The organism is Curtobacterium sp. MCLR17_045, from assembly GCF_003234405.1.
Taxonomy (GTDB): Bacteria; Actinomycetota; Actinomycetes; order Actinomycetales; family Microbacteriaceae; genus Curtobacterium; species Curtobacterium flaccumfaciens.
This window is the reverse complement of sequence record NZ_QKTB01000021.1, coordinates 1-57,671: the sequence shown is the minus strand read 5'-3', so window position 1 is coordinate 57,671 and position 57,671 is coordinate 1. Positions and strand designations below refer to the sequence as shown.

43 protein-coding genes and 1 rRNA gene are annotated in these 57,671 nt (G+C 69.1%); 24 read left to right on the top strand and 20 right to left on the bottom strand.

Annotation, left to right across the window (positions count from 1 at the left end; all coding sequences use genetic code 11):
• Positions 1-189: 189 nt before the first annotated feature.
• The 6 genes from DEJ05_RS13145 (at position 190) to DEJ05_RS13120 (ending at position 7,939) form a co-directional block, all read left to right on the top strand.
• Entirely contained in the window at positions 190-3,621 is a 3,432-nt protein-coding gene (locus tag DEJ05_RS13145; RefSeq protein ID WP_146245106.1) for a DEAD/DEAH box helicase, read from the top strand.
• A gap of 66 nt (positions 3,622-3,687) precedes the next feature.
• Complete coding sequence (locus DEJ05_RS13140) at positions 3,688-4,479, top strand: HNH endonuclease family protein (protein ID WP_258376153.1); 792 nt, start codon at positions 3,688-3,690, stop codon at positions 4,477-4,479.
• Positions 4,480-4,556: 77 nt separating this feature from the next.
• On the top strand, positions 4,557-5,222 hold the full coding sequence (locus DEJ05_RS13135) for a GPP34 family phosphoprotein (protein ID WP_111110619.1): 666 nt from the start codon (positions 4,557-4,559) through the stop codon (positions 5,220-5,222).
• Between the two features lie 157 nt (positions 5,223-5,379).
• Positions 5,380-6,183 carry an SDR family oxidoreductase gene (locus tag DEJ05_RS13130; protein WP_111110618.1) on the top strand — a complete coding sequence of 268 codons (804 nt, stop codon included), beginning with the start codon at positions 5,380-5,382 and terminating at the stop codon, positions 6,181-6,183.
• A 95-nt stretch (positions 6,184-6,278) separates the two neighbouring features.
• Positions 6,279-6,704: an SseB family protein gene (locus DEJ05_RS13125; protein WP_146245105.1), complete on the top strand. Its 426-nt coding sequence runs from the start codon at positions 6,279-6,281 to the stop codon at positions 6,702-6,704.
• 548 nt (positions 6,705-7,252) lie between these two features.
• Positions 7,253-7,939 carry a hypothetical protein gene (locus DEJ05_RS13120; RefSeq protein WP_111110616.1) on the top strand — a complete coding sequence of 229 codons (687 nt, stop codon included), beginning with the start codon at positions 7,253-7,255 and terminating at the stop codon, positions 7,937-7,939.
• An 11-nt stretch (positions 7,940-7,950) separates the two neighbouring features.
• On the opposite strand, the gene DEJ05_RS13115 is transcribed toward DEJ05_RS13120, so the two are convergent.
• Entirely contained in the window at positions 7,951-11,445 is a 3,495-nt protein-coding gene (locus DEJ05_RS13115) for a TM0106 family RecB-like putative nuclease (RefSeq protein WP_111110615.1), read from the bottom strand.
• A 77-nt stretch (positions 11,446-11,522) separates the two neighbouring features.
• Positions 11,523-11,738, bottom strand: coding sequence for a DUF1653 domain-containing protein (locus tag DEJ05_RS13110; protein ID WP_258376152.1), 216 nt, complete (start codon positions 11,736-11,738; stop codon positions 11,523-11,525).
• 203 nt (positions 11,739-11,941) lie between these two features.
• Between DEJ05_RS13110 and DEJ05_RS13105 the strand changes: the two genes are divergently transcribed.
• Positions 11,942-12,424, top strand: a complete 483-nt coding sequence (locus DEJ05_RS13105; RefSeq protein WP_111110614.1) for a co-chaperone YbbN — start codon at positions 11,942-11,944, stop codon at positions 12,422-12,424.
• Positions 12,421-12,900, top strand: a complete 480-nt coding sequence (locus tag DEJ05_RS13100; protein ID WP_111110613.1) for a DUF4395 domain-containing protein — start codon at positions 12,421-12,423, stop codon at positions 12,898-12,900. The genes DEJ05_RS13105 and DEJ05_RS13100 overlap by 4 nt, the downstream gene beginning before the upstream one ends.
• Positions 12,901-13,268: 368 nt before the next feature.
• Here the strand turns inward: DEJ05_RS13100 and DEJ05_RS13095 are convergent, their stop codons facing one another.
• Positions 13,269-13,697 (bottom strand): hypothetical protein, encoded by a 429-nt coding sequence (locus DEJ05_RS13095; RefSeq protein ID WP_146245104.1) that lies wholly within the window; start codon positions 13,695-13,697, stop codon positions 13,269-13,271.
• 151 nt (positions 13,698-13,848) lie between these two features.
• Between DEJ05_RS13095 and DEJ05_RS13090 the strand changes: the two genes are divergently transcribed.
• The 7 genes from DEJ05_RS13090 to DEJ05_RS13060 all read left to right on the top strand — a co-directional run bounded on the left by DEJ05_RS13090 (position 13,849) and on the right by DEJ05_RS13060 (position 20,584).
• Positions 13,849-14,535 (top strand): ATP-binding cassette domain-containing protein, encoded by a 687-nt coding sequence (locus DEJ05_RS13090; protein ID WP_309146950.1) that lies wholly within the window; start codon positions 13,849-13,851, stop codon positions 14,533-14,535.
• Complete coding sequence (locus DEJ05_RS13085; protein WP_111110610.1) at positions 14,535-15,827, top strand: hypothetical protein; 1,293 nt, start codon at positions 14,535-14,537, stop codon at positions 15,825-15,827. The genes DEJ05_RS13090 and DEJ05_RS13085 overlap by 1 nt, the downstream gene beginning before the upstream one ends.
• A gap of 14 nt (positions 15,828-15,841) precedes the next feature.
• Positions 15,842-16,429, top strand: coding sequence for a hypothetical protein (locus tag DEJ05_RS13080; RefSeq protein WP_146245103.1), 588 nt, complete (start codon positions 15,842-15,844; stop codon positions 16,427-16,429).
• Positions 16,411-16,998: a hypothetical protein gene (locus DEJ05_RS13075; RefSeq protein WP_111110608.1), complete on the top strand. Its 588-nt coding sequence runs from the start codon at positions 16,411-16,413 to the stop codon at positions 16,996-16,998. Before DEJ05_RS13080 ends, DEJ05_RS13075 begins: the two co-directional genes overlap by 19 nt.
• 190 nt (positions 16,999-17,188) lie before the next feature.
• Positions 17,189-18,085, top strand: coding sequence for a MurR/RpiR family transcriptional regulator (locus tag DEJ05_RS13070; protein ID WP_111110607.1), 897 nt, complete (start codon positions 17,189-17,191; stop codon positions 18,083-18,085).
• An 8-nt stretch (positions 18,086-18,093) separates the two neighbouring features.
• Positions 18,094-19,032: an N-acetylmuramic acid 6-phosphate etherase gene (gene murQ, locus DEJ05_RS13065; RefSeq protein WP_111110606.1), complete on the top strand. Its 939-nt coding sequence runs from the start codon at positions 18,094-18,096 to the stop codon at positions 19,030-19,032.
• Between the two features lie 43 nt (positions 19,033-19,075).
• Positions 19,076-20,584 carry a PTS transporter subunit EIIC gene (locus DEJ05_RS13060; RefSeq protein WP_111110605.1) on the top strand — a complete coding sequence of 503 codons (1,509 nt, stop codon included), beginning with the start codon at positions 19,076-19,078 and terminating at the stop codon, positions 20,582-20,584.
• Positions 20,585-21,172: 588 nt separating this feature from the next.
• Here DEJ05_RS13060 and DEJ05_RS13055 read toward each other — a convergent pair.
• Genes DEJ05_RS13055 through DEJ05_RS13030 form a run of 6 tightly spaced genes read right to left on the bottom strand, consistent with a single transcriptional unit; the run spans position 21,173 to position 32,198 of the window.
• A complete protein-coding gene (locus DEJ05_RS13055) occupies positions 21,173-24,223 on the bottom strand; it encodes a type I restriction endonuclease subunit R (RefSeq protein ID WP_111110604.1) in 3,051 nt (1,016 codons plus the stop codon).
• A complete protein-coding gene (locus DEJ05_RS13050; protein WP_111110603.1) occupies positions 24,220-25,452 on the bottom strand; it encodes a restriction endonuclease subunit S in 1,233 nt (410 codons plus the stop codon). The genes DEJ05_RS13055 and DEJ05_RS13050 overlap by 4 nt, the downstream gene beginning before the upstream one ends.
• A complete protein-coding gene (locus DEJ05_RS13045) occupies positions 25,449-27,014 on the bottom strand; it encodes a type I restriction-modification system subunit M (RefSeq protein ID WP_111110602.1) in 1,566 nt (521 codons plus the stop codon). The genes DEJ05_RS13050 and DEJ05_RS13045 overlap by 4 nt, the downstream gene beginning before the upstream one ends.
• 53 nt (positions 27,015-27,067) lie before the next feature.
• A complete protein-coding gene (locus DEJ05_RS13040) occupies positions 27,068-28,135 on the bottom strand; it encodes an McrC family protein (RefSeq protein ID WP_111110601.1) in 1,068 nt (355 codons plus the stop codon).
• Positions 28,132-30,372 carry an AAA family ATPase gene (locus tag DEJ05_RS13035; protein ID WP_111110600.1) on the bottom strand — a complete coding sequence of 747 codons (2,241 nt, stop codon included), beginning with the start codon at positions 30,370-30,372 and terminating at the stop codon, positions 28,132-28,134. Before DEJ05_RS13035 ends, DEJ05_RS13040 begins: the two co-directional genes overlap by 4 nt.
• 23 nt (positions 30,373-30,395) lie before the next feature.
• Positions 30,396-32,198, bottom strand: coding sequence for an alpha/beta hydrolase (locus DEJ05_RS13030; protein WP_111110599.1), 1,803 nt, complete (start codon positions 32,196-32,198; stop codon positions 30,396-30,398).
• Between the two features lie 267 nt (positions 32,199-32,465).
• Between DEJ05_RS13030 and DEJ05_RS13025 the strand changes: the two genes are divergently transcribed.
• Positions 32,466-32,990: a hypothetical protein gene (locus DEJ05_RS13025; protein ID WP_111110598.1), complete on the top strand. Its 525-nt coding sequence runs from the start codon at positions 32,466-32,468 to the stop codon at positions 32,988-32,990.
• 347 nt (positions 32,991-33,337) lie between these two features.
• On the top strand, positions 33,338-33,952 hold the full coding sequence (locus DEJ05_RS13020) for an HNH endonuclease (RefSeq protein ID WP_220037026.1): 615 nt from the start codon (positions 33,338-33,340) through the stop codon (positions 33,950-33,952).
• Between the two features lie 35 nt (positions 33,953-33,987).
• Here DEJ05_RS13020 and DEJ05_RS13015 read toward each other — a convergent pair whose 3' ends face one another.
• On the bottom strand, positions 33,988-34,920 hold the full coding sequence (locus DEJ05_RS13015; RefSeq protein WP_042541156.1) for an NADP-dependent oxidoreductase: 933 nt from the start codon (positions 34,918-34,920) through the stop codon (positions 33,988-33,990).
• A gap of 139 nt (positions 34,921-35,059) precedes the next feature.
• On the opposite strand from DEJ05_RS13015, the gene DEJ05_RS13010 reads away from it, so the two are divergent.
• From DEJ05_RS13010 to DEJ05_RS12985, 6 genes are all read left to right on the top strand, one after another.
• Positions 35,060-35,632 (top strand): hypothetical protein, encoded by a 573-nt coding sequence (locus DEJ05_RS13010; RefSeq protein WP_111110597.1) that lies wholly within the window; start codon positions 35,060-35,062, stop codon positions 35,630-35,632.
• A 164-nt stretch (positions 35,633-35,796) separates the two neighbouring features.
• Positions 35,797-36,636, top strand: a complete 840-nt coding sequence (locus DEJ05_RS13005) for an ABC transporter ATP-binding protein (RefSeq protein ID WP_181440724.1) — start codon at positions 35,797-35,799, stop codon at positions 36,634-36,636.
• Complete coding sequence (locus DEJ05_RS13000) at positions 36,633-37,430, top strand: ABC transporter permease (RefSeq protein WP_111110595.1); 798 nt, start codon at positions 36,633-36,635, stop codon at positions 37,428-37,430. Before DEJ05_RS13005 ends, DEJ05_RS13000 begins: the two co-directional genes overlap by 4 nt.
• A gap of 29 nt (positions 37,431-37,459) precedes the next feature.
• Positions 37,460-38,662, top strand: a complete 1,203-nt coding sequence (locus DEJ05_RS12995; protein WP_146245102.1) for a sensor histidine kinase — start codon at positions 37,460-37,462, stop codon at positions 38,660-38,662.
• Positions 38,659-39,291, top strand: a complete 633-nt coding sequence (locus DEJ05_RS12990) for a response regulator transcription factor (protein ID WP_111110593.1) — start codon at positions 38,659-38,661, stop codon at positions 39,289-39,291. Before DEJ05_RS12995 ends, DEJ05_RS12990 begins: the two co-directional genes overlap by 4 nt.
• A gap of 79 nt (positions 39,292-39,370) precedes the next feature.
• A complete protein-coding gene (locus DEJ05_RS12985; protein WP_111110592.1) occupies positions 39,371-40,975 on the top strand; it encodes an MFS transporter in 1,605 nt (534 codons plus the stop codon).
• 205 nt (positions 40,976-41,180) lie between these two features.
• On the opposite strand, the gene DEJ05_RS12980 is transcribed toward DEJ05_RS12985, so the two are convergent.
• The 6 genes from DEJ05_RS12980 to DEJ05_RS12955 are packed head-to-tail and all read right to left on the bottom strand — an operon-like array spanning position 41,181 to position 48,884.
• Positions 41,181-43,280 (bottom strand): glycoside hydrolase family 36 protein, encoded by a 2,100-nt coding sequence (locus tag DEJ05_RS12980; protein ID WP_111110591.1) that lies wholly within the window; start codon positions 43,278-43,280, stop codon positions 41,181-41,183.
• A complete protein-coding gene (locus tag DEJ05_RS12975) occupies positions 43,277-44,170 on the bottom strand; it encodes an ABC transporter ATP-binding protein (RefSeq protein ID WP_111110590.1) in 894 nt (297 codons plus the stop codon). The genes DEJ05_RS12980 and DEJ05_RS12975 overlap by 4 nt, the downstream gene beginning before the upstream one ends.
• Positions 44,167-45,123 carry an ABC transporter ATP-binding protein gene (locus DEJ05_RS12970; protein ID WP_111110589.1) on the bottom strand — a complete coding sequence of 319 codons (957 nt, stop codon included), beginning with the start codon at positions 45,121-45,123 and terminating at the stop codon, positions 44,167-44,169. The genes DEJ05_RS12975 and DEJ05_RS12970 overlap by 4 nt, the downstream gene beginning before the upstream one ends.
• Positions 45,120-46,160 (bottom strand): ABC transporter permease, encoded by a 1,041-nt coding sequence (locus tag DEJ05_RS12965; RefSeq protein WP_111023919.1) that lies wholly within the window; start codon positions 46,158-46,160, stop codon positions 45,120-45,122. The genes DEJ05_RS12970 and DEJ05_RS12965 overlap by 4 nt, the downstream gene beginning before the upstream one ends.
• Positions 46,161-46,174: 14 nt before the next feature.
• Positions 46,175-47,164 carry an ABC transporter permease gene (locus DEJ05_RS12960; RefSeq protein WP_071247140.1) on the bottom strand — a complete coding sequence of 330 codons (990 nt, stop codon included), beginning with the start codon at positions 47,162-47,164 and terminating at the stop codon, positions 46,175-46,177.
• Between the two features lie 34 nt (positions 47,165-47,198).
• Positions 47,199-48,884 carry an ABC transporter substrate-binding protein gene (locus DEJ05_RS12955; RefSeq protein ID WP_111110588.1) on the bottom strand — a complete coding sequence of 562 codons (1,686 nt, stop codon included), beginning with the start codon at positions 48,882-48,884 and terminating at the stop codon, positions 47,199-47,201.
• 116 nt (positions 48,885-49,000) lie between these two features.
• Here DEJ05_RS12955 and DEJ05_RS12950 point away from each other — a divergent pair, with 116 nt between their 5' ends.
• Positions 49,001-51,556, top strand: a complete 2,556-nt coding sequence (locus tag DEJ05_RS12950; protein ID WP_111110587.1) for a glycoside hydrolase family 2 protein — start codon at positions 49,001-49,003, stop codon at positions 51,554-51,556.
• A 464-nt stretch (positions 51,557-52,020) separates the two neighbouring features.
• On the opposite strand, the gene DEJ05_RS12945 is transcribed toward DEJ05_RS12950, so the two are convergent.
• The 4 genes from DEJ05_RS12945 to rrf form a co-directional block, all read right to left on the bottom strand.
• Positions 52,021-54,192, bottom strand: coding sequence for an alpha-galactosidase (locus DEJ05_RS12945; protein WP_258376150.1), 2,172 nt, complete (start codon positions 54,190-54,192; stop codon positions 52,021-52,023).
• Positions 54,189-56,204, bottom strand: a complete 2,016-nt coding sequence (locus tag DEJ05_RS12940) for a beta-galactosidase (RefSeq protein WP_111110586.1) — start codon at positions 56,202-56,204, stop codon at positions 54,189-54,191. Before DEJ05_RS12940 ends, DEJ05_RS12945 begins: the two co-directional genes overlap by 4 nt.
• A gap of 105 nt (positions 56,205-56,309) precedes the next feature.
• Positions 56,310-57,440 carry an ROK family transcriptional regulator gene (locus DEJ05_RS12935; protein WP_111110585.1) on the bottom strand — a complete coding sequence of 377 codons (1,131 nt, stop codon included), beginning with the start codon at positions 57,438-57,440 and terminating at the stop codon, positions 56,310-56,312.
• Between the two features lie 128 nt (positions 57,441-57,568).
• Positions 57,569-57,671, bottom strand: a 5S ribosomal RNA gene (rrf, locus tag DEJ05_RS12930); the annotation flags it as partial.

Here is a 57,671-nt window from a genome sequence, read left to right as displayed (position 1 = left end):
CCTCGGAGTCGAGCAACCCGTTCCAGTGGTCGGCTGAGTCGCGTACCCACCGCAGTCGGTCCGGCATGAGGTTCCAATCGATTCCGTGGACCGCTGTCGTCGCGCTCCGAGTTGGACGGTAGTCCTGTCAGATGTTCGTCGCACAGGGTGGCGGCCCGGATCGTCGGTGGTGACTGGCACGATGGTCCCGTGCCTGCTGCCCCGATGATCGACGCCGTCGACGTCATCCGCTTCGTCGGGCCGCAGACCTTCGGCCGCGCACGCGACGTCGTCCGCGCCGGCCTGGTCGACGACGCCACCTGGCACGACGACGACGGCACGGTCACCGCGGTCGTGTCCGGCACCGCCGACGACCCGTACGAACTCCGCGTCGACACCACCCCGGCGCGCGGCGACTTCGTCCGCCCGGTCCGCAGCACCTGCAGCTGCCCGCTCGGCGGCGACTGCAAGCACGTCGCGGCCGCGCTCCTCACCATCAACGCCCGCGCCCTCGCCGCGAACGCCGGCCCACGCCCGGAAACGCCGGCTCCGCCGCCCTCGGACTGGAGGCACGACCTCGCCCGCCTCGCCGGTGACGACGAGCGGGCGCCCACCCCGCAGGGCACCCGGATGGGACTGCAGTTCGAGTTGCGTGACGCGGTCCCCGCCAAGCTCGCCTCGCGCGCCCGTGCCACCGGCCGCGCCCTGCCGGCGCCGTCCCGCAGCGTGCGGCTCGGCGTCCGGCCGGTGACCCGCAGCGACGCCGGCAACTGGGTGCGCGGGCAGCTGACGTGGGGCACGCTCCCCTACTCGCAGAACCGGCTCGGCGTCGGTGCCGAGCAGCACGCCTGGTTCCTGCAGCTCGCCGCCCTGCACCGCGCAGGGCAGCTCGCGGGCCTGCCGGGTGAGAGCGACTGGCTGCACCTCGACGACTTCCGGAGCCCCCTGCTCTGGCCGCTCCTGCAGCAGGCCGCGGCGCTCGACATCGCGTTCGTCACCGGCAAGCGCGAGGGCGGTGCGGTCCTCGGCACGCAGGCCCAGGTGCTGCTCGACGTCGGCCGGCACGACGACGCCGTGGTGATCGGCGCGAGTGCGGTGCTCGACGGCCGCCCCGTGGTGCACGGTGCAGCGCGGATGATCGGCGACCACGGCGTCTACGTGTTCCGCGAGAGCCCCGAGTTCACGGTCGCCGTCGCACCGACCCCGGCGCCGGTGCCCGAGGACCAGCGCCGCATGCTCGTCGAAGGCAGCCGCATCACCGTGCCGACCGCCGAGGTCGACGAGTTCCTGGCCGACTGGTCGCCCCGGCTGCGCGGTGCCCTCGGCCTGGTCAGCTCCGACGGCTCGGTGGAGCTGCCGGAGCGCACCCCGCCGGAGCTCGTGCTCACCGCGACCTTCGAGCCGGCCCGCGCCCCGCGCACCGACGACCGCGTGCACCTGCACTGGCGTTGGCACGTCGACGGCCGGAAGGACCCGGTGTCCCTGCACGGCCCGCTCCCCGACCTGTCCGGGCTCCGTGCCGCCGACGATCCGACGGGCACCGACGGCGCTCCCGTCGCGGACCCGGCCGCGGCGGTGGAACCGACCACGGCGACGACGCCGGCCGACGGCGCGACGCAGGCCGGGCCTCCCGTCCGCCCTGCCGGACCCGGTGGCGGACTGGACTGGTTCCAGGACGGCACCATCGACGGGGCCGACGTCGCGGTGTTCGCGAACGAGTTCCTGCCCGAGCTGCCGTCGCTCGGCGTCCGCACGGTCGTGCAGGGCGAGCGACTCGACTACGAGCGGTTGAGCGGGCGGCCGCACATCCGCGTCACGACGATGCCGTCGGACAAGCACGACTGGTTCGACCTCGGCATCATCGTCAGCGTCAACGGGAAGCAGATCCCCTTCACGCCGCTGCTCACCGCGCTCGCGGGTCGGCAGCGACGGCTCAAGCTCGTCGACAACTCGTACCTGTCGCTGGCCGACCCCGCGTTCGACCGGCTCAAGGAGCTCATCGACGAGGCCCGCGACCTGGACGAGTGGGAACCCGACCAGCCGATCGCCGTCACGCCGCTGCACGCCGGGCTGTGGTCGGAGTTCGACCTGCTGGCCGACGAGACCTCGCACGACGAGCGGTGGCAGGCGATCACCTCGGGGCTGCTTGGGGCGACTCCCCCGGGTGACGTCCCCGTGCCGGACACCGTGCACGCCGACCTGCGGCCGTACCAGCACGCCGGGTACGCGTGGCTGTCGTTCCTGGTGACGCACGGCATCGGCGGGGTGCTCGCCGACGACATGGGCCTCGGCAAGACCCTGCAGGTGCTCGCGATGGTCGCTGCCCGTCGTGCCGCGGAGCCCGACGCGCCCCCGTTCCTGGTCGTCGCACCGACCTCGGTCGTCGGCAACTGGGCCGCCGAGGCCGCCAAGTTCGTGCCGTCGCTGCGGGTTGCGACCGTGACCTCGACGTCGCTGAAGGACCCCGGGCTCGTCGCGCGCTCCGCTGCCGCGTCGGACATCGTCGTCACCTCGTACGCGCTGCTCCGGCTCGACGCCCGCGCCTGGACCGACCTGCCGTGGTCGGCGCTGGTGCTCGACGAAGCCCAGTTCGTGAAGAACCCGCAGTCCCAGACCCACCGTGTGGCCTCGGAGCTGCAGGCACCGGTGAAGTTCGCGATCACCGGCACGCCGCTCGAGAACGGCCTGACCGACCTGTGGGCACTGTTCCACATCGTCGCGCCGGGGCTGCTGTCCACCTGGACCCGGTTCGGCGACGACTACGTGAAGCCCCTCGCCTCGCCCGAGCTCCGCGGCGAGGCCCGGCAAGAACTCACCGGGCGGCTGCGCCGACGGATCCGGCCGCTCATGCTCCGCCGCACGAAGGAAGCCGTCGCGGCCGACCTGCCCCCGAAGCAGGAGCAGGTCGTCCGGGTCACGCTCGACCCCGCGCACCGGGAGCTGTACGAGCGCACGCTGAACCGGGAGCGTCTGAAGGTCCTCAACCTGATCGACGACCTGTCGAAGAACCGGATGATCGTGTTCCGGTCGCTGACGCTGCTGCGGATGCTCGCGCTGTCGCCGGCGCTGGTGTCGGCGGGGTCGTCCGGGTCAGCGTCGTCCGACTCGGACGTCACGTCGGGCTCGACCCCGATCCCCTCCGCCAAGCTCGACCTGCTGCTCGACGAACTCGAACAGCTCGCGGCAGAGGGCCGTCGCGCCCTGGTGTTCAGCCAGTTCACCTCGTTCCTGCGGATGGTCTCGGACGCCCTCGACGCCCGAGGGATCGGCTACGAGTACCTCGACGGCTCCACCCGCAAGCGCCCGGAGGTCATCGAGCGCTTCCGGCAGGGCACCGCTCCGGCGTTCCTCATCTCGTTGAAGGCCGGCGGGTTCGGGCTCACCCTGACCGAGGCGGACACCGTGTTCGTGCTCGACCCGTGGTGGAACCCCGCCGCCGAGTCCCAGGCCGTCGACCGCACGCACCGCATCGGGCAGACCCGGTCGGTCAGCGTCCAACGGTTCATCGCCGAGGACACCATCGAGGAGAAGGTCCTCGCCCTCGCCGCTCGCAAGGCCGAGCTGTTCGCCACGATGATCGACGACGACGCCCTGTTCGCCGACGACCTGACCGCCGACGACATCCGCTCCCTGCTGACCTGACCCGCCGCCCGCGCCCCCGTTCGACCCGCACCACGTTCCGCCCCGCACCACCTGGAGTCCCACCGCATGACGTCCCGCCGACGCCGCAGCCGCATCACCCTGACCTCCGTCCTCGTCGTCCTGGCCCTCGCCGTCGGCGGGTACGCGCTCGATGCGACCGGCGTCCTCGGGCCGGACGCCGACGCGGCGGGCACGACCGAGGCGGGCGGTCCCACGGCCGGGGAGACGACCACCATCGGACCGCAGCAGGCGTCGTCGGGGGCGACCCCCGCCTCCAGTCCGACCGTCAGCCGCGGAACCGACGCCGACGCGGTCCGCGCACGCACCCAGCTCGCCGACCTGCCCGTCAAGGGCAAGGCAGCCGGCACCGGCTACGACCGCACCGGCGACTTCGGCAGCGCCTGGCTCGACGTCGACCACAACGGGTGCGACACCCGGAACGACGTCCTCGCCCGCGACCTCGCCGACATCACCCGCGAGGGCCGCTGCAAGGTGCTCACCGGCACCCTCGTCTCGCCGTACACCGGTGCGACGGTGGACTTCGTGCGCGGCAACACGACCTCGACCCTCGTGCAGATCGACCACATCGTCGCGCTCGAGAACGCCTGGCGCACCGGGGCCCAGCGGCTCACCGAGGCCGAGCGGCAGGCGCTGGCGAACGACCCGGTGAACCTGTTCGCCGTCGACGGCCGGTCCAACTCGCAGAAGGGTTCCGGCGACGCGGCGACCTGGCTCCCCGCCAACAAGGCGTTCCGCTGCACCTACGTCGAGCACCAGGTCACGGTGAAGGCGAAGTACCGCCTGTGGGTGGCTCCGGCGGAGCGGGACGCGATGGTGCGGGTGCTGGACGCCTGCTGACGTCGGGCGGGTCCGGCGCCGCTGGGTGTCGGCTCGGAGGCCCGGCGCACCTCCGCCCCGCGTGGCAGGCTGCGGGCATGGCTGAGCAACTCACGGTCCCACAGGCATTCGCGCTCCTGCAGGTCGAGCCCGACGGCCGCAAGTCCCTCGACGGGCAGACGCTGGACACCGGTCTCGCGGGCGCGGTCCTCGCCGACCTCGCACTCCGCGGTGTCCTCTCGCTGCAGGGCGGGCTGGTCACCGTCGTCAACGGCGCCGCCACGGGCGACCCGGTGCTCGACGGCGTCGTCGGGTCGATCGCGGCATCCGGTGCACCGCGCAAGGCGAAGTGGTGGGTGAGCCGACTCGGCAAGCAGCGGCTGCGCGACGACGTGTTCGCCGGCCTCGTCGCCAGGGGCATCATCAGCGTCGAGCAGGGCAAGGTGCTCGGCCTCTTCCCCACCACGAAGCACCCGGAGCGGGACGGAGCCCCGGAGGCACTGCTGCGTTCCGGCATCGGGGACGTGCTGGCTGGCCGGGCAGGACCCACGCCGTTCTCCGCCGCGGTCATCGGCCTGCTCGACGCGACGAACACCCTGCGCAAGCAGTTCGGCGCCGTCGACAAGGACCTGGTGAAGGAGATCACCTCGGGCACCTGGGCGAGCCCGGCGGTGCAGGCCGTGCTCGAGGAGATCGAGGCCGCGACGATCGTCGTGATCATGGCTGCGACCATGGCAACGACGACGTCGATCGTGACGAGCTGAGGCCGGCAGCGTGATGGGGCGCCCGGACGCCTGCTGTTTCCACTCTTAAACGACAGGTGTAGTCTAGGCATCTCGATGCAGATGCATCGATCGGACTCGCTGCCCCACCGCGGACCCCGAGCCCTTCACCGTCGAAGACCTCAGGAGGCCTCCCACCATGCCCGAAACCACCACCGGCACCACCCGCTTCACCGACCGCGTCGTCCTCATCACCGGCGGCGGCTCCGGCCTCGGCCGCGCGACGGCCGTCCGCCTGGCAGCCGAGGGCGCTGCGCTCTCCCTCGTCGACGTCTCCGAGCAGGGGCTCGAGGCGACGAAGACCGCCGTGCTCGAGGCCACCCCGGACGCGCAGGTCCTGACGACCGTCGCCGACGTGTCCGACGAGGCCCAGGTCGACGCCTACGTCACCGCCACGACCGAGCGCTTCGGCCGCATCGACGGCTTCTTCAACAACGCCGGCATCGAGGGCAAGCAGAACCCCACTGAGTCCTTCACCGCCGCCGAGTTCGACCGCGTCGTGTCGATCAACCTGCGCGGCGTGTTCCTCGGTCTCGAGAAGGTGCTCAAGGTCATGCGCGAGCAGGGCTCCGGCATGGTCGTGAACACCGCGAGCGTCGGCGGCATCCGCGGCATCGGCAACCAGTCCGGGTACGCCGCCGCCAAGCACGGCGTCGTCGGCCTCACCCGCAACTCGGCCGTCGAGTACGGCCGCTACGGCATCCGCATCAACGCCATCGCCCCCGGTGCCATCTGGACGCCCATGGTCGAGAACTCGATGAAGCAGCTCGACGCGGAGAACCCCCGCAAGGCCGCCGAGGAGTTCATCCAGGTCAACCCGACCAAGCGCTACGGCGAGGCCCCCGAGATCGCCGCCGTCGTCGCCTTCCTGCTGTCGGACGACGCGTCCTACGTCAACGCGACGGTCGTCCCGATCGACGGCGGGCAGTCGGCCGCGTACTGAGACCGTCACCTCCGACGCCCGGCGCGCGTCCGCGTGCGCCGGGCTTCGGCCTGGAGGCGCGGCTCGACCCGGCCGTGTGCGCCGACCGTGACAGCATGGCTGGTGTGAGTACCGATCAGACCAACGGGTCAGCCTTCGGCCGAGGCGTCGACAAGGCCCCGCCGACCGCGGCCGCCGAACTCCGCCGCCGGATGGCGGCCTCGCCCGCGGGCTTCCTGCGCAGCGCGGCGTGGGTCCCCTGGAAGCCGGCGGGCGCTCCGGAGGCCGGCAGCGTCGCCCACGTCATGATCCGGGACAAGCCGTTCGTGCCGGTCTTCACCGACCCGGGCGAACTCGCCGCCGGTCTGCCCGACGCCGAGGGGCGTCCGGTGCCGATGTCCGAGCTCGTGTCCGCGCTCCCCGAGGAGTTCGGCATCGTGGTCGACCCCACGAGTGCGGCCGAAGCGAACTTCCTGCACGCCGATGTCCTCGCCCAGATGCGGGTGCAGATGCAGAGCGGCGTCCCGACCAGCGACGACTGACCCGCTCCGTCTCACCGTCCGCTCCGGGCGAGTGCGGGGCGTTTTCCGCTGCGTGACGGTTCTGGTTCACGATCCCCGGGGTTCGTGAACCAGAACCGTCACGCAGCGCTGACTCACCCAGCGTGCTCCGCGACGACCACACAGGGCACGGACACCACGATCGCCATGACGGTCGCGGTGCCCACAGCGACCGCCCAACCCTGCGACCTCGTCCGTCGGATGACCTGCCCGAGGCCGAGGGCATCCGGTGCCGATGTCCGCGTGATCGTAGCGGTCTGCCACCTGCACTCCTGGCCAGCCCATCAACCCAGTTCTGGGGATCGCTCACGTCGGCGTCGCCGATCAAGATGGGTCCGTCGTACTGAGCAGACGGGGGAACGACGATGCCGTTGGGCGGGCCAGGACCACGAGATTGGTCCCCTCCGGAGTACTCATCAGGACCCTCGCGAAGCGGTGCTCGCCGGCTGCCGACACTCCACGCACCCTCACCGCTGCTGAACGCGAAGCCACGCCGGCGCACGAGGCCCTGGGCGTTCGCGACCCTTGCGATGCTGCTCGGCTTCGGCAGCGTGGTCATCGCACTCGTCGAGCCGCAACAGTCCGGGATCCAGACGGGCTTCATCGTCTCGACGATCGGCATCTCGGCGATCGTCTTCGGCGTGCAGGCGATCAAGACAGCACGATGGGGCTCGGCCACTGCGCGGGCGTTCGGTCGCGGAGGTGCGATCCTCGGCAGCGTCGGGACGGCGCTCATGGCGTACGCGGTCATCGGGTCTGCTCTGGCCGGTTCCGGTGTCCACCTGCCAGCACTCTCGCTCCCCCTCGATGGCCGGAGCGCTGCAGTCGGACCGGTTGCGATCCCGCAACGCCCGGCCGTCGCTGTTCCGGTGGAGTCTGCTGTTCCGGCAGCTACGCCGGAACCTGCCGCGCCGCCAGCTCCGGCGGCTGTCGAGACCGAGCGGTCGGCCGTCGTACAGAGCGCCGGCACGCTCGCCTTCGTCATGGAGCAGAGGTTCGGCACCGGTCCGTACCCGTCGACTCTGTCCGTCGGGATGACCGCGCCGGAGCGGATCCTCCTGCCCGACGGCACCGGGCTCGTTGCCGTTCCTGATGGCGCACGCGTCCTGTACTCCGTCGCCCCGGACGGCACCGCGTGGACCGTCACGATCATCGGAGCACAGTTCGGGGCGGTGGCGACCTACAGCTCGACCATCGGCACCGTCGAGTCGGGCTGACTTCCCGCTGGTCAGCGGCGCGGTTCGACGAGCTCGATGAAGCGGGACAACAGCGAGAGTCCCGTGATCGACGGGGGCAACCCGGTGGTCAGCGCCGGTGAGTGCACGAGGTAGGCCGCCCACTTCGCCCGCGAGATCGCCACGTTCAACCGGTTCGGCATGAGCAGGAAGTCGAGGCCGCGGGGGATGTCCGCTGCGCTCGACGCTGCCAGGGACACGATCGACACGACGGCCTCTCGGCCCTGGAACAGGTCGACGGTGCCGACCTGGGTGCCGGTGAAGCCAGCGCGGTCGAGCTCCTGCCGGATCAGTGCCCCCTGCGCGTTGTACGGCGCCACCACGATGACGTCCTCGTCGGTCAGGGCACGGGTGTCGGAACCGTCGGCCCAGGTGCGGCCGACGGCGTCACCGACGAGTGCGACGACCCGGGCGGCCTCTTCGGCAGAGGACGTCGTGTTGCCCGCGTGGACGACCGGCACGGGGTGCACACCCGCGTCGATGCCGTCGAGGTGCCGTCCGGAGACCATCGAGGCGAGCTTTCCGTCGTACGACAGGGCGGAGACGGACTCGGTCAGGGCGGGCTCCATGCGGCGGGTGCGGGCCAGGAAGTACCCGAACTCGGGCGGCAGGACGTGCTGTCCGTCGGCGAGCCAGCCGAGCGCGGACTCGTCGACGGGCTCCGGATGCGAGCCCTGCGACACCTGGGGCAGCTGCTGGGGATCCCCGAGCAGCAGGAGCCGGGTCGCGGCGACCGACGACGCGATGGTCGGGGCGAGGGAGAACTGTCCGGCCTCGTCGACCACGAGCAGGTCGAGGGAACGGCGCTCGATCGTCGACTCGTTCGCGAACGTCCACGCCGTGCCACCGACGACACCGCCGGTGCCCGAGGCCTCGCACGAGGACAGGAACGCGGCGACCGCGGCACCGTTCTTCACGGGGGTCCAGGCTGCGGCGTCGAGCTCGTCCTCGGTTGCGCCGGACTTCGGCACCTTCACGACCCGGTCCGCGGGGACGCCGGCGTTCACGACCGAGGTCAGGAAGTTCTCCGACGTCGCGTGGGACTGCCCGACGACCCCGACGCGCCAGCCGTACTCGCGGACGAGTCGGGCGACGACGTTCGAGCCGACGTAGGTCTTGCCCGTGCCGGGAGGGCCCTGGATCGCCAGGTACGACCGGTCGAGGCCGAGCAGGGTCGACACGACGGCGGACACCGTGTCGTCGCCCTGCACGGGGACGATCGGGCCACGCGGGGGCACCCGTCGCAGCAGGTCGAGCGCAGGGTCCGGCAGCATCGCCGGCAGCTCGTCGAGCACGGCCTGACCCCACCAGCCGATCGCCTCGGGCTGGGGCTTCGCGCGGGGCGGTGCCGACGGTGCGAGGGCCACCGGGAACTCGTGGTGCGGTTCGCCACCGACGGGCAGGCCCTCTTTCACGAGCACCTCGACGGCATCGCCGTTGTCCCACACGTCCACGATCACGGCGCGCGACGACGCGCCCTTCGATCCGGGGCCCGGAGAGGCGACCGACGGCGGAAGCGGGTCGTCGTAGACGAGGTGGGGCGTGCCTCCAGGCCGGAGCCGCGAGCCGGGCGCGAGCGTCCCCGACAACCGGAGTTCCCGCGACTGTGAGCGGGCACGCGGCAGCGTGTCCCAGTCGCGCTCGACGGACGCCCGCTCCACGACCAGGACGTCGCGGGTGTCGGCCCAGTCGTCGACCGGGTTCCGCAGGCGGTCGAAGTGGTCCTGCCAGAAGGTCTTGGCCTCGCGGCGGTGGTAGTCGATCGCGGCTGCGGCGAGCGCCAACGCGGTCTGGTCAGGGGTGCGGTCGAGGGCGTCGACGTCCTCGAGTTGCGCGGCGAGCGCGACGTACACCGGATTGGGCTCGCGCTCGACGGGGATCGGCGGGACCTCGAGCTCGAGCACGGGGTCGGCCGCATCGGGGTCGTCGGTACGCAGCGAGCGGAGCCAGTCGCGCAGGCGCAGGGTCGAGCGGCAGTCGTAGGCGTTGTAGTCGGCGACCTGGTCGAGCATCCGCTGTCCCTCGACGGCGTCACCGTTGCGGAGCTCCTCGATCGCGTCGACGTAGGCGCTGATGCTGTCCGCGGCGTTCGTGACGTCGCTCTCGCGCAGGTCCGACCCCATGTACAGCGGTTCGAGCTTCTTGATGGAGTAGCTGTGGCTGCCGACGACCAGGGCCTTCCGGACGATCGGGTACAGGTCGACCAGGGCCCCGGCGCGCAGCAGGTCGTCGACGGCCTCTTCACCCACGCCGTGCCGGGCGGCGAGCGACAGCAGGTGCGTCCGCTCGTAGGCCGCGTAGTGGTAGATGTGCATGCCCGGGTACTGCTGCCGCCGGGCCTCGATGAACGCGAGGAACTGCTCCAGCGCAACTCGCTCGTCGCGGATGGTGTGCGCCCAGAACGCGGTGAACTCGGCGCGGTCGTCGACCAGGCCGAACAGGTAGTCGAGGCCCCAGTGCACGCCGTCCTCGGTGTGCAGCGGGTCGCCCTCGAAGTCGAAGAACACGTCGCCCGGGTCGGGTGCCGGGATCGCGTCGAGCGCACGGGCATCGAGGACCTCGAAGCGCGGCTTCACGGGCTTGCCCGGCCCGTCGGCGCCCTTCCGTCGGGCGTCTTCCGACTCGATCTGGAGGCTCGCCTGCCGTACCAGCCGATCCTGCGTCGCGCGGGACAAGCCCGGCACTGACCGGGTTCGGACCGCCAGGTCGTCGATCGTCCGCACCTCGTGCTTGATCAGCTTCGCCCGTTGGTCGAGGCGCATGCCCGCGACGAGGATGAGGTCGCGGTGCTCGGCGACCTGGGTCGAGCAGATCGCACAGCGCCCGCAGCTGGAGTACCGCGGGTCACCCCACTGCAGCGGCTCGTCGGCGGCGATGCGCTCGGCGATGACTCGCTGCAGTTCGGCGCGCTGTGTGCGATACACCGGCGCGATGTCGGCGAGGTCGTGCGTCGTGGTCGTCCGGTCTCCGAGCACCAGGTGCACCTGTTCACCGGTGGGGATGCCGTGCGCCTGCATCTGCTCGGCGTACGCGGCGAGCTGCAGCAGGGCGCTGATCTTGGCGTGGCGTGCGAGCTTGGTGTCGTAGACCTCGTACTCGCCGCGGTCGTTGCGGATGATGAAGTCCGCGAAGCCGATGAACCCGGGGGCGTCGGCGGTCGGTGCTGCATGGAACGTCGGCTGGTACAGCACGTCGGCACCGTCGGCGAAGGCCTGTCGCGCTTCGGCTGCGGCGCGGGCGTAGTCCGGCGGTGCGGGACGGTCGAACTCGACGACCTTGCGGGTTTGCTTGAGGATGTCGAGGTAGTCGAGCTCGTGCTGGTCCCCGAGCCGAGCCGTGCGTTCGAGCATGTCGTCGTGCACTTCGGGCAGGGCGTCCCCGCGGCCGAGCTTGGCGTCGAGGCGGCGGAGGAACGCCCACTCGCAGGCCGACCACGTGCTCAGGTCACTCGGGCTGAGCAGCACGTGCCCGTCGACGCCGATCTGCATGCGCTCCCCCTTGCTCTCCGGTGCGCTGAAAGCCTAGGGGCGAGCGCCGACACCGACCCCGTCGGGTCGCCGGGCGGTCAGCCGACCGGCACGAACCGCGGCCCGTCGTACCCGTCGCGCGTGATGTGCGCGGTGAAGTCGGCGAGCGAGCGGACCCAGTGCCCGCGTTCGCCGTAGAGCGCCTGGTACACGACCACGGGCTCCTCGGTCTCCACATCCCGGGCGACGAGCAGCACCTCGTAGTCGTTCCCCTTGAAGTGCCGGTACCGCCCAGGTGTCACGTCGAAGCTCACACTCTCGATCGTAGGCAGGCGAGCCGTCCGCTGCCGACGCTGGAAACGTATGCCTGTTCAAGGCGAAGGTGTCCCCACACTGGCGGGGTGCTCGCCTGCCGCCGGAACGATGCGACGGCTGCGCCGGGCCGCCTGACCGCCCGGCCCCGTCACGAACGGACACGTGCTTCCGTGCGGACAGCACCACGACGTACGGTCGCACCATGACCGTCATCGTGGCCGTCGCCGTGCTGGCGGGGGTTCTTGCCCTCGCCACCGTCCTCGGGCTGCTCCTCCGCTCCAGGACCGGCCGCGCGAAGCCCAGCCCGACCTCAGCCGATGACACCGCCAGCACCGTCGCCGACCTCGCCCCGCCGACAGCCTTCGGCACGCGCGCCACCCTCGTCCAGTTCTCCACCCCGACCTGTGCCCGCTGCCCCGCGACCGCCCGGCACCTGGACTCCGTCGCCGCCCGACACGACGGCGTCACCCGACTGGAGATCGACCTCGCCGAGCACCCCGGACTGGCGAGCCGCTTCAACGTCCTGCAGACCCCCACGGTCTTCCTCGTCGACGGCTCCCGGACCGTTCGCACCCGCTTCGGAGGCCCACCCCGCCCACCGGAGCTCGCCGCAGCCCTCGACGCCGTCCTGACCGCAGGAACCGCAGGCACCGCAGACACGACCGGCACCCAGGAGTCCCGATGACCACCACGACCGACCCCACACGCGGCATCGACCCGCGCTCCCCACGCTTCGGCGCCGCCATCACCACGGTGCTCCTCGCCGCGACGATCGTCCTCACGCTGATCCCCGAGACGTGGGTCGCCGGCATCGTGCTGCTCGCCGTCATCGTCGCGCTGTTCGCCGTCGGAGGCATCGCCGGCATCCGCCGCCATCCCTACGGCGCACTCTTCCGACGGGTCGTCCGCCCACGCCTGGCCCCACCCGCCGAACTCGAGGCCCCGGAACCCCCGACCTTCGCCCAACAGGTCGGCCTGTTCGTGACCGCGGTCGCCCTGCTCCTCGCGCTGCTCGGCGTGCCGTACGCCGCCCCGATCGGTGCCGCGGTCGCCCTGGTCGCCTCATTCCTCAACGCCGTCTTCGACGTCTGCATCGGCTGCCTGCTCTACGTGTGGCTGGTCCGGGCGGGCGTCTTCCGTCCGCGGCGCGGCGTCGCCTGACGGCGTCCGGCCTGGAGGCCCGCCTCGCCTCCGCCCCGCCTCCCGCGCCGCGAGTTCGGTCGCGCCCACCGGCCGGTGTACAACCAAAATCACCTCGCGCCGCGCGACTCCGCGGTTCGAGGTGACGTTGGCGTCGCGGCGGCGGCGGCTCCCCCACAGCAAGCCGTCCGCAATGTCGGAGTTGGGGCAACTGGACGAGGCGGTCCTCGGCGAGCGCTTGCTACCGGACTCGTTCCAGCGAGCCATGCTGCCGAAGCCGACCGCGACGGACACGAAGCAGGCGGACCGGCCAGGGAAGCCGGCGACGCGGTACCGGCGGGGGTGACGGCGCCGGCCGGTCGCCAGCGCGACCGACCGGCGACGCCCGCTCAGTAGGCCTGGCGAACCGTCGAGACCGAAAGACGCAGCGTCTGCTCGCGGGACGCTCCGTTGAGTGCCCAGATCGTCCAGTGGTACCGGTCAGGCCTGGTCATCACACCCCAGTCGCTCCTGCCGCACTTGTTGACCTTCGTGCCCATGCTCTTGTCCGGAAGCCATCCGCGCTCATCGATGAGCCGCACGGATGCGGACTTGAACCCGTTGAGGTTCCCCGAAATACGGCAGCCCGCGAAGGTCGTGGCCGTCCGGACTTTGTCCTTGTGCGAGTCCTGCCAGCTCCGCGAGTTCTTGCCGATGGCGACGCCGGTTAGTTTCGACGACCACGAGCCCTCAGCGAATGCTGGCGACGCCGCGAACACCGTGGCGAGGATGACTCCTCCTGAGACTGCTGCCGCCGCTCGCCGACTGAGATTGATCATCGTGATTCCCCCTCGAGGTGACGGCCCGGGAAATCCGAGCCGTGAGCACGCTAATGTACGGTGAAACATCAATGCAAGGTTCCAGGGGGTTGTCTTGGCCGTACAGATCGACGAGCTCACGTTCGGGTACCGACGAGACCACCAGGTCATCGTGTCCCTTTCGGCGGTGTTCCCGAGCGGGGGCAGCGTCCTTCTGGGGCCGAACGGGGCCGGCAAGTCAACGCTGCTCGGGATCGTCGCGGACGCCCTTCGACCGAGTTCGGGGACGATCCGTGTCGACGGTCTGGGCAGCCCGAGCGATCATGGGAACCGACGGCGGTACCGCCGAGGGGTCGGGTGGCTTCCGCAACGGAGTGGCGCCTTCCCAGGGCTCTCCGCTCGGGAGCACGTCGCCTACTGCGGCTGGTTGAAGGGACTCTCGCGCAGTGATGCCTGGGACAGCTCCGCGGCAGCGCTCACAGCAGTTGATCTCTCCGCACGGGCCGATGTGCGGGCCACGACCCTGTCGGGCGGGCAGATCCGGCGTCTCGGCGTTGCCGGTGCGCTGGTCTCGGGAGCGCAGTGGATCCTGCTCGACGAACCGACGGCCGGACTCGACCCGGCACAACGGGCACGCTTCGCTCAAGTCATCCAGAACCTGCCGAACGATGTCTCCGTGATCGTCTCGACCCACCAGACCGAGGATGTCGCTGCGACGTACGACCACGTGACCGTGCTCGTGGATGGACACGTCCCGTTCTCCGGGTCCGTCGACGCCTTCACGGAACCGTTCAAGGGACTCTCCCCCGCTGACGCGATCACCGCGTCGTACGCGCGCTTCACGAACGAGGACGACTGATGCGCCCGATCATCCCGTGGCGCAGTCGCGCAGCAGTGTGGCTCCTCCCGCCAGGGTTGCTCGGCGTGGTCGCGTACAGCGTGCAGTTCTCGTCCGAGACGTCCGTTGCCGGGTACTGGCCTGCTGCGATCGCCGGCTCCGCGATCTACCTGGTCTTCTCGTGCGGCGTCGCTGCCACCGCTGGCGCCTGGGAAGGACGGCGGTACCGGTCCAACGCATCCGCCATCCAGAGCAGCAGCAGATCGAGTGCAGTAGTCCTCGCCGATCATCTGTGGACGCCGCTCACCGCCGGCGTCCTGCTTCAGGTCGTCGCCGTCGTGCTCATGAGCCGCGACACCTGGGGGGCTCCAGGCGGCCCGCCAGTGCTCGTCGGCCTGGCGTTCGCGAGCATCCTGTTCTTCCACACGTGCGTCGGGTTCGCCCTCGGTCGCTGGCTCCCGCCGGTCGCGTCGCTGCCACTGAGCCTGCTCGCGTCGTACAGCTGGCTCGGCTTCTCATGGGCCGTCGACTACTTCCCGCTCCGCTACCTCGCCGGCCTCGTCATGGCCGACTGCTGCTCGGTCGAGACGTCACTCGACCTGCGAGCGCCGATCATCGCGACCACGTTCAGCACACTCGCGGGAGTCGGCCTGCTCCTCATCGCGGCTGCGCGGCGCACAAGTGGCGATCGAGTCCATCGATTCGGCGTCCAGATCGGCGCAACCTCGTTCGCAGTCGTCACAGCGATCGCACTCGTGTCCGGTTCGAGTCTCGGAGCCGCGCCGATCACCGAGCGCCCGCAGTCGCAGTCGGTCTGCAACGGTCACCGTCGGACGATCTGCTTGTTCCCGGAGCAGCGCGCCGACGGCGACTCAGAGGCCGTGATCCGGAAGGCCGCCGAGAACCTCAGCCGCTCGGGCATCACGATCCAGCCGACGATCCGGGCGAGCAACGCGCCCTCGTCTCCGGACGACCTGAACATGATCGTGCAGGTGTGGATGACGGACGCCGACCTGGTGCACAGCCTCACCACCTCGGTCCTGGGCGACGCAGAGGTCGCGTACTGCGAGTCCGAGCCTGACGACATCGAGCGACTCAACGACGCCGCCGTCGCGAACCGCTGGCTCATCGACGTGGCTGCCCATGGGATCGTCGATGCGGGTCGCGTGGAACCCGCGCTCGAGATGGACGACCACTCGTTGCTGCAAGAACTGCGGAAGGCCCCGGCGTCGGCTCAGGCCGCGTGGGTCACCGCGACGATCGACCGGCTGACGGATTGCTCGGTCGGCCACATCGCGCTGCCGTCCTCGTGATCTGGTGGTTGCGCGTGCACCGCACGACAGCGCTCCTCGGGCTCACAACCACCGTCACGGTGCTCTCGATCGGGCTGGGACCGATCGGCATGCTGTTCCCGTCGTTCGGCGGTGGCGCACCCTTCGCGATGATCCCCGTCGCTGCGGTCGGTCCGCTGGTGCTCGCGATCGCGGCGGGTGCATCGATCAGCCGCGGGCTGTTCCCCGCTCCTGCCCGACGGACCGACCTGCTCGAGGCGAGCACCGTCTTGGTAGTGATCGGACTGGTGTGCGCGATCAGTACCGTCGGCCTCGCGGTCGGCGCGGACCCCGCTGTCTCGCTCGCAATGATCCGGAACACCATCGCGTTCTGTGCGCTCGCGATGGCCAGCCGTGCGGTGCTCGGTGATCGCTACCAGTCGGTGCCGGGCGTCCTGTACTTGCTCGTCGCAGGACTGTTCGGACGCGGAACGCCGGATCACCCGGCGGTCTGGGCAGGGGTCGTCACCACGAACACCGAACTCATCTACTGGCTGTTCGTCGCACCGATCGTCCTCGTCGCAGCCGTCGTCGCCGTCGGGCGATCCACTCGTAGGGTGGAGGCATGGGGGAACTCGAACTGACAGCACGTCGCGCCTGGCGACGGGCGACCCTGCTCGCACTGATCGGGGCCGTCGTCGGCGCCGTCATCGGCTGGTTGCTGGCGACCACCGAGTCGGGCGCCGTCGCAGTCCTCACCGTCGTCGGCTTCGGCGCGTCCGTCGGTGGCCTGACCGGTACCTTCTCGATCCTCGCAACGACGATCGGGATGTCGACCGCGATGCAGGCCACCACGGCGGGGCTCTCCCCTGCCGGCAAGCGCATGGTGACGCAAGCGATCAAGACCGGCAGCCCGATCCAGCCGCCCGAGTCCGACCTCGCCCTCCGGGCACGCGAGCATGCACGACTGCTCTCCACCTACCAGCCGCTCGCCCTCGCGCAGTTCCTCCTGCTCTACCTCGGCATCGCTGGCGCCCAGTTCCCGATGTTCGCGGACGAGGACGTCTCCGGCTCGGCGTTCCCCCGGTTCCTCTGCGCAGCACTGCTCATCACCGCACTGATCATGACGCCGATCCTGCTGCGAGCAGTACGTCGGTCGTGGCGGTACCTGCGGGCGGCGACCGTCGTGGCATCCCCGGCCCCGCAGTCCTGACGAGCAGGACCGCCCGGGTTCGCGTCCGCCGCTCATCGAGTGAGCAGAAAACGTCGAATCCGCCGCGGCGACTCGACACCTTCTGCTCACTGAACGCACGAGCCCCCGCCGCGCAGCCACCCCGCCACCCGTAACACGCAATTTACTTTCAGCACTGGCGCTCGCATACGAAAGACGCTTTCATGGCGGGATGACGATCACCGAGCGATCCGAGCGGTCCGAGCGCGCCGACGCCTTCGCCCTCGTCCGCACCCAGTCAGCGAGCATGCCGTCGAGCATGCGCGCCATCGCCGACGCCGTCCTCGAGGACCCGGCAGCCGCGGCCACCACCAACGCCACCGACCTCGCCGGCCGAGCCGGGGTCTCCCCCGCCACGGTCTCCCGCTTCGCCCAGCACCTCGGCTTCGCAAACTTCGCCGCCCTGCAGCGCAGCATGACGCGGGCCGTCGAACGCGGGATCCACGAACGTGAGTCCACCGAGATCCACGCCGGTGTCGCGGTCGACGACGACGTCGCCACCGTCATCGCGAAGGTCACCGAGGACGTCCGAGCGGTGATGTCCGACACCCGCGCCGCACTCGACCCGCACGCGCTCGAGGCAGCGGCAGCAGCCGTGAGCGACGCCCGCCGCGTCGTCCTGTACGGCGTGGGAGCGAGCGGCATCGTCGCCCGAGACCTGCACCTCAAGCTCGAACGCATCGGCATCGTGAGCTCGATCGCCGACGACCCGCACAACGCCCTGACCCTGGCGAGCGTCATCGGCGAGCACGACGTCCTGGTGCTCGTCAGCCACTCGGGCTCCACCGTCGAGACCCTCGAGGTCGCCCACGCCGCCCGAGCCCAACACGCCACGATCATCGCGATCACCGGCCACGCCGCCGCCCCGCTCGCCACCACCGCCGACCACGTCCTGCTCGGTGTCGCCGGTGCCGAGAGCGCCCTGCGCCCCGCGGCCATGGGCAGCCGGATGAGCCAGCTCGCCATCGTCGACACCCTGTTCATCGTCGTCGCGCAGCGCACCGACGAGCGCTCCCAGCCGCTCCTCGCCCGCAGCCGCGACGCCGTCCGTACCCACCACCGGAACTGAGCACCACCATGAACCAGACGCACGAACCCCACGCCACCGAGGCCCACGACGCCCTCCGCGGCGAACTCGCGGCCCTCACCACCGAGGCGACCGACCACTCGCTGGACGACATCGACACGATCTCCACGCTGGAAGCTGCCCAGCGCATGAACGCCGGAGACCGCAGCGTGCCTGCGGCACTGGAGCCGTGCCTCCCGGCCATCGCCCTGGCGGCAGACTCGATCGCCGCAGCGTTCGCGCGTGGCGGCCGACTCGTCTACGTCGGCGCCGGCACGCCGGGCCGGCTCGGCGTCCTCGACGCCAGCGAGTGCCCGCCCACCTTCGGCACCGACCCGAGCCAGGTGGTCGGCGTGATCGCCGGCGGCGACCCCGCCCTGACCACCGCCGTCGAGGGCGCGGAGGACGACGAAGCAGCCGCCGTCCGCGACCTCGACGCGCTCGGCCTGACGGCCGACGACGTGGTCGTCGGGATCAGCGCGTCCGGCAGGACGCCCTACGTCATCGCAGCCATCCTGGAGGCCCGGCGCCGCTCCACCCTGTCGGTCTCCGTCGCGTGCAACCCCGACTCGGCCGCGGGGCGGGAGGCGGACATCGCCATCGACGTCGTCGTCGGCCCCGAGTTCATCGCCGGGTCGACCCGCCTGAAGGCGGGCACCGCGCAGAAGCTCGTGCTCAATATGCTCACCACGCTCGCGATGGTGCGCAGCCACAAGACGTACGGCAACCGCATGGTCGACGTGCGGGCGACGAACGCGAAGCTCGTCGCCCGGGCGTTCTCGCTCGTGCAGGACGTCACGGGCGCTCCCCCCGCCGAGGTCCAGGCGGCGCTCGACGCCTCGGACGGTGAGGTCAAGACCGCCATCGCCGTGATCCTGACCGGCGCCTCGGCTGCTTCGGCCCGTGAGCGCCTCGATGCTGCTGCCGGCTCATTGCGCGCCGTGCTGTAGACCCCGTTCCCGTTTCCGTTTCCTTTCCCCCGAGGAGCACGCCATGCCCGATGCCCAGCAACTCGCCCAGCAGATCCTCGACGCCGTCGGCGGTTCCGCGAACATCGCCGACGTCGAGAACTGCATGACCCGCCTGCGGGTCGAGGTCGTCTCCGACTCGTCCGTCGCGCTCGACGACCTGAAGGCCACCGACGGCGTCATGGCCGCCATCGCGGCCGGCTCGAACCTGCAGATCGTGCTCGGCCCGGGTCTCGTCGACCGCGTGGCCGACGGCCTGGAGGCCCTGCGCGCGGCCGCTCCGCCGGCTGCGGCTGGTGGGCCTGGTGCGTCGCCTGAGGAGCTCGCTGCTCGCGGTGCGTCCATCAAGGCGACCGCACGGTCCCGTGCCGACGGCCGCACCATGCGCGCGATCCGGAAGATCTCCGCGATCTTCATCCCGCTCATCCCCGCACTGATCGCCTGCGGGCTGATCGCCGGGATCAACGGCATCCTGACGAACCTGGGGTGGGTGCCTGCGCTGACGCCGTTCCTCGGGGTTCTGTCGTCCGGGTTCCTGTCCCTGCTCGCCGTGTTCGTCGGGATGAACGCCGCGAAGGAGTTCGGCGGCACGCCCATCCTCGGCGGTGCGGTCGGCGGCATCATCGTCGCGGCCGGCATCGCGAACGTCACCATGTTCGGCGAGACCCTGGCACCCGGCCAGGGCGGTGTACTCGGCGCGCTGGCCGGCGGCATCCTCGCCGCCTACGTCGAGCGCTTCATGCGGCGCGTGACTCCGGACGTCATCGCGCTCATCGTCGTGCCGACCGTGACCGTCCTCGTCGCAGGGTCTGTGACGCTGGGGATCCTCATGTCCGTCGCCGGAGTCGTCTCCGTCGCGATCGGGACCGCTGCGACCTGGCTGCTCGCCAACGGTGGGGCCTTCGCCGGCTTCGTGCTCGGAGGGCTCTTCCTGCCCCTCGTCATGACCGGGATGCACCAGGGACTCATCCCGATCCACACCACGCTGATCGACCAGACCGGGTGGACCGTGCTGCTGCCCGTCCTGGCGATGGGTGGCGCCGGGCAGATCGGTGCGTGCATCGCGCTGTGGGTGCGGTTCCGGTCGAACGCCTCGCTGGTGCGGACCATCCGTGGTGCACTGCCGGCCGGGTTCCTCGGTGTCGGCGAGCCCCTGATCTACGGCGTGACGCTCCCCCTGGGGCGGCCGTTCATCACCGCGTGCATCGGTGGGGCGTTCGGCGGCGGCGTCGTCGGGCTCTTCGACCAGCTCGGGCACTCCGTCGGGGCGATCGCCATCGGGGCGTCGGACCTGTCGCTCATCCCGCTGCTGAACGGGTCGTCCGGGTACGGGTGGGCGTTGCTCGGGTACGGGTCGGGGCTCGTGGTGGCGTACGTCGTGGGGTTCGTGGCGACGTTGTTGTTCGGGGTGTCGGAGTCGGTGCGGGCTGACCTCGAGGCGCAGTCGTCTGCGCCGTCCGGCGACCCCGTCGCTCCGGACGGCCCGCTCGACGTGCAGGTCACGCCGGCTAACTCCGTGGGGGCTGCACGCTGATGCGGTTGGACGCGAGCCCGTACCTGGCGCACGGTCCGCTGGCTGGTCCGACGTTCGAGGCCGCCGCGGCCGCGGGTCCGACGCTCGCGTTCACCTCGTTGCACATTCCGGAGGATTCCCCTTCGGGTGCCCGAGCCGCTGCGACCGCGATCGTGTCGGCTGCTGCGTCTTCGGGGCTGTCGGTCGTCGCCGATGCTCCCCAACACCGCGCGGTTGCTCAACACGGCGATGCCCGCACGTCTGTCCGAAGTGGTGCGACTCGTCGGGACCTCTCGCCGACGTGGGATCCTGGTTGCGACGAAACGACAGGCAAACGGCGCCATGGGCATGCTCCGGAATTCGGACGTGCCCGTCGTCTTGCTAAAGGACTACGGCTGCATGCCTGTTGAGCAGTGAACGTCGAGACAGTCAAGCGCGCAACGCGGCTCGAGTTCAAACAGGTGCTGCTCGCGCACGTACCGGGGCGGTTGCCCGCTGACACTCCTGCATGGCTGAGCTCCGCCGAGCGGTATCGGCGGGAGCTCTACGTCAGAATGACGCGAGCAGGAGACGGGCTTGTGGGCCGGCATGCGCTGAACGCCCACCGTTTCACGCTTCCCCTTCTCCGTTCATCAAACTGAGTCCGAAGAAGCGGTCGAAGAACGCCTCGAGCAGGCCGATCACACGCTGCTTCTTCTCGCCGTGACCGCCGTTCGCGGAGAACCGCGACACCGGCTGCAGCACGGTTGTGATAGCGGTGCCGCTGGTACGCACCTGACCATCGCGAAATGCAGTCTCGATGAAGGTCCGAGTCTCGTCCGGCCTCAGGCCTTCTTCGAGAATGATGGTTTGAAGCTCAACTTCTCGGCGCCCGGCGATGTACGCGCGCCACTCCTCGTCGACTTCGCCATCGACCGAGAGCGAATCGACGAAGTCCTCGATGAGGTCCTTCTTGTTGCGGAGCGTCGGGCTGGAATCGACTGCGCGAGAGATCTCGGCGCGGACCTCCTTGTCGTCCCCGTCACCACGTCCACCCCGGTACTTCTGAACGAGCATGAGGATGTAGTCGACGTTGATCTCGACCTGCTTGACCAGCTCGATCTCGAAGAGCACATCGTCGTTGATCTGCTCCTTGTCCACCTCAGCTCCCTTCCGGAACTCTGCGTAGAAATCAAGGTACAGGCTGCGATAGTCCTGGCTTTGACGGTCGGTGAGCAACGCGGAGCCATCGAACTCATCAAACGAAGTGAGGATGTTCTGCAGCCGCAAGATCGCGCCGAACAGCCGGATGAACTCCTTCTGCGCTGCCTCACCGACGATGGGCTCGCCGAGTGGGAAAAAGAGCACCAATTCTGTGACCTTATCCGCATAGTCGTCGTAGTACTCGCCGTACGGCTTGAGCAGCACAACGCCGCGGGCGTCCTTGTTTCCAAAAAGGGCGATCGCGTCGTTCGTCTCCTCTTCCAGATCGCGAAAGCTGACGATGTTCCCGTAGGTCTTGACGGAGTTCAGAATGCGATTCGTCCGCGAATACGCCTGGACGAGGCCGTGCGCACGGAGGTTCTTGTCGACGAAGAGCGTGTTCATCGTGGTGGCGTCGAACCCGGTGAGGAACATGTTGACGACGATGACGAGGTCGATCTCACGCTGCTTGAGCTTCAGCGACAGGTCTTTGTAATAGTTCTGAAAGCTGTCCCTCGTGGTGTCGAACGAGGTCCCGTAGAGCTCATTGTAGTCCAGGATCGCGTCGTCCAAAAAAGAGCGCGCGTCGACGCTGAGGGCAGCGGTATCGAAGCCCTCTTCGTCGAGAGATCCATCCTCGACGGCCTCGTTCGCCCCGTACGAGTAGATGAGCCCAACCTTCAGACGCTTATCGGGTACCAAATCATGCTGCTGCTTTTGGAAGTGGTTGTAGTACATCCGGGCCGCTTCGATCGAAGCAGTCGCGAAAAGTGCGTTGAAACCGCGGACGCGTCGTTCGCCGAGCGTGTAGTGCTCCGCCCTTCTGGTCTTCTGGTCGAAGTGCTCAAGGGTGTACCGAACGACGTCAGCCACGCGCCGCGGGTCGAGCAGTACGCTCTCCTTGTCGATCGCAGACACCTGGGCGTTGTCGGGGTCACCGATCTTGACCGTGTTGACGTAGTCGACGCGGAACGGCAGTACGTTCTTGTCAGTGATCGCATCGACGATCGTGTACGTGTGCAGCTTCTCGCCGAAGGACTGCTCGGTCGTCTTCAACTGCGGGTTGCCGCCGGTGCCGGCGTTGGCCGAGAAAATCGGCGTGCCGGTGAAGCCGAACAAGTTGTACCGCTTGAAGGCCTTGGTGATGGCGGTGTGCATGTCGCCGAACTGCGAACGGTGGCACTCGTCGAAGATGATGACGACATGGCCGTCGTAAATCCAATGGCCCTTGTTCCCCGCGATAAACGTCGAGAGCTTCTGGATCGTCGTGATGATGATCCGAGCGCCCGGGTCCTCGAGCTGCTTCTTCAGAACCGCTGTCGAGGTGTTCGAGTTCGCAGCACCCTTCTCGAAACGGTCGTACTCGCGCATGGTCTGGTAATCGAGGTCCTTGCGGTCTACGACGAACAGCACCTTGTCGACGCTCGGCAGCTTCGAGGCAAGCTGAGCAGCCTTGAACGAGGTCAAGGTCTTGCCCGACCCGGTGGTGTGCCAGACGTAGCCACCGGCGGAGACGCTGCCGAGAGTCCTGTAGTTTGTGGAAACGTCGATGCGTTGCAGGATCCGCTCGGTCGCGACGATCTGGTACGGGCGCATCACGAGCAGCATGTGATCTGCGGTCAGCACGCAGTACTTCGTCAGGATGTTCAGCAGCGAGTGCTTCGCAAAGAATGTCTTCGCGAATGCTGACAAGTCGGTGATCGGCTTGTTCTGTGCGTCCGCCCACCAGGAGGTGAACTCGAACGAGTTCGACGTCTTGCGAACCCGCTTTGAGCCAGCCGCCTGGCTAAGGTGCTGGCGACGGGTGGTGTTCGAGTAGTACTTCGTGAGCGCGCCGTTGCTGATGACGAACAGCTGCACATACTCGAACAGTCCGGAGCCCGCCCAGAAGCTGTCGCGCTGGTAGCGGTCGATCTGGTTGAACGCCTCGCGGACATCGACGCCTCGACGCTTCAGCTCGATGTGCACCATGGGTAGACCGTTCACCAGTACGGTCACGTCATAGCGGTTCGAGCGGGCAGCACCGCCCTCGCTCTGGTCGATCTCGTACTGGTTGATGACCTGCAACCGGTTGTTGTGAATGTTCTCCTTGTCTATTAGCGTGACGTTCTTGATTGACCCATCGTCTCGCTTCAGCAGCTGGACATGGTCGTCCTGAATACGGACCGTCTTCTCAACAATGCCGTCGTTCGCGCCAGCGACGCGCTCAGAGAAAAACTGCTTCCACTCCGCGTCCGAAAAGGTCATCCCGTTCAACGCCTCGAGCTGCGCCCTCAAGTTCGCGACCAGCTGAGCCTCCGAAGTGATCGGCAGATACTCGTATGCCTGCGATTGCAGCAGCCGAACGAGCTCGCGCTCAAGGTCCGCCTCAGATTGATACGACGACTCTCCGCCGGCGTCCGGGACACATTCGGCGACGACTGTACTTTCGGAGGAGACGGCGATTGGATCGAATTTACGAGGACTCGCGTCACTCACGATGCAACCTCCTTGAATCTGAGGAGGTTGTTTCGATAGTGTTCGTACTGCTTTCGGCGGGCTGCAACCTCAGCAGGCAGGCCGACAACGAGGTCGTTGACGAGCGACTCATACCGATCGAAGATTGACACGAGGCGGGCCTGCTCTTGAGCACTCGGCACAGGAATACGGATCTTCGCAAGCCCCGACAGGGAAAGCCGCTTGATCTTACCGCGCGCAACATGGTTTTCCTTTTGTACGTGAAAGTCAGTCGTCTGAACCGCATACGTAATGTACCTCGGGTCGAGCGCTGACGTGAACGCGAAGGTATCGTCATGCACGGCGACAGGCCCATCACCGAGCCACGCGACGGCCTTACCAACGTCGGCAACGGTCTCGCCGACACCCGCAAATATCACATCGTTGGGTTGCGCGAATCGTAATTGACCAACGAGGCCTGGATCAACCTCGCGCACCGCTCGGGAGGTAGAGGTGCCGTATTCTGTGTAGATCTCACCGTAATGAATGCTCGGAATACCTGATTCCACAACGTCGCTTTTTGTGAACCGTCGGCCGCGCGTGAATCGTCCGAGCTCACCCAACGGGACACGAGGTCCTTCTACCGAGTTCACCAGCAGATCGCGGTACCAGTCGTACTGGCGCCGCCGGGCTTTCAGCTCCGCCTCCAGCTCCGCTTCCAGCTCCGCTTCCAGCTGTGTGAACTGATCGAACACTCGCGCGATCTCATGCTGCACTTCAAGAGGCGGCACGGGGATCCGATAAGAACGTATCATGGCAAGATTGAGACCGCCGCGTGCGCCATCGCCGGATGAAAGGTCGCGCAGCTTGGCATACTGGGTCTTCAAGAAATGGAAGAGATAGTCACTATCGAGTCCGCGCTTCGGCACGATGGTGGCGAGCGACTGGTTCGTGCAGCAATCGAGCCTGGTTCGAGCCACCATACCTCGGGTCTTTCCTTGACCGGCAAGTGCCATCACGACGGAGCCTGATGGCATAATCTTGGTGCTGCAGGAGTCGTATCCGGCCTGAGTAATGAGGTTATCGGCTTGGTGAATCGTTCCTTTGTTAACTTCACCCGAGCTCAGCCAAGGGATAGTTCCATCCTTCCAATAATCGGGTCTCGCCTTCGATGGCGTGGCCCCTGCGACGACATCGGCGAGCCGACCGATCGAATCAAAGCTGACTCCTCCCTCGCAGTACTCTGCTATGAGTTCATCAACTCGACTCATGCTGTGCCCTCTAGCTCGGAGACGATTGCGTCGATGGAGATACGAAGTTCATGCTGACGGGCAACGATGCGTGCAATTTCTGAGTTCAGTTCGAGAATGTCGACGATGTCCCGCGTGTTTTCGGCGTCAACATATGATGAGACGGCAATGTTGTAGCCATTCGCGGCGATATCTTTGTTTGCAACGAGCTTCGTGAAGTTATCGATATCTGCTCGGTCCTCGAACGCGCCGAGGATGTTGCGCTGGTTTTTCGGTGCGAGCTTGTTCTTACTGCCGGTGCGCTCGAATTCGGCCGACGCGTTGATGAACAGCACCGAGTTGTCGGTCTTGGACTTCTTGAGCACGATGATGCAAGTCGCGATGGTGGTGCCGAAGAACAGGTCGGGCGGGAGCTGGATCACCGCATCGACATAGTTGTTGTCAATGAGATACTTGCGAATCTTCGCCTCGGCTCCGCCACGGTAGAGGACGCCGGGGAACTCGACGATCGCAGCGGAACCGTTGACTGACAGCCACGACAGGATGTGCATGGTGAACGCGAGATCTGCCTTCGACTTCGGCGCGAGGACGCCTGCCGGTGCGAACCGCGGGTCGTTGATGAGAAGGGCATCGGCGTCGCCCGGCCACCTAATCGAGTACGGCGGGTTGGAGACGATCGCTTCGAACGGCTCGTCGTCCCAGTGGGCTGGCTCCAAGAGAGTGTCCCCGTGCGCGATATTGAACTGCTCGTAGTTCAGTTCGTGCAGGAACATGTTGATCCGGGCGAGGTTGTACGTCGTCAGGTTGATTTCTTGCCCGTAGAATCCGCCGACATTCTCCTTGCCGAGGACCTTCGCGAACGTGAGGAGTAGCGACCCCGAGCCCGCCGCCGGGTCATACACCTTGTTCACCCTCGTCTTGCCGGAGACCGTGATCTTCGCGAGCAGCTCTGACACCTCCTGCGGCGTGTAGTATTCGCCGCCGGACTTGCCCGCCTGCGACGCGTACATCTGCATCAGGTACTCGTACGCGTCACCGAACAGGTCAATGGAGTGATTCTTGAAGTCACCGAGAGGGAGCTCTCCGATGGCGTCGAGGAGTTTCACCAGCTTTTCATTGCGCTTCGCGACGGTGTTCCCGAGCTTGTTGCTGTTGACGTCCAGGTCGTCGAACAGACCCTTGAGATCGTCTTCGCTGTCGGTTCCTAGAGCCGAGCCCTCGATGTTCTTGAACACGGTCGCAAGCGTCTCGTTGAGGTCCGGATCCTGCGGCGCGCGCTTGCGGACGTTCTGGAACAGCTCCGACGGGAGGATGTAGAAACCCTTCTCATAAACCGTTTCACGGCGGCCGTGCTCCGCAGCCTCGTCCGGTAGGTCTGCGTAGGCGAAGTGTTCTTCGCCCGCCTCGCGCTCACCCTTGTCGATGTACGCTGCGAGGTTCTCGGAGATGAAGCGGTAGAACAGCATGCCGAGCACGTAGGACTTGAAGTCCCATCCGTCGACGCTCCCTCGAAGGTCGTTCGCGATCCGCCAGATCGTCTTGTGCAGTTCGGCGCGCTGCGCCTCTTTTGTGGTCGGTGCCATCGTGATGTCTCCTGCGGCTGGCCGGTCGGTTCGAGGTGGCCTGGGCCGCCTGATCACCGTAGCGGGAGCGCAGGACATACCGAGCGCGCGACGCGAGCCACAACGCGTTCGCTCTGTGCAAGGAGCTCAGCTCCGTCGGTGTCGAGTGCCACGAATGTTCGCACGACGGTCGGCCCATCGACGATGCGCACAGACTCGGCGAAACCGGAATCCGCTGCGTATACGAGCCATCCCTCCCCCAACCCGAACCTCCGGCAGTACGCCGCCATCTGGTACAGATCAGCGTTCGGGTACTGCCCGTGCTTCTCGACCTTGTACTTCACGTCGATGCACGCCCGAACGACCTCGTCGACGACCCAGACCAGATCCGGCGCGATCTTCACCGTCCCCTCCACGTCGAGCATCGACTGGTGCTGCGACACGAGCACTCCCCCGTAGGGCTTGAACCCCTCGCGCAGCGCAGCCGAGACGAAGTCCTCAAACACGGACCACATGTCGACGAGGAACCCCGACGCGACGACCGACCCTGCCCGTTGTTCGACAGACGACCCTGACAGCACGAGTGACGCCAGCGCCAGCGCCGACGAGTACCGCTGGTTCCGCCGATCCATCCGCACGGAGGGCACCGGCGCTCCGACGGGGATCACCGACACCCCATCGAGCACCCGTACGATCCGCCGCAACGCCCCGAGCACATCGGCCGGCACGCCCGGCAGCCGCAACAGCCGCATCGAAGCGGTCAGGAGCACCTGGTTCTCCGCGATGTCCTCCACATAGTCGTCGAACGACACCTCGACAGGCAGCGGCTGCCCACCCCGCCGCGTCAGCTGGTCCCCGATCCGCCACCGGCCACGCACGAGCGGCAGCGCATCCTCGCGCGTGACGTACCCGCGGAGCGGCCCACCGGCCAACGCCCGCGAGGCCTGCTGTACGAACGCGTGCGCCAACGCCGGCACGAGGTCCTCGTCTTCCTCGAACGCGAAGTCGTCCTCGGTCCAGATCGCACTCCCGGCACGTGCGTAGCCGAGCATCGCGAACAGCCGCCGCACCGGCGTCTTCGGTTTCAGCCACACCGTGTGCCCGGCGATCCGCACGACCCCGACCTTCCGGACACCGCTCACGCGGTACTCGTCGGCACCGAGCGTCGGCGCGACCGTCGCGATGTTCGCCGAAGCAAGTCCGACGGCAACAGCGCGCGGCAGCCGGTGAACGACCGGCTGGTCCGCCTCCCGCAGCTCAATCGTCGACGGAAGCACCTTCGGCCCCGTCCGCCACGGAGGGTGTCGCCTGGCGACGCAGCGTCTTCAGGCCGTACCGCGCCTCCAGATCGATGCCTTCGCCGTAGTGGTGCTCCGCGGATCTCGTACCGCCACACGTCCTGCAGACCGGTCCCGGCGAGATCGCGCATCAGGAAGGACGGCCCGACCTTCGCATCATGGTCTTGGATCTGCGCGTTGAGTCGTTCCAGGAGGTCGGCACGATCGTCCTGGAGGCCCTTGGTCAAGACCCAGCGCGACAACACGTCCTGCACGGGCTCGCGTTCCGGGTGCAGTTCGACGAACGCGAAGCGGCGCCGCATGGCGGCGTCGAGCATCGCGATCGAGCGGTCGGCAGTGTTCATCGTGCCGATGACGAAGATGTTGCTCGGCAAGGTGAACGGCTCGTCGCTGTACAGCAGGGAGATCTCGCTGTCGCGGTACTCGAGCAGGAAGTAGAGCTCACCGAAGACCTTCGCGATGTTGCCGCGGTTGATCTCGTCGATGACCAGGAAGTAGTTCGCCTCAGGGTTGGCCGCAGCCGCGTCGGCGAGCCGCCGGAGCGGACCCTTCCGGAGCGTGAAGGCGAGGTTGCCGCTGTCGTCGTTCGCGACGGGGCGGAAGCCCTCGAAGAAGTCCTCGTACGAGTACGTCGGGTGGAATTGGACGATGGTGGTCTCGCCGTCGGTGCCCTCCGTCACGTGCTTCGAGAGCGCTTGGGCCAGGAAGGTCTTGCCGGTGCCGGGAGGGCCGTAGAGAATTACCTGTTTGCGCCGCTCGATGAGGTCGAGGGTGTCCTGCAGCCAGTCCTCGGGCATGTGGAGAGAATGGGCGAGCGTGGCCCTGACGGACGGGAACTGCGTCCGGATCATTGGCTCCGACACCGGGACGGAGGCAGGGTCGTCAAGTTCTTCCCGCTGTCGGCCATCCGCCTGAACAGTCTCCGGCTCTACCGGCTGCCACCTGCCGAGCAACGGCTCCTCGTAGAACTTCGCGGGCCCCTTTGCCTTTCCCTGCAAAGCAATCGCGATCTGCTGGAACAGGGCGTCAGGGTCGTCGTCGGCCTGACCCTCGACCTCGCCGGCGAAGGCCTGGCGGATCGCATCACGAGCTGTGCCGGAGATGACCTCGCCGAACACACCGGGGTGAACGAGGTAGAGCAACTCGTTGCGCTGCGTGGGGAACGAGGCACCGGGAAGGCTGTCCACGAGGTCCCGCCAAGCCCAAGGGTCGTCGAGTGCGTGCTCGCGCGACTCCGGGCTGAGGGCAATCCACCTCGCCGCACAGTGCACGACGATGGACAGCGCTCGGTAGAGCTGGACCGACATCGCAGTCCCCGGATTGAAGGACCACGCGCGGAACGCATCATCGATCTCTGCCGGGATCGTGACGCGGTGATCCATGCGTTGCAGGAGGAACTCGACGCGCTGCCGCTTCTTCCTCTCGCCCGGATTTTGCAGAGGGAGCACCTGCCAACCGATGAGTTCAGCCATCAAGAGCTTCGCGTCGTCGGACGTGTCGTCGAACTGTCGACCGAGCTTGTCCAGGAAATCAGCGCCATCGACGTCCGGTTGCTCGAGGAAGCATCGTTCGAGCTCGTCGACGACGTCAGTTCGCCAGACCTGGCGACCCGGCGCGAACACGGAGTCGAGCGCACGGAGACCTCGCTCGACGAACACTTGACTCGTTGTCCGGACGAGGTCGGCGCGGTTGTCCGGCGGGAGGATCTCGGTCCGGAGACGCACCTCCCGGTCTTCCCGGAGCGCCCTTTGAAAGGCACGCTGCCGCTCGTTCAGCTCCTCACGGAACTGCTCGAAAGGCACTGCGTCGGCCGAGGCGCGACGCCCATCGTCTGTGACGTGCCACTCGCCGCGGACCGGCTTGGTCAGGAATCCCGCGTGCACCAGACCAGCGGAACCCCAGAAGAAATCCGACTGCCCCTGCGGCTTTCCTTTCTGGTTCGGTTCGAGTTCTTCGCCTTCGAGCGGAACTCGCGTGCGTGCTGCGTTCCAGACGTCGAGCCGATTCGCTGCGCCTCCCTGTTCGTCGAGGTAGCGAAGGGCTGCCCGAAGGCGGTTCGTCCTGTTGTCGGATCGGCTCATGATCGTCGTGTCCTTCCAGTCGATCAGCGAGCTGCCGAGGAGGTCTGCGGTTCTGCTGCTGGCTCGAGGCCTTCCTCGCGCATGAAGTCGAGCGCACGCTCGACGAGCTGGATCTTCTTGCGAAGTTCGACGAGCACCGGCGACTTCGGATCGGAGTACTCGTCCAGTCGCTCATGCGCCCGCCTCACCTGCCGCTCGGTCTCGACGAGCAGGTGCCACACGGCGGGGTCCTGCTCGAGATTAAGTTTCTGGCGCAGGATGACCGCTGCGAGCTGTCGCATCACGATCGATTCGACTGCTTCGGATGACGTGCCCGAACTCGCGAGCCCGAACGCGATCCCACCACCGCCCGCTGTGACGAGAGTTCCGGCAGTGATCAGGCCGCCGATCATCCCGCCAGGTCCGAATGCTGCCAGAGCACTCGTCAGAGCGGCCGCTCCGGCAAGACCCGCACCGGCGGCGAGTGCGATGCCACCCGTCGCGACGACGAGGGCGACCGCGCCGGCACCCATCGCGCCGATCCTGATCCAGTTCGGCCCCTTGCTCCCGGCGAGGACCTTCTCAGCTCGGTCGACCGCATCGAGGACGTCCCCGCCAAGAACGCTTCCGAGACCGAGTTCTGCTGTGAGGTCCCGCATCGCCTGCCGCTTGATGGACTCGCTGAAGCCGATATCGAAGGGGCGAAGGAAGTTGTCGGACGCAAGCACGATGAGCTGAACAAGCGCGTCCTCCTTGGTGAGGTACATCCCCGGTGCGGGCGGAGTCGCTTCCGCGGTCGGATCTGCAAGGTCGAATGCGAGCTGAGCGACCAGCTCGGGACGTGGCCTTCCCTCGACGTCTCGACGCTGCAGCATCGCCCCCACCGCTTCCGACTGGATTGCTCGGAGGGCTCCGGTGAATCTGTCCTGCTGATCGTCCTTGAGGTACGTCGCCACCAGGTGCGCGTACCGGAGCGCGAGCAGAACGACCCGCTCGTCTGCGTCAAGTGGCACGTCGACTGCGTTGACGGTCCGTACGAGATCAGTGGAGAGCGAGCCGTGCATCGCGTACCCGATCGCCTCAGCGACTCTCGAGTCAGACAAGTACTCGACCGCGTCGTGGACCCGAGGAGTTGGTGGCGTCGTGACTCGGAGGTCGAGCAACCACGGCATGACCGACGACAGACCGCGGTGCGCCGCGACCGGGTCGAAACCGTTCCAGAAGTTGATCCACCAGCCAAGGTTCGTCGGCGGCTCCTGCATCGCCTCTCGCAGGTCCGTCGCGCGCACGGAACCGCTCGCCAGAGGGCTCCCGATCGTGATCATCCCGACCACGTTCAGCCCAGCAGGGAGGCGGCGGACGAGATCGGCGGCGACAACGGAGCCGAGGCTGTGTCCGACGATCAACACTTCTTCCGAGTCGGGGAGTGCGTCGAGCACCCGCGTGAGTACCCGCGCACGAGCTTGCTCGTCGTGCAGGTAGTTGTGCGCCTGCTTGAAGGGGTTCGTCTCGAAGGCCACGTCGACGACGGTGCCAGCGCCCGGCCAGTTCGGCAGATCCTCGTGCTGGCCGAGCCGGTACTCCATGGCACTCGTGCGCCGCTCGAACTCCCGCCGATTGATCCTGGCATCGTCCTTGCCTAGCTGTTTCACGGTGATCGGGGGAACGCGGTACTTGCCGTCCCCGTTTCGCAGGGCGTAGGCGTACTTCGGTGCGATCCATCGCTCGGGCTCCAAAGCGGGATAACCGAGCCGGACGAGCGCCCCTGACAATGCGACCTGCCAGCCGTCTTCAACATCGCCGGTTCCGACACCGTGCAGGAACAAGAGGACAGGGCCAGCGCTCACGAGCAACCTTCCGGAAGAGTTGACGAACCTTCGACGTCGCTCAGGCTAGTGGGTTTCGACGCCTTGAAGACGACCTTTCCGCGGTTGCAGTTGCGACAGTTGCGCCGCGGTTCGACCACGCCAGCCGGTCTCGCGCGGCGGGACAGCGAGCGCGGAAACCAGCGGGTTAGGTGTGACCCGTGCAATCGACGAAAGCGTTTCGCAGTCGATGGGCACCCCACCGATTTGGCCATGTTGCAAATCGCGTGACAGCGGTAGGTTGCGTTCATGGGGTGGAGCATCTTCTTCGACGGGATCAGCGCGTTCGCAACAGCAGGGGCGCTCATCGCAGCGGTAGCCGCGGGGGTACAAGCGAAACGGCTGTACATGATCGAGTCGGCCCGCGACGAGCAGTCGAAGGAAGTGGCGCGCCGATTGCATGCCACGCAGATCAGCTCGTGGGCGGCGATGCAGATCCTGCACGGAGGCGAGCCGATCTACGGAGTGGTTGTTCGCAATTCCTCTGATGACCCGGTGTACGACGTTCGTGTCACCTGCCACGGTTTCACCACCGAGAAGACTCCTACGCTCCGCTGTGTTCCTCCGGGTGAGTACTTCGTCCCGAATCGTGATCAGCGAAAGCCCAACGGACGATTTTTCCGGTGGGACTACGTGAAGCCTGTCAGCGAGATCGTCGACCCCGTGCGTCCGTTCACTGCGTCTGACAGCCGCGGGGTCGATGAACTGACGTTCCGTGGCAATTCGGGAGTGGCCTGGTCGCGGACTGCTCGCGGCAGCTTGTCGCGCACCTGACAACACCGCGCCCGACACTTCACTCCTGCGTGGAACGCCAGAGCTGTCCCCAGCGCGTCATCCTCGAGGCTCGGGACCCCTACTGCGGGTCGACATCGTTGTGGGCTTCGTCGGCCGCTCCGGCGTCTTCATCATCGAGACGACGGCTCGGCGCGAGGCCTCTGAGTCCGGCGAAGGCTGGGTCCGGCTCTGCGAGGGATTCCCCCGGGCAAGGTCGAAGTTCCGTCAGTCAACGGAGTCTGGCGCGACATCAGTCCATCGGTCATCGCCATCATCAAGCATCTTGCGGCGCAGCGCCTAGCGAAGAAGCGAGCTGGCGTTGTTCGGAAGCGATCCTCCCTAAAAGGGTGATAGCCGATGGTGTCGGAGCCCGCCAAGATGATCTGCGGAAAGCGGCGGCAGATCGAAGGGAACAGCGCGTGCTACGCAGAGCCGAGAACGTGTCGATGAGGCACCGTGTGAACCTGTTCACGCGCAAGGGCCGGGTCGAACTGACCGTTGGACGTTCGACCTACTACGTGGGCGCGAAGCTCCGGAAGGACGAGCTCAGCGAGGCCTTCGCTTCATCTGACCGCACGCCGGTCAAGGTCGGCCGTGTGAAGGAGCGCCAGTACTGGTGGTTCCGAGGTCGTTGGTTCTGGGACAACGACAACTTGCTGCCTGAGCAGGTCTTCGCGCTCCTCGAGACCCGGGACCGCCGACAAGCCGCGACGATCGCGCGAGCGCACACGATCGCGAACAGTCCGGCCGAGCCCGTGCAACGCCGTCGCGGGGCAGTTCCCCGTGACGTCCAAGAGCTGGTGTGGGCCCGCGACGGTGGCCGCTGCAACTGGTGCGGAACGACGTCGGAGCTCCAATTCGACCACGTGATCCCGTTCTCCCGTGGTGGCAGCAACGAGCCGGAGAACTTGCAAGTGCTCTGCGGACCGTGCAACCGCAGGAAGGGCGTCGCACTGGGCTGAACGAGGACTCGCTCAAGTCGCGTGAGCAGTGAGGGTCACCAGGTCAGCACGAACCGCCCCCGCGTCCCCCCGGCCTCCAACCGCTCATGCGCCTCCACAGCCCGCGCAGCCGGCAGCACCTCGGCGACCCGCGGCGTCAACGTCCCGCTCTCCACGGCATGCCGCAGCTGCTCGAGCTTGTCGAACGACCGGTACTCCGAGAACACCATCACCTGCACGAACTCGATCCCCCGAGCCCCGTTGCCCTGCCACCCCCGCACGTCGAAGAAGACTCCCCCGTCGCGAACGGCGTCCACCACCTCGTCCCGCTGCACGGCAGCATCGGCGAGCGCATCGACCCCGTCCGGCACGAGTTCCCGGACAGCGGAGGCGAAGGAAGCACCACGCGGCACCACGTGGTCCGGCCCGAGCGACCGGACGAGTGCTTCGTCGGCCGGAGCAGCATCCGCGATCACGGTCAGCCCGGCGGCCTTCGCCAGCTGCACCACGTAGTTCCCCAGCAGCCCAGCGGCCCCGGTCACTGCGAGTGTCTGCCCCGGCGCGAGCGAGGCGTGCGACAGGATCTGCAACGCCGTCAGCCCGTTCATCGGCACCGTGGAGGCGAGCGGAAGAGACGTCCCACGAGGGATCCGCGTGAACGACCCCACCGGCGCGACGAGCTCCTGCACGTAGGCGCCACCGTGGGCACTGAGCGGCAGCGCCATCGCCATGACCTCGTCGCCGATCTGCCATCCGGTGACGTCGGGCCCGACCTCGTCGATGACGCCGGCGGCGTCCATCCCCGGCACGTAGGGCGGCGAGGCCTGCGAGCTGTCCCGCTGCCCGGCACGCACCCCCGTGTCGGTCGGGTTCACGGCGAACGCCTGCACCCGGATCCGCACGGATCCCGCACCGGCGTGCGGCTCCGGCACCTCGTGGACGGCGAGGGCCTCGGGCCCTCCGAACTGTTCGACTCCGACGACCTGCATCCTCCCGGTCTACGCGCACGTTGCTTGACGCAACCTGACGCGACCACCCCACGGCCTGGAGGCCCGGCACCACCCCGCCCCGCGCCTCCCGCCCGTCAGGGGGTGCGGTCCACGGCACGTGGTGCGCCATGCTGGCACCGTGCGTTTCGACGAGCTCCTCACCCGGTCCGACGGTCCCGCGATCGCAGAGGAGCTCGCCACCCTCCGCCGACCCGCCCGGTACGTCCTCGAGGGCATCCACCAGGAGTCCCGGCAGAAGTACTGGCAGTTCCGCGTCGACATCGACGAGGCCGCGCAGACCTGGACCCTCGTGCGCCAGCGGGCCAAGCCGGTCTCCTACCGCGAGGGCGTGCTGCACGACCCCGACGACGGTCCGGACGAGATCTCGTTCGCCCGGAGCATGGTCTCCGATCCCGTCGTCCGGATGGCCGTGCCCGACCTGATGCTCCGATGGGGCCGCGGCCCCGAGAGCTTCCACCCGATCCTGGTCCAGCACATCGGCGAACACTCGATCCTGGTGACCTTCGAACACCGCGAGAACCCGGCGACCCGCGCGACACTGGTGATCGACGAACGCGACGGCATCGCCCGCCGCTTGTCGGAGTACGGCGAGGACACGATCATCACGAGCGTGCGGACCGCCGAGCCGGACGAGGTCCTGCCCCGCGCCCGCTTCGTGCAACCGACGGACTGGATCCGCCCGCAGTACTGAAGTCGTGACGGTTCCGGTTCGCGATCCCCGACGATCGCGAACCAGAACCGTCACCGGCCGGAAACCGAACCACCTCCCCCGCCGGCACCATCCCCCGATCGGACGATGCCGAGACCACCGCCCCGGCCGATCCCCCACGGCCACCGGACGGCGAAGCTGGACCCATGCCCGAGTCCCCCGCCATCGAGGTCCAGCACCTCGGCAAGCAGTACGCCACCGGCAAACGCGCCGTGGACGACGTCTCCTTCACGATCGAGCGCGGCGAGACCTTCGCCCTCCTCGGCCCCAACGGTGCCGGCAAGTCCACGACGGTCGAGATCCTCGAGGGCTACCGCTCCCGCACCGCCGGCGACGTCCGAGTCCTCGGTCACGACCCGGCACGGACGAGCCGTAGCCACAACGCACGCATCGGCATCGTCCTGCAGACCAGCGCGGAGTCCCCGAACGTCACCGTCGCCGAGCAGCTGAACCACTTCGCCACGCTCTACCCGAAGCACCGCAGCGTCGAGGAGCTCCTCACAGCGACGGGGCTCGAGACGCAGCGCAACACCCGCATCAGCCGCTTGTCGGGTGGCCAGCGCCGTCGCGTCGACGTCGCCCTCGGCATCATCGGCCGCCCCGAGGTCCTGTTCCTCGACGAACCGACCACCGGCTTCGACCCCGAGGCCCGCCGACAGTTCTGGGACCTCCTGCGCCGGGTGCAGCACGAGGGCACGACGATCCTGCTCACCACGCACTACCTCGACGAAGCCGCCCAGCTCGCCGACCGGGCCGCGGTCATCGCCGACGGGAAGCTCCTCGACCTCGCACCCATCGACGAGATCGGCGGCGCCGAGGCCCGCACGCCCCGGGTCCGCTGGCGTGACGACGACGGCGGACACCACGACGAGCGCACGACCGACCCGACGGCGCTCATCCGCAGCAGTACCTCGCCCATGCTCGACCTCGAAGTCATCCGTCCGTCCCTCGAGGACGTCTACCTCGACATGGTGGGACAGCAGTGAAGACAGCGACCAGCCGCATCTCGTACGAGATCCGCACCTACTTCCGCGCTCCCGACGCGGTCTTCTTCACGTTCCTGTTCCCGATCATCATGCTGGCGCTCTTCTCGGTGGCGTTCTCCGGCGCGGCCGACATCCAGGCCGGCCCCGACGTCAGCGTCGACTACGCCACCTACTACCTGCCCGGCCTGGTCGCGACGGGCATCCTGCTCTCCGGCACGCAGTCCCTCGGCGTCGACATCGCCACCGAGCGCAGCGATGGCACGTTGAAGCGTCTCGGCGGCACACCGCTCCCGGTCCTGTCGTACTTCGTCGGCAAGATCGGCATGGTCCTCGTCACCACGCTCGTGCAGACCGCACTGCTGCTGGCGATCGCGAGCCTGGTGTTCGGCGTCGACCTGCCGACCGAGGCGAGCAACTGGGGTGTCTTCGCCGGGGTGATGGTCCTCGGCATCGCCACCAGCTGCGTCCTCGGCATCGCGGTCTCGGCGCTCCCCCGCGAGGGCCGGCGCGCCACCGCCACCATCGTCCCGATCGTGCTGGTGCTGCAGTTCATCTCCGGCGTCTACCTGCCCTTCACGCAGCTCCCCACCTGGTTGCAGGACGTCGCCTCCGTCTTCCCCCTGCGCTGGATGGCGTCCGGCATGCGGTCCGTCTTCCTGCCCGGTGCGTTCCAATCGGGTGAGCCGGGAGGCGCGTGGCACCTCGGCCTCGGAGCCCTCGTGTTGGCAGCGTGGCTGGTCCTGGGCACGGTGGCCTGCCTGCTGACGTTCCGTTGGAACCGCAAGGACGGCTGATGGCGCCCCGCTGGTGGGATGCTGGGCACATGAACGGCGAGACGTGGATGCGCAACCGGTGGTTGCACGTCTTCTTCGCGGGCACGATGCTCCTCACCGCCGTGATCACCGTGTTCGGGTGGTCGCCGTGGGGTACCCGCTGGCCGGCGTTCGCCGCGGTCGTGGTGCTCGTCGTCGCCTACGCCGTGCTCGGGCACCGCGGCTACGACAGCCCCCGTGCCGCCGCGGCCTTCCTGCCGCTGGTCCTCGTCGCCGCCCTGGTGTTGCCCGCCGTCGTGCCGAGCACCGCGTTCGTGCAGTGCATCGCGTTCCCGCTCGTGTGGGTGCAGTCCGAACGGGTCCGCACCGCCGTCCTGCTCTCGGTCGCGGTCGGCGTCGCGAGCGGCATCGGCCTGCAGGTCTCCGGCGGCTCGGACGCCCTCGTCAGCACCCTGCTCATCGAGGGCATCAGCGTCATCGGTGCCTGCGCGATGGGCGTGTGGATCTCGAGCGTCGCCGGCCTGTCCGAGGAGCGCCGCCAGCTCCTCGACGAACTCCGCGCCACGCAGCAGTCCCTCGCCGATGCCCACCGCAGCGCGGGCATCGCGAGCGAACGGGAGCGCCTGGCCCGCGAGATCCACGACACCGTCGCGCAGAACCTCGCCGGCATCGTCATGCTCACCGAACGTGCCCGCAAGGACCTGGCGAACGACCGCGGTGCCGCGCTCGACGAACGGCTGGCGGTCCTCGAGGAGTCGGCACGAGCGGCGCTCGAGGACTCCCGCGCCCTCATCGCCGCCGGGGTCGCCGGTGCCACGAGCGGCAGCCTGGCCGGAGCCCTGCACCGCCTGGCCGAGCGCTACACCCGCGAGACCGGCACGCCCGTCGCCGTCGACGCGACCGACGGCCCGCTCGACCGCGACGCCCAGGTCGTGCTGCTCCGGGTCGTCCAGGAGTCCCTCGCGAACATCCGTGCGCACGCCGACGCCGACTCCGTCCGCATCGTCCTGCAGCACGCGCCCGAACGGGTCGGCGTCCGTGTGACCGACGACGGCGTCGGGTTCGACAACGGCGTCCCGACGGCCGGGCACGGTCTCCGGGGCCTCCACGAACGGTTGGCGCTCTCCGGCGGCACCTGCACGATCACGAGCACCCCGGGCGGCGGCACCGTCGTCGACGCGAGCCTGCCCACCGGACCCGGACCGAGCCTCCCGTCCGCTGATCGTCACCCCGTCGCGGAGGTGACCCGGTGATCCGCGTCGTGGTCGCCGACGACCACCCGATCGTCCGGTCGGGCATCGTGGCCCTGCTGCAGGACGCCGACGACGTCGAGGTCGTCGGCCAGGCCAGTGACGGCCGCGCCGCGGTGACGGTGGCGCTGGCCGAACACCCCGACGTCGTGCTCATGGACCTCCGGATGCCCGTGCTCGACGGCGATGCGGCGACGGCGGAGATCCTCGCCGCCGAACCCGGCGTCCGCGTCCTGATCCTGACCACGTACGAGTCGGACGACCAGATCCTCGCCGCCATCGAGGCCGGCGCCACCGGCTACCTGCTCAAGGCCGCCCCCGAGTCCGAGATCCTCGCCGGCGTCCGGGCGACCGCACGGGGCGAGACGGCGCTGGCCCCCTCGGCTGCCGCAGCACTCGTCCGCCGAGCAACGGGTTCGCTCCCCGCCGCGGCCGGCCCGTCGCTGACCCCGCGCGAGCTCGACGTCCTGCGCCTCGTCGCCCAGGGCAACAGCAACCCAGCGATCGGCCGGGCGCTGTTCCTCAGCGAGGCCACGGTGAAGACCCACCTCGGCCACGTCTTCGAGAAGCTCGGCGTGAACGACCGCACCCGTGCCGTGACCCGCGCGATGGAGCTCCAGCTCCTGCCGTGAGTCCCCGGTCCGCCGGTCACCGGAAGCGGGTGTACCGTCAGGTCGTCAGCATGCTGACCATCTGAGAGGAACCACCGGAATGAGCGCTCCCGCCGCAGCACCAGCCACCACGCCGGACCGTCGTCGTTGGCTCGGCTTGGTCGTGATCAGCCTCGCCGTGGCGCTCATCATCGTCGACTCCACGATCGTCAACGTCGCGATCCCGAGCATCGTCGCCGACCTCGACATCGGCTCGACCCTGGTGCAGTGGGTGCAGGAGAGCTACACGCTCGTGTTCGCCGCCCTGCTGCTCGTCTTCGGGTCCGTGGCCGACCGGTTCGGCCGCCGACGTCTGCTCACCACCGGCGTCATCGTGTTCGCGGTGGCGTCGGTGCTCGCCGCGCTCTCGCCGACCGGTGAGCTCCTCGTCGTGTCCCGCGTGCTGCAGGGCATCGGCGGCGCGATGGTCCTGCCCACCACGCTCTCGATCCTCAACGCGACGTTCACCGGCCGGGAGCGTGGCATCGCGTTCGCCGTGTGGGGCTCGACGATCGGCGGCATGGTCGCGGTCGGCCCGCTGCTCGGCGGCTGGCTGACGACGGACTTCTCGTGGCGGTGGGCCTTCGGCATCAACGTCCCGATCGTCGCGGTCATCCTCGTCGGGCTCGCCGTCGCCGTGCGGGAGTCGCGGGATGCCCGGCACACCGGCCGCATCGACCTCGTCGGAGCGCTGCTGTCCGTGATCGCGAGTGCCGCCCTGGTGTTCGGGCTGATCGAGGGCCGCACCTACGGCTGGTGGACCCCGTCGTCGACGCCGCTCACCATCGGCTCGTGGTCGTGGGACGGCCCGGTCTCCCCGATCCCGGTCGCGTTCGTGATCGCGGTCGCTGCCGGAGCCGCCTTCGTGGTCCGTTCCCTGCGCCGGCAGCGAGCCGGACGCTCGACACTGATCGCACTCGACCTGTTCCGCATCGGCTCGTTCCGGAACGGTTCCGTCGCAGCACTCATCGTGTCGCTCGGCGAGTTCGGCATCATCCTGTCGCTGCCGCTCTGGCTGCAGAACGTGCTCGGGTACTCCGCCCTGCAGACCGGCTTCGTGCTGCTCGCACTGGCGATCGGGTCGTTCGTCGCGAGTGGGTTCGCCGCCACGGTCGGGCAACGCGTCGGAGCACTGCCGATCGTCCGGATGGGCATCGGCGCCGAGATCGTCGGGGTCGCCGCGATCGGGTTCGTCGTGACGTCGTCGACGCCGTGGTGGGCGATCGTGCCGTGTCTGTTCGTCTACGGTTTCGGCGTCGGGCTCGCGACGGCCCAGCTCACCGGTGTGGTGCTGCAGGACGCCCCGGTCGAACGCAGCGGTGAGGCGTCCGGCGCCCAGAGCACCGCGCGCCAGATCGGCTCGGCGCTCGGCATCGCCGTCCTCGGCACCGTCCTGTTCACCTCGACCGGCAGCATCCTGGAGCACCGCCTGCAGGACGCGGGCACCCCGGCCGCCACCGCGACGAAGATCGCCGACGCCGTGGTGCAGTCCTCCGGCGGAGCCATCTCCGGCCTCGACGGGGCCACGCGCGCCGACGCCGCCGACGCGTTCTCCGACGGCACCCGCGCCGCCGCCTTCTCCGCCGCCGGCTTCCTGGTCATCGGCCTCGGCGCCACCCTGCGCCTCCGGGCTCCGCGCCGCCCCGACGACGAGGACCAGGCGTGACCGGGGACCCCGTTCTGCAGCGCTCCTGACGGTTCTGGTTCACGATCCCCGAGGATTGTGAACCAGAACCGTCACCGCGCGGACACGAATCCGCGTCCCCCGCGCCGTGGACGCGACCACCGACGAAACGGGAGGCACGGTGCCTGCACGCACCGTGCCTCCCGTCCGCTCCAGCGCGCGCCCTGCCATCGCGACGCGCGCCCGCTCAGGCCCCCGCGTCCGCCTCCTGCGACCGGACGCGGAGCACCCGCGCTGTGGGGGTCGATCCACCGTTCGCGACCTCGAGCGAGCCCGAAGCGGCGTCCCACGCCACGGACCACGACCCGAGTGCCGTCGGGAACAGCGGCTCGACGACCACCGCCTGCCCGGCGAACGCCGGTAGCGGCAACGACACCGACGCCGAGTGCGACGCACCGGGCAGCGACCACACCGACAGGTACAGGTCGCCCGTGGTGGCGTGCAGGCCGAGTGCGACCCAGGGGTCCTCCCAGGCGGGCAGCCCGAGGGGCCAGACCGGGACGGACGCTCCGACGACGTCCAGGACCTGCCGGTGTGCCGCGACAGCTTCACCGACCACCGCCCGCTGCGACGGCGACATCTCGTTCAGGTACCCGGACAGGTACATCCGCCCGAGCACCCCGTTCACGAGCGACAGCGTGAACAGCTCCGGGTCCATCGTCGGCGCCGGGTACGCCCAGTTCCCCGCCTGCTCGGGCAGCATCGCGGCGGGAGCGGCGGCGGCGATCGTGGCGGACAGCACCGGGTCCTGCTGGTCCGACGTCGACTGCATGTGCAGGCGCGAGAGCATGGCCCAGTCGGCGCGCATCGCTCCCGAGGCGCAGTTCTCGATGAGCAGTGCCGGGTACCGCTCCTGCACCGCGTCGAGCCAGTCGAGCAGGGCCCGCTGGTGGTCGAGCATCCCGGCGAACGGCCCCGTCATGGTGTTGTTGTCCATCTTGAAGAACGTCACGCCGAGCTCCCCGACGAGCCGGTCGACCACCGAGTCGAGGTGTGCGCGGGCCTCCGGCGAGCGCAGGTCGAGCAGGTGCCGCCCGTGCTCCGCGACCCGGACCCCGTGGTGCTCGACGAACGCGGACGACGGCAGGGTCGAGGCCAGCGGCGAGTGGATGCCGATGACCTCGGGCTCGAGCCAGAGGCCGGCCTGCATGCCCCGTGCACGGATGTGGTGGATGACGGCCCCGAGCCCCGTCGGGAACCGCGACGCCGCTTCCTCCCACGCTCCGACGGTGTCCCACCAGTGCCCCTCGGCGTACCAGCCGGCATCGATGCAGAACAGGTCCGCGCCGGCGTCGGCGGCCGCGTCGATCAGCGGCAGGAGCTTCTCGGTGGTCGGGTCGCCCATGAGCGTGTTCATGTAGTCGTTGAACACCAGGGGCAGGGCACGGTCGGCCTCCCGCACGTGCCGGAACGCCCGACGCTGCCGGGTGAGCACCCCGAAGGCGTCGTCGATCGACGCGGCGATGCCGACGGACACCGGCACCGAGGTGAACGGCTGCTCCGGTGTGACAACGGTGGTCCACTGGTGTTCCTGGTCGGTGGGACCGCTCAGCAGCAGGTACGCGTGCCGCCGGGTCTCGCCGAGCTCGTACAACCACGGCCCGTTGTGCTCGACCTGCCAGACGAGCGCGTACCGATCCGCCCGCAGCACCCCGATCGGCAGCGCCTCGCCGGTCGACCACGAGCCGCGGTTCTGCACGACGGCGCGGCTGCGGGGCGGGTGGTGCTGGGCCTCCCGGTCGATCGCCGCGAGCCCGATCGACCGCAGCGGATCGGTCCGCCACCGGCTCTCCGCTGCCCAGTCGTTGTCGGCGTGCACGAGGGAGAGCTCGTCGACGGTGGCGCCCGAGTCGGTCAGGAACACTCCGGTCGCGAACGACGACACGAAGTCGACAACGTGCTCACCGTGCTCGGCCGACACCTCGGTCCACGTCTGGAACGCGGGCACGCCGGCGCGCGCCCGGAACACCGACTCGGCCTGGAGGCCCGTGGCCGCGTCCGCCTGCACGATCCGGAACCACAGGTCGGTCCCGTCGTCGTGCACGTGGTGCGACACGGGGCGCAGTCGCGCCCCGATCGTGGAGTCCACGTGCCGGAACCCGCCCGGGAACCGCCCGTGCCCGATCGTCGTCAGCTCCACGAGCGGCTGCGGGTCGTCCGGCCCGTCGGCGAGCGCTCCGCCGCCGGCCACGAACGACACGAGCGCCGCGGGCTGGTCCGCACCGACCCGGAACCGTGCCGCGAACCCGTCGGTGACCCAGTCGACGAACGTCGGCCCGTCGCTCATCGCGCCCCGACCGGTGCGGGCTCGCTCGACACCCAGTCCCCGATCGTGTGGTCGTAGCAGGTGGTGTTGTCGATCTTCGTCCGGTCGAGCGGCGGCCCCGCGGTGATCCGGCGCTCGGTGCGCTCCGGGTCGGGGGCGGCCTCGGCGAGCAGCCGGGTGTAGTCGTGGTGCGGGTCGAGGATGACGGCGTCCGACGGTCCCCGCTCGACGACCCGGCCGCGGTAGAGCACGAGGATCTCGTCGGAGAAGTGCCGCGCGGTCGCCAGGTCGTGCGTGATGTAGAGCACGGCGAGCTCGTCCTCGCGCTGCAGCCGGCCGAGCAGGTTGAGCACGCTCAGGCGGATCGAGACGTCGAGCATCGACACGGGTTCGTCGGCGATGAGCACCTGGGCGCCGGGGGCGAGTGCGCGGGCGATGGCGACGCGCTGCCGCTGCCCGCCGGAGAGCTCGTGCGGCCGCCGCGACGCGAAGTCCTCGTCGAGGTTCACCCGGCCGAGCAGCTCCCGCACCTTGTCGGCGGTCTCGTCGGCACCGCGGGCCCGGTGGTGCAGCTGCAGCGGTCGGGCGATGTGGTGCTCGATCGAGTGGAACGGGTTGAGCGAGGCGAACGGGTCCTGGAACACCATCTGCACGTGCCGCCGGTACATGCTGCCCTCGACGGGGGTGCCGTCCTCGAGCCGCACGTCGATCGAGCCGCGCGTCCGGGTCTCGAGCTTGGCGAGCATCCGCGCGATGGTGGACTTGCCCGAGCCGGACTCCCCCACCAGTGCGACGGTCCGGCCGGGCAGCAGGTCGAACGACACGTCGTCGACGGCCCGCAGGGTGGTGCGCTTCAGGCCCTTGCGGGTGTGGAAGTCCTTGCCGAGGTGGCTGACGGTCACACTGGTCATCGGTCCGTCTCCTGTGCTGCCTGGACCACGACGGCCCGGGTGTCGGTCTCGGGTTCGGCGCCGTCCTCGACCCCGGTGCGGATGAACGCGCCGCGGGCTCCGGACAGGCTCGGGAACGACTGCAGCAGCTTCCGCGTGTACGGGTGCTGCGGGTCGTGCTGGATCACGCTGGCGCGGTCGCACTCGACGACCTCGCCGCGGAGCATGATCGCGATCCGGTCGCTGATCTCGAGCAGCAGCGGCAGGTCGTGCGTGATGAACACGACGGCGAACCCGAGCTCGTCCCGCAGTCGGACGATCTCGCGCAGGATCTCCCGCTGCACCACGACGTCGAGCGCGGTGGTCGGCTCGTCCATGATCATGATCTGCGGTTCGAGCAGCATCGCCATCGCGATCATGACGCGCTGCCGCATGCCGCCCGACAGTTCGTGCGGGTACGCGGTGATGCGGGACGGGTCGACGCCGACGCGGCGCAGGGCGTCCTCGGCGATGGCCCGACGTTCCTTGCGGGGCATGCCCTTGCGGTGTTCGACCAGGGCGTCGTCGAGCTGGGCGCGGATCGTGGTGACCGGGTTGAGCGCGTTCATGGCCCCCTGGAACACCATCGACAGCTTCGACCACCGCACGGCCCGGAGCTGCTCGTGCGGCAGGCCGAGCAGGTCGACGTCGGTGCCGTCGCGGTCGTGGAACGTGATGCTGCCCGACGTGACCTTCGCCGGCGGCCGGTGCAGCCGGGTGATGGCGTACGCCAGGGTCGTCTTGCCGCAGCCCGACTCCCCCGCGAGTCCGAGGATCTCGCCGGGCGCCAGGGTGAGCGAGACGTCCTTGACGGCGTGCACGGGGTGCTCGGTCTCGTAGACGACGTCGAGGTGGTCGATGGTCAGCACGGCCGGGCGGCGGCCGTCGCCCGTGGCGCCGGAGGTGACCGGTCGTGCGGTGTCGGTGGCGCTCATCGGGCGACCCCCTTCGTGTCGTGACCGGCGGTGGCGACGCGGGCCGGGCCTCCCGAGCGGGCCGCACGCTTCGCACGACGGTCGCGCCGTCGCTGCGCACGCACGTTCGCGAGTCGCGGGTTGATGACCTCGTCGATCGAGAAGTTCACCAGGGACAGGCCCATGCCGAGCAGGGCGATGAGCAGGCCCGGCGGCACGAACCACCACCAGGCGCCGTTCGCCAGCGCGAAGCCGTTCTGGGCGTAGAAGAGCATGGTGCCGAGCGTCGACGAGTTCGACGCCCCGAGCCCGAGGAACGACAGCCCAGCCTCTCCGAGGATCGCGGCGATCACCGCGAACACGAACTGCGACGCGAGCACCGGCAGCAGGTTCGGCAGGATCTCGACGGCGATGACCCGCCAGGGCCGTTCGCCGGCGACCCGGGCGGCGGACACGTAGTCGCGGTTGCGGATCGACATCGTCTGCGCGCGCAGCACCCGGGCGGACCCGGCCCACGACGTGATCGCCAGGACGACGGCGATGGTCCAGAGCCCGCGAGCCTCACGCGGCACCAGACCGGAGATGACGATGACGAGCGGCAGGCCGGGGATGACGAGGAACACGTTCGAGAACAGCGAGAACGCCTCGTCCATGATCCCGCCCAGGTAGGCGCCGAGGATGCCGAAGAACGCGGACAGCACCGTGGCGAGGACGCCGACGATGAGCCCGATCTGCAGGCTGCCCCGGGTGGCGAAGGCGAGCTGCGCCAGGACGTCCTGACCGGTCTGGGTGGTGCCGAGGACGTTCGAGCCGCTCGGTCCCTGCAGCCCGGTGTCGCGGATGGTGGTCGGGTCGCCGACGAGCAGCGGTCCGATCACCCCGAACAGCGTGACGCCGGCGACGAGCGCGATGCCCGTGACGAGCCACGGGGTGAGCGTGGGGAGGAACCTGCGGATGCCGCCCTTCGACGCGCGCCGGGTGGCGATCGACGTGGTGCTGTCGGCCTCCTCGGTCAGCGCGCCGATGGTGGGCTCGGTCTCCTGCTGGATGTTGGTCATGGTCGTCTCCTCCCCTAGCTCCGGGCCCGCGTGCGCGGGTCGATCAGTCCGTACAGCAGGTCGACGACGAGGTTCGCGCCGAGGACCGCCAGGGTGATGAACAGGAAGATGCCCTGCATGAGCGCGTAGTCGTTGTTCGTCACGGCGGACAGCAGCTTCGACCCGATGCCCGGGTACGAGAACACCTGCTCGGTGACGACGGAGCCGGACACGATGAACCCGAGGGAGATCGCGAACCCGGCGACGGACGGCAGCACGGCGTTCCGGGCGGCGTAGTTCCGCAGGATCTTGCCGTCCGACAGGCCCTTCGCCTGCGCGGTGGTGATGTAGTCCTCGGACAGCGTCGACACCATCATGTTCCGCATGCCGAGCAGCCAGCCGCCGAGCGACGCGAGCACGATCGTCACCGCCGGCAGCACCCCGTACTGCACCGCCGAGACGATGAAGTCCCAGTTGAACCCGGGGGTCAGGATGACGTCGTAGCCGCCCTGCGCCGGGAACAGGTGGAGCCCGGTGGCGAAGAAGTACACCAGGATCAGCGCAAGCCAGAAGTACGGCACCGCGGCGAGCAGGGTGGTGGCCGGCACGAACGAGTCGAGCCAGGTGCCGGGCCGCCACCCGACGAAGGCCCCGAGGCCGACGCCGATGATCGCGGCCACGATGGTGGCGATCCCGACCAGGGCGATGGTCCACGGCAGCGAACTGCCGATCACCTCGGTGACGGGTGCCGGGAAGTAACTGACGGACACGCCGAGGTCACCGCGGAACACGTTGACCAGGTAGTGGCCGTACTGGGAGATGAGCGGCTCCGAGGAATCGCCACCGAGGAGCAGCTCGTACGCCTCCCGGGTCGCCGGGGTCACCTGGCCGCCGCGCTGCTGGAGCTTGGCGAGCAGGATGTCCACCGGGTTGCCGGGCAGGAGCCTGGGGATGATGAAGTTCAGCGTCAGGGCCGCCCACAGTGCGACGACGTAGAAGCCGATCTTGCGCAGGAAGTAGGTCATCGTCGAGTGCCCCTCGGTCGCGATCCCATCGGTGTCAGCCCTTCGCCGGCTTGAGCGCCTTGAAGATCTCGGCGTTGTCCGGGCTCGCCCAGACCGCCGGGAACGCGTACAGGTCGTCCTCCGTCGGCCAGCCGGTGAACTTCGCCGCGTGGAACTCGCTCGTCGTGCCGCCGGTCATCACGGGGATGTAGGGCAGGTCCTCGACGATGTGCTCCTGGATCGTGTCGAGCTCGGGCTGGGTCGCCGCGGTGTCCTCGGGGTTGATCGTGGCGAGCTTCGCGATGGCCTTGTCGACGTCGGGGTTGCTGTACCGCGAGATGTTCATCGGGGCCGCTGCACCGACCTTCGCGGTGTTGGCCGTCGTGAAGTAGTTGTTGTACAGGTAGTACGGGTTCGCCGTCGGGCCCTGGCCGAGCGAGTCGATCGCGAGCTCGAAGTTGCCCTTGGTCTTCTTGTCGGTCCACTCGTTCCACGACGACTGCTGCGCCTTGAGCTCGATGCCCGCGGCCTTGAGCTGCTGCGTCATCGTGTCGATCGCGGTGATGTAGTCGGTCCACCCGGTGACGACCTCGACCGTTAGCGACAGCTTCTTGCCGTCCTTGGCGTAGATGCCGTCGGAGCCCTTCTCCCACCCGGCGTCCTCGAGGGTCGAGGCGGCCGCGTCGGTGTCGGCGGTCTCCGGCATCACGGCCGGCTCGATGTCCTTCGAGATGGTGTCCTTCTGCGTCGTGGTGAGCGCGAAGGTCGGCGAGATCTCGCTCGCGGTGTTCTCGAACGCCAGCGAGTTGAGCTGCTTGCGGTTGATGGCGTCGGCGATGGCGTGGCGGACGGCCGGGTCGGTCTGCGGGCCGGCGCAGCCCAGGTCGGTGTTCGCGCAGGTCAGCAGGGCCATCTGGTTCTGGCCGACGGTGATGCCGTCGTAGCCGTTGTAGTTGGCGGGGATGTCGTCCATGTTCGGCACCGGGCCGGTCTGCCAGTCGATCGACCCCTGCTTCAGTGCGTCGGCGCCGGCGGTGTTGCCGGAGAGCGACAGGTAGCGGATGGTCTTCACGGCCGGGGCGCCGTCCCAGTACTTCTTGTTCGCCTCGAGGGTGAACGCCTGCGCCTTGAAGGTGCCGAGCGTGTACGGGCCGGTGCCGACGGGCTCGCGCACGACGTCGGTGGTCGGGTCGATGTCCTTCCACAGGTGCTCGGGCACGATCCAGGTCTTGCCGAGCAGGTTCGGGCCGAGCACGAACGACGGCTTGTCGAACGAGACGACCACCTTGTCGTCGCCGTCGGCCTTCGCGGTGCCGTCGTAGCCGATCGAGTTCAGGGCCTTCTGCTTCTTGAGCATGTCGAGCGTGAACACGACGTCCTTCGAGGTGAAGGGCTCGCCGTCGCTCCAGGTGGCCCCGTCGCGCAGCGTGATGGTGAGCTGCGTGCCGTCGTCGTTCCACTCGTACGACTTGCCGAGCAGCGGCTTCGGGTCCTTCGTGTTGACGTTGGTGATGAAGAAGAGCGACTCGTAGATCGTGCCGACGCCGCCGATGTTGGACGGCGACCACGGGTTGAAGTTGATCTGGTAGTCGCCGGACTGGCCGGTGTACGCCACCAGGGTCGAGGCAGCGGCGTCGTTCGTGCTGGCGGTGCCGCTGGAGCTGCAGCCGCTGAGCGCGAGGCCGGCTGCGAGGAGAACGGCGCCGCCGATGGCGAGCCGTGAACGGGTTGGGTTGAACATCGTTGTCCTCTCGGTCTGCGTCGTCGCAGGGTCCACGTTGTGAGCGTGATTGTTACACGCGTAAACTAAGGCGGTCAAGGGGTCGGGTCACGGCCCCGTAACGATGAGGAGACGCAATGGAGCGGACCACCCTGGACGGCACGTGGACCCTCGAGGCGGTGACCGGGCCCGAGCAGTCGGCGGAGCACCGCGAACCGATCGAGGCGCAGGTCCCCGGCTGCGTGCACACCGACCTGCTGCGGGCCGGCCGGATCCCCGACCCGTTCGACGGTGACGGCGAGGCCGCCACGCAGTGGATCGGTGACACCGTCTGGCGCTACCGCCGCACGTTCGAGTGGACCGCGCCGGACGAGACCCGCCACGACCTCGTCGCCGAGGGTCTCGACACCCTCGCCACCATCGAGCTCAACGGCATCGTCGTCGCGACCACCGCCAACCAGCACCGCTCGTACCGGTTCCCCGTCGGGCACCTGCTCCGACCGGGCACGAACGAGCTCGTCGTCACGTTCGACGCGCCGGTCCCCGCAGCCGAGCGCCTGTCCGCCCTGCACGGCGGCGAGCTGCCCCACGTCAACCACCACCCCTACAACGCGCTCCGCAAGAACGCGTCGAACTTCGGGTGGGACTGGGGCGTCGACGTCGCCACGAGCGGCATCTGGAAGTCGATCGGCATCGAGTCCTGGAGCGGCGTCCGCATCGCGGCCGTCCGCCCGCTCGTCGACCTCGACGGCACCACCGGGGTGCTGACGGCCCACGTCGACGTCGAGCACGCCGGTTCCACGGGCTCGTTCTCGCAGGCGATCGGCAGCGCGCCCGTCGCGTCCGCGGACGGTTCCGCGGGCACCGGCCTGGAGGCCCGGATCACCCTGGCCCCGCACCCCGCGTCCGCCGGACACACCGGTTCCGACACCGCCGGCCGGGTTGTCGGCGCGCGCCCCGTCCTCGACGGCGCCGCGACCGTCCGCCTCGAGGTCCCCGACGTCGCCGTCTGGTGGCCCCGCGGCGAGGGCGACCAGCCGCTGTACGACGTCCGGGTCGAGGTCGGCGACGACGTGTGGACCGGCCGCGTGGGCTTCCGCACGGTCACGCTCGACACCGCCGCCGACGCCGGCGGCGCGCCGTTCCTGCTCCGCGTGAACGGCCGTCCGGTCATGGTGCGCGGGGCGAACTGGATCCCCGACCACGCCTACCTGACCGAGATGACGCCCGAGCGCTACGCGGACCGGATCCAGGACGCGATCGACGCGAACATGAACCTGCTCCGCATCTGGGGCGGCGGCATCTACGAGTCCGACGACCTGTACGACCGGTGCGACGAGCTCGGCGTCCTGGTGTGGCAGGACTTCCTGTTCGCCTGTGCCGCCTACGCCGAGGAGCCCTGGCTCGCCGACGAGGTCGAGCCCGAGGTCCGCGAGGCCGTCACCCGCCTCAGCCCGCACCCGTCGCTCGTGGTGTGGAACGGCAACAACGAGAACCTCGTCGCCTACGCCGAGTGGGGCTGGCGGCCGTCGCTCGTCGGCCGCACCTGGGGCAACGGCTACTACCGTTCCCTGCTGCCGGCGGTCGTCGCCGAGCTGGACCCGACCCGGCCGTACACGCCGGGCAGCCCGTTCTCGTTCGACGAGTACCTGACGCCGAACGACCAGCGGAACGGCAGCGTGCACATCTGGGACGTCTGGAACCGGCTCGACTACCGCGCCTACGCCGACTGGGAGCCGCGGTTCGTCGCCGAGTTCGGGTTCCAGGGTCCGCCGGCGTGGTCGACCCTGACCGCGGTGGTGCACGACGAGCCCCTCGACCCGGACGGCCACGAGATGCTCGTGCACCAGAAGGCCGACCAGGGCAACCGGAAGCTCGCCGACGGCATGCGGGGGCACCTGCCCGAGCCGACCTCCATCGAGGACTGGCACTTCGCCGCGCAGCTCAACCAGGCGCACGCGATCCGCTTCGGCATGGAGTGGTTCCGCTCCCGCACGCCCGACAACACCGGCATGGTCGTCTGGCAGCTCAACGACGACTGGCCCGTGGTGTCCTGGGCCCTCGTCGACCACGCCGGCATCCGGAAGCCCGTCTGGTACGCCGTCCGGCAGGCCTACCAGCCCGTGCTGCTCACCGTCCAGCCGTCGTCCGGTGCCCAGGGCGGTGACGGCGACGGCGACGGAGGTCTCGACGTCGTCCTCGTCAACGCGTCCGGGGCGTCGGTCGCCGACGAAGTCACCGTCTCCCGTGTGGCCTTCGACGGCACCGTGCTCGAGTCGTCGTCGTTCATGCTCGCGGCCGCCCCCGCCGATGCCGACCGGGTGCAGCTGCCGTCGTCGCTCGCGGCACCGGGCGACCCCGGTTCCGAGGTCCTCGTCGTCACGGGAGCCGGCACCCGCACCGTGCACGACTTCGCCGAGGTCGTCGACCAGGCACTCGAGCCCTCGCCCCTGTCCACAGTGGTGTCGGCGACGGAGGACGGCGCAACGGTCACCGTGACGGCGACGGCGTACGCGCGCGACGTCTCGCTGTTCCCCGACCGCGTCAATTCGGCCGCCCGCGTCGACGACGGGTTGGTGTCCCTGCTCCCCGGCGAGTCGGTGACCTTCACGGTGACGAGTGCGCCGGGCATCGCTGCACAGGAGCTCGTCCACCCGCTCGTCCTCCGCCACGCGGGTTCGCTGCTGCCCTGACCCGGGCGCCCTAGGGGGGACGGCGACGTGCCCTCGCGCCGCTGACGGTTCCGGTTCACGATCCCCCGGGTTCGCGAACCGGAACCGTCACCCGAGCACGCCCGTACACCTCCGCTGCACCCGCACCACCGCCACCCACACCGCACCACCCGCAGCACCGCCACCCCGCACCCGGCACCCGGCACCCGGCACCCGGCACCCGGCAGCACCGTCGCTCGCACCGGCACCACTCCCACCCGCAATACCGCAGCCCGCAGCCCGCAGCACCGCAGCCCGCGGACGGAGGGGCCGTCCCGCACCGCCGCCTCGTTCACCGCGCGACACCCCACACCGAGCGCCCCGGGACGGACATTTCCTCTCGACGCGTGACGGTTCTGGTTCACGATCGCCGAGGATCGCGAACCAGAACCGTCACGTCACCGATCAGGAAACGCCTCCCCCGCCGAAGGAGCGGCTGACGGCGCTCAGTCGATCGCGCGGAGCTCCAGCACGATCGCGGTCGCGGGTGCGAGCAGCGGGAGCCGTGCGCCGACGTCCTCGAGCACGGCGCCGGTCAGTTCCAGGTGTCCGCGCACGAGCCACTCCGGCGGCACCATGTCGAGCCCACGCGGGACAGCGAGCCCGGACACCGGAGCGAGCCGGTAGCGCCGCGACCGGTCGAGTCCGCGCACCCGGAGCGGCACCGGCAACGACCTCGGCCCCGTCTCCGTCCGCGCCACCCGCACCAGCGCACGCGAACGGTCGGTGGCCACGACCGACGTCGCCACCGTTCCCGGGTCCCCGAGGTCCAGGTGCCGCAGCCGCCCGGAGTGCAGCAGCCCGCGCTCCCGTCTGTACAGCGCCGTCCAGGCCCGGAGCCGGTCGAGTTCCTCGGGCGACAGCTTCGTGATGTCGGTCTCGATGCCGGCCGAGCCGAACAACGACACCGCCATCCGGAAGTCCAGGTCGAGGTGCCGGCCCGTGGTGTGCGAGACCTCCGGCCCGACGTGCGAGCCGATCAGCTCGAGCGGGAGCAGCGCCTCGGTCCACCGCTGGATCGGCAGTCGCTCGAAGGCGTCGTTCGAGTCCGACGGCCAGACCCGGTCGGTGCGCTCGAGCACGCCGAGGTCGATCCGGGCACCGCCGCTCGCGCACGCCTCGATCTCGAGCCACGGGTGCCGCGCACGCAGCTCGTCCATCAACGCGTACACGCCGCGGGTGTGCGCGTCGATGCCGGCGCGTCCCGCGTGCACCGCGTGCACGATGTCCCGGTTCTGGTCCCACTTCACGAAGTCGACGTGGTGCTCACCGATCACCCGGGACATGCTCTCGAGCACGTGGTGCCGGGCCAGTGGGTTCGCCATGTCGAGCACGTACTGGTTCCGCCACGTGCGGACGTCGTCCTCGGGGCGCTGCAGCATCCACTCGGGGTGTGCCACCGCCAGGTCGGACACCGGGCTGACCATCTCGGGCTCGAACCACAGCCCGAACTCCATGCCGAGCGCACGCACCCGGTCGACGAGCGGTGCCAGCCCGTCCGGCCACACGGTCGGATCAACGCGCCAGTCCCCGAGCGAGGTCGAGTCCGACCGCCGGCCGAGGAACCACCCGTCGTCGAGCACGAACCGCTCGACGCCGATGTCCGCCGCCGTCTCGGCCAGGGCCACCAGGGGCTCGAGCTCCTGCCGGTAGTAGACGGCCTCCCACGTGTTGAGCACCACGGGCCGGGGTCGTCGCGGGTGCCCCGGGCGGCTGCGCAACGAGTCGTGCAGGCGGTCGGACAGCCCGTCGATCCCGGTGTCGCTCCAGACGAAGACGGCGTCGGGGGCGGCGAACGACTCCCCCTCGCCGAGCACGACCTCGCCGGCGCGCAGCAGTTCTCCGGCACCGAGCAGCGGTCGCGCCTCGGCGAGCTGGTCGTACCGGTACACGGAGTCCGCGCTCCAGGCCAGGTGCACCGCCCACAGCTCGCCCTCGGCGTCCGAGAACCCGGGCGTCCCGAGCACGAGCAACGTCGGCGAGTCGTGGCCGGTCCGCCCGCGACGGCTCTCCCGCGCGTGGCTCCCGGCGGTCGCTGCCCGGCGCTGCGGTGTGCGCTCACGGGTCCACCGTCCGCCCAGGTCGAGCACCTCGGTGATCCGCTCCCCCACCGGCAGCGTCGCCTCGAGCGCCTGCACGTGCACGGGTTCGGCATGCGTGTTCGTCACCGTGTGCCGCACCCGCAGCACCCCGGCGGTGTCGAGCGCGAACTCGCTCCGGAGCGCCACCGAGTCCGACTCCGCGGTCAGGACGATCCGCTGTTCGTCCGCGACGGAGACGACAGCCGTGGCGACCTCACGCCACCGCGGCACGAGCGGCAGCCCGTCCACGTGCCCCGCGATCCCCGGTCGCCCCTCCCACCCGTCGCGCTCGGTCGGCAGCACCGTGAGCGGCCACCGCGCGTCGAGCGCACTCGGTCCGAGCGGCCGGCCGAGTGCGAGCAGCAGGTCGGCCGCGTCGTCCGGCGCGACGGGCCCGACGTCCCGACCCCAGTGCAGCACCTCGGGCAGCCCGTCCGCAGCGGAGGCCAGCACCAGCGACACCCCGGCTGATCGCAGCACGTGCACGCGTCGATCGCCTGCACCGACGGCTGTCGACTCGCGCTCCACGACGGTCACGAGGCCCGCTCCTCGCGCAGCACGCGGACGCGTCCGGCCGGCACGACGGTGTCCGGCCCGTGGCCGGACCCGTCGAGCAGGTCCGTGCCGGACGCGACGACCGTGACGTCGTCAGCGCGGTGGTTGACGAGGAACAGGAAGGCGGAGCCGTCGTCGCCGACGCGACGCACCGCCTCCAGGCCGGGAGGCCCGGTGACCGTCCGCAGGATCCCCCGCTCCGCGATCACCCCGTCCACGAGCCGTTGGATGCTGTCGTCCGCGAGCATCGCGGACACGTACCAGGCGCCGCCGCCGACGGCGCGGCGCGTGACGGCGGGCCGGCCCGCGAGCGGGCCGTCGGTGTAGCGGAGCACGGACTCGGCGTCCTCGAGGACGACCGCCTCGGCCCAGTCGGTGACGACCTCGCCGTCGTCGAGGGTCCAGCGTTCATCGCGCTGGAGCGGGGTGAACTCCTCGCTCCAGGCACCGAGCACCTCGCGGAACGCGCCCGGGTAGCCGCCGGTGCGGATGCGGGCTGTCTCGTCGGCGACGCCGGACAGGTACGTGACGATCAGGGTCGCGCCGCGGTCCACCACGGCGGACAGCCGCGCGGCGGTCGCATCGTCGACGATGAGCATCGTCGGCACGACGACCACGTCGTAGCCGTCCAGGTCGGCGTCGGCGGGGACCACGTCCGTCAGCACCTGCCGGTCGTGGAACGCGCGGTGCCAGGCGCGGAGCTCCCGGCCGTAGCGCAGGCCCCGGTGCGGCTTGAGCCCCGACTGCACGGCCCACCCGGAGGCCTCGTCCACGACAATCGCGACCAGGGCCGGCTCGACGCGGGTGCCCTGCACGGGGGCGAGGTCCTGCAGCGCCCGGCCGAGGGCGAGCACCTCGCGCCAGATACGTGTGCGGGTGCCGGCGTGCGGGAGCATCGCCGAGTGGAACTGCTCCGCACCCGCGGTGGAGGCCCGCCACTGGAAGAACAGCGCCCCGTCGGACCCGTGCGCGACGTGCGCCAGGGCGTTCCGGACGAGCTCGGCCGGTTCCTTGGCGCGGTTGCGCTGCTGCCAGCTCGGGCCACCCGTCGAATGCTCCATGAGCAGCCAGGGACGACGGTCCGCCGACATCCCGCGCATCCGGTCACCGGCCAGCGCGAGGTCCTGCTCGCGGCGGGCGTCGTCGACGAGCGTGTAGTGGTCGTTCGCGACGATCGCCACGTGCTTCACCCACCCGGCGTAGTCGACGACCTGCGACCCGGCGCCCACCATGAAGTTCGTCGTCACCGGCACGTCCGAGTGCTGCTCGATGACGGCCTTCTCGGCGTCGTACTGGCGGAGCAGCGCGTCGGACGAGTACCGCTCGAAGTCCAGCGCGAGCCCGGGGTTCGGCGCCCCACCGACACCGCGCGGCGGCGAGACCTCGTCGAACGAGGTGTACGTGTGCCCCCAGAAGGCCGTGCCCCAGGCATCGTTCGCGGCCCCGACGTCGCCGTACTTCGCCACGAGCCAGTGCCGGAAGTCCGCTGCCGACTCCTCGCAGTAGCACCGGCCGTTGCCGCCGCCGAGCTCGTTGCTCACGTGCCAGAGCCGCACGGCGGGGTGCCGGCCGTACCGCTCCGCCAGCGCGTCGACCATGCGGAGCGCGTGCTCGCGGAACAGCTCGGAGGCCGGGCACCACCCGAGTCGTCCACCCGGTCGCTCTCGCCGCTCCGTGGCGTCCACCGGGAGGATCTCCGGGTGTGCGGTCAGCAGCCAGTTCGGCGGGGCAGCGGTCGGCGTCGCGAGGTCCACCGCGATGCCGTTTTCGTGCAGCAGCGCGAGGACGTCGTCGAGCCACTCCCACGTGAAGTCCCCCGGCGACCGCTCGAGCAGTGCCCACGAGAACACCCCGACGGTGACCAGGTTCACCCCGGCCTCGCGCATCAGGCGAACATCGTCGAGCCAGGTCTCCCGGGGCCACTGTTCGGGGCTGTAGTCGCCGCCGAACGACAGGCCGTCGGTCGGCCACGGGACGGTGGGGGCAGCGGTCACGGCATCTCCTTCGATGGTGTGGACCGCTCAAGCCTCCCGTCTGCGTCGACGTTTGTCAACGTGTGTAACTAACGCGTCGAAACCTCTGCCTGATCCCTCGACCGTTCACTCCCCCAGCAGCCGACGGATGGCGAGGACCGCCCCGGCACGTGCCCACTCCGAGAACTCGAACGGCTGCACCTCCACCGTGACCGGCTCGGTGTACGGCGCCAGTGCGGCTCGCATCGACTCGTCCACGGTCGCCCGCGCCAGGTCGTACACGGGCAGCCCGTCACCGGTCAGCACGATCGCCGAGGGGTCCGCGATGTGCACCGCGGTGGCCAGCAGGACCCCGAGGGCGCGGCCGGCATCCTCGAACGCAGCGAGGGCGCTCTCGTCGCCGTCCCGCGCGAGCTCGACCACCTGGTCGTAGGTCTTCCCCTCGTGGCCGGCGTTCCGCACGATGACCGGGCTGGGAAGGTAGCTCGAGGCGCACCCGGCGTGACCGAGGCCACAGTCCGGACCTCCCCCGAGGACTGGAAGGTGCCCGATGCGCCCCAGTCGCCCGTGCTCCCCGGTGGAGACCTGCCCGTTCGCGATGAGCCCGAGGCCCAGGCCCTCACCGACCGTCACGAGCACCATCGACCCGCGACCGGCACCCGCACCGAACCAGTGCTCCTTCGCCGTGAGCGCATGGACGTCGTTCGCGGTGAACGTGGCGATGCCCGTCCGCTCCTCGAGCATCCGGGCGAAGGGCACCTCGTGCCACCCGAGGAACACCGACGCCGCGACGACGGACTCCCCCGCCCGCACCATGACGTCGCCGGGCAGCGAGACCCCGATCGCACAGATGGCCGGGTGCGCATCCCGGAGCCGATCGAGCACCATCGTGATCTGCTCCGCGAGCGACTCGGCGGCGGTGTCGTCGATCGCTTCTTGGTGCAGGGCGAGGACCCGGCCACCCAAGTCCGTGACCGCGGCGTACAGACGGTCCTTCGTGAGCTTGATGCCGAGGAACTCCCACTGCCCGCTGCTCACCTGCAGGAGCTCCGACGGGCGGCCGGTGGCGCCGCGAACATCAGTGCCGACCTCGACCACGAGCCGCTGTGACACGAGGATGCGCATGGCTCGGGTGAGGCTCGCCCGTGAGAGCCCGAGTGACCGGGCGATCTCGGCACGGGAGAGGACCCCGTGGATGAGGATCTCCCGCAGCGCCAGTCGGGAGCCGTCGGGCAGGGCCGGCCAGGCTTCGGTCATCGTTCCTCCGTCGTCGGCTGATCCTACGGCCTGACCGGTCCCCTTCGACAAGGACCCAGAACGGGCCGCAAACGCAGAAAACCCCTGACCACGAATGGTCAGGGGCTCCCTGGTTCTTACTACGTTAAGTCCGGCGGCGTCCTACTCTCCCACAAGGTCCCCCTTGCAGTACCATCGGCGCTGAGAGGCTTAGCTTCCGGGTTCGGAATGTGACCGGGCGTTTCCCTCTCG

Excerpts from the sequence above, each read along its gene's own strand:
- DEJ05_RS13140 (WP_258376153.1), top strand. The coding sequence starts at position 3,688 with ATGACGTCCCGCCGACGCCGCAGCCGCATCACCCTGACCTCCGTCCTC.
- DEJ05_RS13135 (WP_111110619.1), top strand. The coding sequence starts at position 4,557 with ATGGCTGAGCAACTCACGGTCCCACAGGCATTCGCGCTCCTGCAGGTC.
- DEJ05_RS13130 (WP_111110618.1), top strand. The coding sequence starts at position 5,380 with ATGCCCGAAACCACCACCGGCACCACCCGCTTCACCGACCGCGTCGTC.
- DEJ05_RS13125 (WP_146245105.1), top strand. The coding sequence starts at position 6,279 with ATGGCTGGTGTGAGTACCGATCAGACCAACGGGTCAGCCTTCGGCCGA.
- DEJ05_RS13120 (WP_111110616.1), top strand. The coding sequence starts at position 7,253 with ATGCTGCTCGGCTTCGGCAGCGTGGTCATCGCACTCGTCGAGCCGCAA.
- DEJ05_RS13115 (WP_111110615.1), bottom strand. The coding sequence starts at position 11,445 with ATGCAGATCGGCGTCGACGGGCACGTGCTGCTCAGCCCGAGTGACCTG.
- DEJ05_RS13105 (WP_111110614.1), top strand. The coding sequence starts at position 11,942 with ATGACCGTCATCGTGGCCGTCGCCGTGCTGGCGGGGGTTCTTGCCCTC.
- DEJ05_RS13100 (WP_111110613.1), top strand. The coding sequence starts at position 12,421 with ATGACCACCACGACCGACCCCACACGCGGCATCGACCCGCGCTCCCCA.
- DEJ05_RS13095 (WP_146245104.1), bottom strand. The coding sequence starts at position 13,697 with ATGATCAATCTCAGTCGGCGAGCGGCGGCAGCAGTCTCAGGAGGAGTC.
- DEJ05_RS13085 (WP_111110610.1), top strand. The coding sequence starts at position 14,535 with ATGCGCCCGATCATCCCGTGGCGCAGTCGCGCAGCAGTGTGGCTCCTC.
- DEJ05_RS13075 (WP_111110608.1), top strand. The coding sequence starts at position 16,411 with ATGGGGGAACTCGAACTGACAGCACGTCGCGCCTGGCGACGGGCGACC.
- DEJ05_RS13070 (WP_111110607.1), top strand. The coding sequence starts at position 17,189 with ATGACGATCACCGAGCGATCCGAGCGGTCCGAGCGCGCCGACGCCTTC.
- murQ (WP_111110606.1), top strand. The coding sequence starts at position 18,094 with ATGAACCAGACGCACGAACCCCACGCCACCGAGGCCCACGACGCCCTC.
- DEJ05_RS13060 (WP_111110605.1), top strand. The coding sequence starts at position 19,076 with ATGCCCGATGCCCAGCAACTCGCCCAGCAGATCCTCGACGCCGTCGGC.
- DEJ05_RS13050 (WP_111110603.1), bottom strand. The coding sequence starts at position 25,452 with ATGAGTCGAGTTGATGAACTCATAGCAGAGTACTGCGAGGGAGGAGTC.
- DEJ05_RS13045 (WP_111110602.1), bottom strand. The coding sequence starts at position 27,014 with ATGGCACCGACCACAAAAGAGGCGCAGCGCGCCGAACTGCACAAGACG.
- DEJ05_RS13035 (WP_111110600.1), bottom strand. The coding sequence starts at position 30,372 with ATGAGCCGATCCGACAACAGGACGAACCGCCTTCGGGCAGCCCTTCGC.
- DEJ05_RS13025 (WP_111110598.1), top strand. The coding sequence starts at position 32,466 with ATGGGGTGGAGCATCTTCTTCGACGGGATCAGCGCGTTCGCAACAGCA.
- DEJ05_RS13015 (WP_042541156.1), bottom strand. The coding sequence starts at position 34,920 with ATGCAGGTCGTCGGAGTCGAACAGTTCGGAGGGCCCGAGGCCCTCGCC.
- DEJ05_RS13005 (WP_181440724.1), top strand. The coding sequence starts at position 35,797 with ATGCCCGAGTCCCCCGCCATCGAGGTCCAGCACCTCGGCAAGCAGTAC.
- DEJ05_RS12995 (WP_146245102.1), top strand. The coding sequence starts at position 37,460 with ATGAACGGCGAGACGTGGATGCGCAACCGGTGGTTGCACGTCTTCTTC.
- DEJ05_RS12985 (WP_111110592.1), top strand. The coding sequence starts at position 39,371 with ATGAGCGCTCCCGCCGCAGCACCAGCCACCACGCCGGACCGTCGTCGT.
- DEJ05_RS12980 (WP_111110591.1), bottom strand. The coding sequence starts at position 43,280 with ATGAGCGACGGGCCGACGTTCGTCGACTGGGTCACCGACGGGTTCGCG.
- DEJ05_RS12975 (WP_111110590.1), bottom strand. The coding sequence starts at position 44,170 with ATGACCAGTGTGACCGTCAGCCACCTCGGCAAGGACTTCCACACCCGC.
- DEJ05_RS12970 (WP_111110589.1), bottom strand. The coding sequence starts at position 45,123 with ATGAGCGCCACCGACACCGCACGACCGGTCACCTCCGGCGCCACGGGC.
- DEJ05_RS12965 (WP_111023919.1), bottom strand. The coding sequence starts at position 46,160 with ATGACCAACATCCAGCAGGAGACCGAGCCCACCATCGGCGCGCTGACC.
- DEJ05_RS12960 (WP_071247140.1), bottom strand. The coding sequence starts at position 47,164 with ATGACCTACTTCCTGCGCAAGATCGGCTTCTACGTCGTCGCACTGTGG.
- DEJ05_RS12955 (WP_111110588.1), bottom strand. The coding sequence starts at position 48,884 with ATGTTCAACCCAACCCGTTCACGGCTCGCCATCGGCGGCGCCGTTCTC.
- DEJ05_RS12950 (WP_111110587.1), top strand. The coding sequence starts at position 49,001 with ATGGAGCGGACCACCCTGGACGGCACGTGGACCCTCGAGGCGGTGACC.
- DEJ05_RS12935 (WP_111110585.1), bottom strand. The coding sequence starts at position 57,440 with ATGACCGAAGCCTGGCCGGCCCTGCCCGACGGCTCCCGACTGGCGCTG.